General features: G+C 71.0%; 41 protein-coding genes (2 of these 41 cut by a window edge). 30 read left to right on the top strand and 11 right to left on the bottom strand.

Translation table 11 applies throughout. The annotated features are described in order from the left end of the window. Positions 1 to 1,065: the 3' portion of a class I mannose-6-phosphate isomerase gene (locus tag ACIQTP_RS14510; RefSeq protein ID WP_403399757.1), read on the top strand. The gene continues 630 nt to the left of window position 1, outside the view; 1,065 of the gene's 1,695 nt are visible here — the last part of the coding sequence; its start codon lies off the left edge, out of view; it ends in the stop codon at positions 1,063 to 1,065. Further along, positions 1,062 to 2,030: an ROK family protein gene (locus ACIQTP_RS14505; RefSeq protein ID WP_403399755.1), complete on the top strand. Its 969-nt coding sequence runs from the start codon at positions 1,062 to 1,064 to the stop codon at positions 2,028 to 2,030. The genes ACIQTP_RS14510 and ACIQTP_RS14505 overlap by 4 nt, the downstream gene beginning before the upstream one ends. Here ACIQTP_RS14505 and ACIQTP_RS14500 read toward each other — a convergent pair. Beyond that, on the bottom strand, positions 1,928 to 2,470 hold the full coding sequence (locus ACIQTP_RS14500; RefSeq protein WP_403399753.1) for a hypothetical protein: 543 nt from the start codon (positions 2,468 to 2,470) through the stop codon (positions 1,928 to 1,930). The genes ACIQTP_RS14505 and ACIQTP_RS14500 overlap by 103 nt on opposite strands. Before the next feature lie 401 nt (positions 2,471 to 2,871). Here ACIQTP_RS14500 and ACIQTP_RS14495 point away from each other — a divergent pair, with 401 nt between their 5' ends. Then, the gene (locus tag ACIQTP_RS14495) at positions 2,872 to 3,222 is read left to right on the top strand and encodes a hypothetical protein (RefSeq protein ID WP_403399751.1); all 351 of its coding nucleotides are present in this window, start codon (positions 2,872 to 2,874) and stop codon (positions 3,220 to 3,222) included. 100 nt (positions 3,223 to 3,322) lie between these two features. Here ACIQTP_RS14495 and ACIQTP_RS14490 read toward each other — a convergent pair whose 3' ends face one another. Next, positions 3,323 to 3,445 (bottom strand): hypothetical protein, encoded by a 123-nt coding sequence (locus ACIQTP_RS14490; protein WP_403399749.1) that lies wholly within the window; start codon positions 3,443 to 3,445, stop codon positions 3,323 to 3,325. Positions 3,446 to 3,474: 29 nt separating this feature from the next. Then, a complete protein-coding gene (locus ACIQTP_RS14485; RefSeq protein ID WP_403399747.1) occupies positions 3,475 to 4,884 on the bottom strand; it encodes an FAD-dependent oxidoreductase in 1,410 nt (469 codons plus the stop codon). 233 nt (positions 4,885 to 5,117) lie between these two features. On the opposite strand from ACIQTP_RS14485, the gene ACIQTP_RS14480 reads away from it, so the two are divergent. Then, positions 5,118 to 5,483: an ArsR/SmtB family transcription factor gene (locus tag ACIQTP_RS14480; protein ID WP_403399745.1), complete on the top strand. Its 366-nt coding sequence runs from the start codon at positions 5,118 to 5,120 to the stop codon at positions 5,481 to 5,483. Between the two features lie 373 nt (positions 5,484 to 5,856). Here ACIQTP_RS14480 and ACIQTP_RS14475 read toward each other — a convergent pair whose 3' ends face one another. After that, positions 5,857 to 6,819: an amidohydrolase family protein gene (locus ACIQTP_RS14475; protein WP_403399743.1), complete on the bottom strand. Its 963-nt coding sequence runs from the start codon at positions 6,817 to 6,819 to the stop codon at positions 5,857 to 5,859. Positions 6,820 to 6,978: 159 nt separating this feature from the next. On the opposite strand from ACIQTP_RS14475, the gene ACIQTP_RS14470 reads away from it, so the two are divergent. The 16 genes from ACIQTP_RS14470 to fxsT all read left to right on the top strand — a co-directional run bounded on the left by ACIQTP_RS14470 (position 6,979) and on the right by fxsT (position 29,475). Then, positions 6,979 to 7,758 carry an MBL fold metallo-hydrolase gene (locus tag ACIQTP_RS14470; RefSeq protein WP_403399741.1) on the top strand — a complete coding sequence of 260 codons (780 nt, stop codon included), beginning with the start codon at positions 6,979 to 6,981 and terminating at the stop codon, positions 7,756 to 7,758. Between the two features lie 28 nt (positions 7,759 to 7,786). Beyond that, the gene (locus ACIQTP_RS14465; RefSeq protein ID WP_403399740.1) at positions 7,787 to 8,893 is read left to right on the top strand and encodes an NAD(P)-dependent alcohol dehydrogenase; all 1,107 of its coding nucleotides are present in this window, start codon (positions 7,787 to 7,789) and stop codon (positions 8,891 to 8,893) included. Between the two features lie 54 nt (positions 8,894 to 8,947). Continuing rightward, complete coding sequence (locus ACIQTP_RS14460; RefSeq protein WP_403399738.1) at positions 8,948 to 9,499, top strand: VOC family protein; 552 nt, start codon at positions 8,948 to 8,950, stop codon at positions 9,497 to 9,499. Further along, a complete protein-coding gene (locus ACIQTP_RS14455; RefSeq protein ID WP_403399735.1) occupies positions 9,496 to 11,178 on the top strand; it encodes an FAD-dependent monooxygenase in 1,683 nt (560 codons plus the stop codon). Before ACIQTP_RS14460 ends, ACIQTP_RS14455 begins: the two co-directional genes overlap by 4 nt. 15 nt (positions 11,179 to 11,193) lie before the next feature. Then, positions 11,194 to 12,054: a fumarylacetoacetate hydrolase family protein gene (locus tag ACIQTP_RS14450; RefSeq protein ID WP_403399734.1), complete on the top strand. Its 861-nt coding sequence runs from the start codon at positions 11,194 to 11,196 to the stop codon at positions 12,052 to 12,054. Next, entirely contained in the window at positions 12,051 to 12,500 is a 450-nt protein-coding gene (locus ACIQTP_RS14445) for a hypothetical protein (protein ID WP_403399732.1), read from the top strand. Before ACIQTP_RS14450 ends, ACIQTP_RS14445 begins: the two co-directional genes overlap by 4 nt. A gap of 14 nt (positions 12,501 to 12,514) precedes the next feature. Then, complete coding sequence (locus tag ACIQTP_RS14440; RefSeq protein WP_403399729.1) at positions 12,515 to 13,777, top strand: oxygenase MpaB family protein; 1,263 nt, start codon at positions 12,515 to 12,517, stop codon at positions 13,775 to 13,777. 84 nt (positions 13,778 to 13,861) lie between these two features. Beyond that, complete coding sequence (locus tag ACIQTP_RS14435) at positions 13,862 to 14,521, top strand: TetR/AcrR family transcriptional regulator (RefSeq protein ID WP_403399727.1); 660 nt, start codon at positions 13,862 to 13,864, stop codon at positions 14,519 to 14,521. Between the two features lie 83 nt (positions 14,522 to 14,604). Next, positions 14,605 to 14,958: a CU044_2847 family protein gene (locus ACIQTP_RS14430; protein ID WP_402037994.1), complete on the top strand. Its 354-nt coding sequence runs from the start codon at positions 14,605 to 14,607 to the stop codon at positions 14,956 to 14,958. Next, complete coding sequence (locus tag ACIQTP_RS14425) at positions 14,955 to 16,685, top strand: trypsin-like peptidase domain-containing protein (protein WP_403399725.1); 1,731 nt, start codon at positions 14,955 to 14,957, stop codon at positions 16,683 to 16,685. Before ACIQTP_RS14430 ends, ACIQTP_RS14425 begins: the two co-directional genes overlap by 4 nt. A 24-nt stretch (positions 16,686 to 16,709) precedes the next feature. Next, a complete protein-coding gene (locus ACIQTP_RS14420) occupies positions 16,710 to 17,726 on the top strand; it encodes an AAA family ATPase (protein WP_403399723.1) in 1,017 nt (338 codons plus the stop codon). A gap of 43 nt (positions 17,727 to 17,769) precedes the next feature. Continuing rightward, a complete protein-coding gene (locus ACIQTP_RS14415) occupies positions 17,770 to 20,727 on the top strand; it encodes an SAV_2336 N-terminal domain-related protein (RefSeq protein ID WP_403399721.1) in 2,958 nt (985 codons plus the stop codon). A gap of 470 nt (positions 20,728 to 21,197) precedes the next feature. Next, the gene (gene fxsBH / locus ACIQTP_RS14410) at positions 21,198 to 23,342 is read left to right on the top strand and encodes a radical SAM/SPASM protein FxsBH, inactivated beta-hydroxylase extension form (protein ID WP_403399719.1); all 2,145 of its coding nucleotides are present in this window, start codon (positions 21,198 to 21,200) and stop codon (positions 23,340 to 23,342) included. After that, positions 23,335 to 24,108 (top strand): AAC(3) family N-acetyltransferase, encoded by a 774-nt coding sequence (locus ACIQTP_RS14405; protein WP_403399717.1) that lies wholly within the window; start codon positions 23,335 to 23,337, stop codon positions 24,106 to 24,108. The genes fxsBH and ACIQTP_RS14405 overlap by 8 nt, the downstream gene beginning before the upstream one ends. Before the next feature lie 100 nt (positions 24,109 to 24,208). After that, positions 24,209 to 25,534, top strand: coding sequence for a TIR-like protein FxsC (locus tag ACIQTP_RS14400; protein WP_403399715.1), 1,326 nt, complete (start codon positions 24,209 to 24,211; stop codon positions 25,532 to 25,534). Further along, positions 25,531 to 29,475, top strand: coding sequence for an FxSxx-COOH system tetratricopeptide repeat protein (gene fxsT, locus ACIQTP_RS14395; RefSeq protein WP_403399713.1), 3,945 nt, complete (start codon positions 25,531 to 25,533; stop codon positions 29,473 to 29,475). The genes ACIQTP_RS14400 and fxsT overlap by 4 nt, the downstream gene beginning before the upstream one ends. Before the next feature lie 70 nt (positions 29,476 to 29,545). Here the strand turns inward: fxsT and ACIQTP_RS14390 are convergent, their stop codons facing one another. From ACIQTP_RS14390 to ACIQTP_RS14380, 3 genes are all read right to left on the bottom strand, one after another. Next, positions 29,546 to 30,457, bottom strand: a complete 912-nt coding sequence (locus ACIQTP_RS14390) for an alpha/beta fold hydrolase (RefSeq protein WP_403399711.1) — start codon at positions 30,455 to 30,457, stop codon at positions 29,546 to 29,548. 269 nt (positions 30,458 to 30,726) lie between these two features. After that, entirely contained in the window at positions 30,727 to 32,220 is a 1,494-nt protein-coding gene (locus ACIQTP_RS14385) for a sensor histidine kinase (protein WP_403399709.1), read from the bottom strand. Beyond that, positions 32,217 to 32,981, bottom strand: a complete 765-nt coding sequence (locus ACIQTP_RS14380) for a response regulator transcription factor (RefSeq protein WP_403399707.1) — start codon at positions 32,979 to 32,981, stop codon at positions 32,217 to 32,219. Before ACIQTP_RS14380 ends, ACIQTP_RS14385 begins: the two co-directional genes overlap by 4 nt. Before the next feature lie 91 nt (positions 32,982 to 33,072). Between ACIQTP_RS14380 and ACIQTP_RS14375 the strand changes: the two genes are divergently transcribed. From ACIQTP_RS14375 to ACIQTP_RS14345, 7 genes are all read left to right on the top strand, one after another. Beyond that, on the top strand, positions 33,073 to 34,569 hold the full coding sequence (locus ACIQTP_RS14375) for an FAD:protein FMN transferase (RefSeq protein ID WP_403399706.1): 1,497 nt from the start codon (positions 33,073 to 33,075) through the stop codon (positions 34,567 to 34,569). A 614-nt stretch (positions 34,570 to 35,183) separates the two neighbouring features. Next, positions 35,184 to 42,371 carry an SDR family NAD(P)-dependent oxidoreductase gene (locus ACIQTP_RS14370; RefSeq protein WP_403399704.1) on the top strand — a complete coding sequence of 2,396 codons (7,188 nt, stop codon included), beginning with the start codon at positions 35,184 to 35,186 and terminating at the stop codon, positions 42,369 to 42,371. Between the two features lie 44 nt (positions 42,372 to 42,415). After that, the gene (locus tag ACIQTP_RS14365) at positions 42,416 to 46,906 is read left to right on the top strand and encodes a beta-ketoacyl synthase N-terminal-like domain-containing protein (protein WP_403399846.1); all 4,491 of its coding nucleotides are present in this window, start codon (positions 42,416 to 42,418) and stop codon (positions 46,904 to 46,906) included. Next, complete coding sequence (locus ACIQTP_RS14360) at positions 46,896 to 47,243, top strand: acyl carrier protein (RefSeq protein WP_403399702.1); 348 nt, start codon at positions 46,896 to 46,898, stop codon at positions 47,241 to 47,243. The genes ACIQTP_RS14365 and ACIQTP_RS14360 overlap by 11 nt, the downstream gene beginning before the upstream one ends. 1 nt (position 47,244) lies before the next feature. Next, positions 47,245 to 48,051: an alpha/beta fold hydrolase gene (locus ACIQTP_RS14355; protein WP_403399699.1), complete on the top strand. Its 807-nt coding sequence runs from the start codon at positions 47,245 to 47,247 to the stop codon at positions 48,049 to 48,051. Then, positions 48,052 to 49,248 carry a glycosyltransferase gene (locus ACIQTP_RS14350; protein ID WP_403399698.1) on the top strand — a complete coding sequence of 399 codons (1,197 nt, stop codon included), beginning with the start codon at positions 48,052 to 48,054 and terminating at the stop codon, positions 49,246 to 49,248. Then, positions 49,245 to 51,368, top strand: a complete 2,124-nt coding sequence (locus ACIQTP_RS14345) for an ABC transporter ATP-binding protein (protein ID WP_403399696.1) — start codon at positions 49,245 to 49,247, stop codon at positions 51,366 to 51,368. The genes ACIQTP_RS14350 and ACIQTP_RS14345 overlap by 4 nt, the downstream gene beginning before the upstream one ends. Here ACIQTP_RS14345 and ACIQTP_RS14340 read toward each other — a convergent pair. Beyond that, positions 51,325 to 53,088, bottom strand: coding sequence for a hypothetical protein (locus tag ACIQTP_RS14340; protein WP_403399694.1), 1,764 nt, complete (start codon positions 53,086 to 53,088; stop codon positions 51,325 to 51,327). The genes ACIQTP_RS14345 and ACIQTP_RS14340 overlap by 44 nt on opposite strands. A gap of 450 nt (positions 53,089 to 53,538) precedes the next feature. Here ACIQTP_RS14340 and ACIQTP_RS14335 point away from each other — a divergent pair, with 450 nt between their 5' ends. Then, entirely contained in the window at positions 53,539 to 54,306 is a 768-nt protein-coding gene (locus tag ACIQTP_RS14335; RefSeq protein WP_388140189.1) for a polysaccharide deacetylase family protein, read from the top strand. A gap of 10 nt (positions 54,307 to 54,316) precedes the next feature. On the opposite strand, the gene ACIQTP_RS14330 is transcribed toward ACIQTP_RS14335, so the two are convergent. Next, positions 54,317 to 55,531, bottom strand: a complete 1,215-nt coding sequence (locus tag ACIQTP_RS14330) for a cytochrome P450 (protein ID WP_403399691.1) — start codon at positions 55,529 to 55,531, stop codon at positions 54,317 to 54,319. A 467-nt stretch (positions 55,532 to 55,998) separates the two neighbouring features. On the opposite strand from ACIQTP_RS14330, the gene ACIQTP_RS14325 reads away from it, so the two are divergent. Continuing rightward, positions 55,999 to 56,277 carry a hypothetical protein gene (locus ACIQTP_RS14325; protein ID WP_403399689.1) on the top strand — a complete coding sequence of 93 codons (279 nt, stop codon included), beginning with the start codon at positions 55,999 to 56,001 and terminating at the stop codon, positions 56,275 to 56,277. A 109-nt stretch (positions 56,278 to 56,386) separates the two neighbouring features. Here ACIQTP_RS14325 and ACIQTP_RS14320 read toward each other — a convergent pair whose 3' ends face one another. Both ACIQTP_RS14320 and ACIQTP_RS14315 read right to left on the bottom strand, forming a co-directional pair. Further along, positions 56,387 to 56,587 (bottom strand): hypothetical protein, encoded by a 201-nt coding sequence (locus ACIQTP_RS14320; RefSeq protein ID WP_403399687.1) that lies wholly within the window; start codon positions 56,585 to 56,587, stop codon positions 56,387 to 56,389. After that, on the bottom strand, positions 56,584 to 57,003 hold the full coding sequence (locus ACIQTP_RS14315; RefSeq protein ID WP_403399684.1) for an ATP-binding protein: 420 nt from the start codon (positions 57,001 to 57,003) through the stop codon (positions 56,584 to 56,586). Before ACIQTP_RS14315 ends, ACIQTP_RS14320 begins: the two co-directional genes overlap by 4 nt. Positions 57,004 to 57,161: 158 nt before the next feature. Here ACIQTP_RS14315 and ACIQTP_RS14310 point away from each other — a divergent pair, with 158 nt between their 5' ends. After that, on the top strand, positions 57,162 to 57,671 hold the beginning of the coding sequence (locus ACIQTP_RS14310) for an XRE family transcriptional regulator (RefSeq protein ID WP_403399682.1). Its footprint extends 756 nt past the window's final position; the window shows 510 of its 1,266 coding nt (coding positions 1–510); it begins with the start codon at positions 57,162 to 57,164; the stop codon falls past the right edge of the window.

Here is a 57,671-nt window from a genome sequence, read left to right as displayed (position 1 = left end):
TACGCCGCCCTGGCCCGCCAGCCCGTCCGCACCCGCCCGTACTTCAACTCCACGCCCTGGGGCGGCCATTGGGCACAGCGCGAACTCGGCTTCAACCCCGACGCCCGCAACACCGCGCTCGGCTACGAACTGATCGCGCCCGAGGCCGGCATCCTCATCGGCACCGGACCGCAGGCCCAGGCCGAGGTGCCGTTCCCACTCATGTGCGTGCTGGAACCGGACAACGTGCTCGGGGTACAGGTGCACGCCCGCTTCGGCACGTCCTTCCCGATCCGCTTCGACTACCTGGACACCGTCGGCGGCGGCAGCCTCTCCGTGCACTGCCACCCGAAGGAGTCATATATGCGCGAGCGTTTCGGCTGGGCCTACACCCAGCACGAGACGTACTACCTCACCCGCGGCAGCACCGACACCAAGGTGTTCCTCGGCCTGCGCGAGGACGCCGACGTGGACGTCTTCCGCAAGGAGGTGGAGAGGGCCGTCACCGACGGGGTCCCCATGGATCCCGAGGACCACGTCCTGGCCTTCCCCGCCGAGCAGGGCCAGCTGTTCATGATCCCGGCGGGCACCCCGCACGCCAGCGGCGCGGGCAACCTCGTGCTGGAGATCAGCGCCACCCCCTATCTGTACAGCCTGAGGTTCTACGACTGGCTGCGGCCCGGTGCCGACGGCAACCCGCGCCCCCTGCCCTACGAGCACGGGTTCGCCAACCTGGAGACCGGACGACGCGGTGCGGCCGTCACCCGTGACCTGGTTCAAGAGCCGCGCACCCTGCGCGAGGGCACCGGTTGGCGGGAGGAGGTCATCGGCGACCTGGCCGAGATGTTCTACGAGGTCAGGAGGTTCGTGCTCGACGCCGGGGCCGAGGCCGACGACGACACGCAGGGACGGTTCCACATCCTGAACGTGGCGGAAGGGGAAGGCGTCACGGTGCACACCGCGGCCGGAGACCGGCACGAACTGGCCTACGCGGAGACGCTGACCGTGCCGGCCGCGGTCGGCCGCTACACCCTCCGAGCGGCCGGTGCCGCCCCGGTGCGTGTCGTGAAGGCGTTGGTCCGTTGATCCCTGTCCTGGAGATCGGCGGCACCCATGTCACCGCGGCGCTCGTCGACCTGCGCGACGGGCGTGTCACCAGCCGTACGCGCAAGCCGCTCGACGCGGACGGCGACGCCGAAGACATACTCGGCCGCGTACGCGACTGCGCCGACGGGCTGTCGGTGCCTCCGGGTGCGCGGTGGGGCGTGGCGGTGCCCGGGCCGTTCGACTACGCAAGGGGGATTGCCCTCTTCGAGGGCGTGGGCAAGTTCGACGCCCTGTACGGGATGGACGTGCGAGCGGCACTCCTCGACGGACTGCGCCAGCGTCCCAGCGACGTCGTGTTCCTCAACGACGCCCACGCCTTCCTGACCGGCGAGTGGTCCGCGGGCACCGTCCGCGGGCACCGCCGCGCCGTGGGCATCACGCTCGGCACCGGTGTCGGCTCGGCGTTTCTCGCCGACGGCCGCATCCGCGACAACGGTCCCGGCGTACCACCCGAGGGGCGGCTGGACCTCACCGAGATCGATGGCCGGCCGCTGGAGGACACCGTCTCACGCCGGGCGATCCTCGCCCGCTACGGCGACCCCACCGCCGATGTACACGACATCGCCGGACGAGCCAGAGCGGGGGAAGTGCGTGCCCAGTGGGTGCTGGACGACGTCTTCACCGGACTGGGCGTCGTGCTGGGCCCGCGCATGGTGGACTTCGGCGCGACCGCCCTGGTCGTCGGAGGCTCCATGGCCCGCTCCTGGGACCTCGTCGCCCCCGCTCTGTCCACCGGTCTCGTGACCGGGGGCTGGACGCCGAACGACCCACAGACCGAAACGGATTCACTGCCGCCCGGAGCCCCGGAGCGCCCCGCGGGAAACCCGCCCCCTGGTCCGGATCACGCCTCGGCGGCCGACGCACGGCGTACTCGTGCGATGCGGCCTGCCGGCCCCGCCGGGAACGCCGCACTGGTGGGCGCGGCCCGCGCGGCGGTGGCGTGAGACCGACGAACATGACCACCGGTGTCGGACGGCATCGAACCGGCCATCACCAGGGCTGACGCGGGGCCGTGGTCGAGCTGCGTACCACCAGCCGGGAGCCGACGCGGATGCTGCCGGCCGACGCCCTCCGGGCCGGGGTCGCCGTTGTCGGGACGACTGTCGATGCGGCGCAGGATCCGCTCCTCGGCGAGCTCGCCGAGGTCGCGGGGCGCCGGGATGCCGGCCGCGCTCACCTGCCGGACCGTCGCGGTGTTGTCGCCGGTGCCCGCGATGATCAGGCCGTCGACGCGATGGTCCAACAGCGTGTCCAGGTAACGGCGTTCGCGCACCGGGTCGGAGTCGGTGACGCACAGCAGCACCTGGTAGCCGCACTCGTCCAGCCGCCGCTGGAGCACCTCCGTGATGGTGTGGAAGGAGGCGTTGACCAGGTTGGTGATCACCAGCCCTATGAGGTTGCTGCGCCGTGTGCGCAGTCCGCTGGCGATCCGGTTTCCAGACGGAGGCGATCCGGAGGGAGGCCGGCCCGGCCGCCGCCGGCGGGCCTGACCAGTGCTGGACTGCGGCGAGGATCGCCTCCTGGAAGGACGAGCAGTGGCCATAAAGAGACGGCGACGGACCTGGGCGCCTGGCTCTGCTTCGAAGACGAAGCCGGCCAGGGCCTGAGGCCACCCAACGAGTTCAACCCGGTCGAGGGAACGGCCTCGGCTTCCCGCCGCCGTAACCTCAGGCATTGAAGATTGCTGGACAGCGATACTTCGCGACCTGTGGCCGCCCTGTCGGGAGTCGGCAGGTTTCGGTCCTTACGACGACCAACAATTGGTTCTGACCCCGGAAGGAGAGCATGAGCAGTACCGAGCCTGTGGGACTACTGCAAGTGGAGATCGTGTACGAGCGGCCCTCGGCGAACAGGGTGGTCTGTCACGCCCGCTGCATCAGTGTGGGGCGGAGCGTCTCCCCCGGCGATTCGGTGCTTCCGGTGGACAGCCCACCGGATGACGGGGCTCCCCCGGCCCGGGTGCTCCGGATGTACCGACCGCCGTACGGGGAGTTCACCGCACTGACCCCCGGCTGGAGCGCCGCCGTCGAACTCGAGGGAACGGACCTGTCCTGGGTGCAGCCCGCGGCGAACCTTCGGGTGGTCCCGCCGAGGACCGGCACGGATCAGGAACAGGAAGAGGAACAGGCGGGCTGAGCGTCGTCCTCGGCGGCAGCCGACCAGAACCTGTACCGCGGTGATCGGCCCGACGCCAAGCAGCTCCAGCGGCTGGGAGCGAGCCGGCGGACGAGGCCGGTCAGCAGCAGCCGCTCGCGCCGACCGGTTCGTCCACGTCGGCGTCGTCCGGTGCCGGCCCGGCGCAGCAGGTGCCGCCCTGCCGCTTGGTCAGGGTGTCGGCGTCGGCCTTGACGACGTACACCTCCCATGGTTCCTGGCCGGGGTTCAGGCTCAGCGGCAACCACCGGACGACGAGTCCTGGTTGGCAGCGGCCGTGGTGGGGGCACCGATACCGATCTGTACGAGTTGCGGTGCCGGGGCGCAGCAGCCTCCGCCGTCGCTCTGGCCGGCTGCCGGGTCGTCGAAGAGGCCGGCGCCTCCGCACACTCCTGTTTCGGGGAGGGTGAGTTCGACGCGGTCTGCCGATTCGAGGTCGCCCGCGATGGCGGCGGTGACGGAGCGCACCTGCTCGTAGCCGGTCATGGCCAGGAAGGTGGGGGCGCGGCCGTAGGACTTCATGCCGACCAGGTAAATGCCCTGTTCGGGGTGGGACAGCTCCTTGTGGCCGTGCGGGTGGACGGTGCCGCAGGAGTGCTGGTTGGGGTCGATGAGCGGCGCCAGGTCGAGGGGTGCCTGGAGGCGCTCGTCGAGGCCGAGGCGGATCTCGGAGAGGAAGGCGAGGTCGGGGCGGAAGCCGGTCAGGACGATGACCTCGTCGACCGGGTCGAGGCGTCGGCCGTCCTCGCCGACCAGGATGAGCCGTCCGTCGTCCGCCCGCTCGATGGCCTCGGTGCGGAATCCGGTGACCGCGTCGGCGTAGCCGTGATCGACCGCGGCTTTCGCTGCCAGCCCCAGCGCGCCGCGGGCGGGCAGCTGGTCGGCTTCGCCGCCGCCGAACGTGGAACCGCTGATGCCACGCCGCAGCACCCACACCGCGTGCGTGCCCGGCTCGTCCTTGGCGACGTCCGCGAGGGTGGCGAGCGCGGTGAAGGCGGAGGCGCCGGAGCCGATGACGGCGGTGCGCCTGCCCGCGTAACGAGTGCGGCAGGCCGGGTCCTTGAGGTCGGGGACGCGGTAGGTGACGCGGTCGGCAGCGGCCTTTTCCCCGAGGGCGGCCAGCCCGTCGGCCCCGGCCGGACCGGGCGTGGTCCAGGTGCCGGAGGCGTCAATGACGGCGCGCGCGAAGATGCGCTCCTCATCGCCGTCGGCGGTGGTGAGGTGCAGGACGAAGGGCTGGTTCACGCGGTCGGCGTCGACGATACGGTCGCGTCCGGTGCGCGAGACCCCGGTCACCGTGGTGTGGTAGCGCACACGGTCGCCCAGGGCGTCGGCCAGCGGCTGCAGATACTGCTCGGCCCAGTCGCCACCGGTGGGGTACGTGGCCGCGTCGGGCTTGGTCCAGCCGGTCGGCGCGAGGAGCTTCTCGGCGGCCGGATCGGTGACCTCGCCCCAGGTGGAGAACAGCCGGACGTGGCCCCACTCACGCGCCGCGGCCGCTGCGGCCGGCCCGGCTTCCAGGACCAGAGGCTCGATGCCGCGTTCGACTAGGTGGGCGGCGGCGGCCAGGCCGATGGGGCCGGCTCCGATGACCGCGACGGGCAGCTGGTCGGTGGTAGGCCCCTCGTTGGGAGGCACAGTCATGGTGATTCCCCTTTGCTTCGACGTTTGTCGATGTCTCGCACTGTCAGCATCACACCTGATTCGACAAGCGTCAACATAGACATCCATCGAAACTGGAGTCGACTGGATCCTCCCCGCGCGGCGTGATGCGCAGCGCGAGCCGCCCGCCGTCGGCCGGCCGCCCATCCGGCCGGAGCCGGGCTGGTGCCGGTACGACCTCGTCCCTCTAGTTCGACATGTGTCAACATAGACATATGTCGAATACGAAGGTTCTGCCGCTGCTCGAACCTGGGACTGCTGAAGCAGTGGCGCCATGCTGCCCGCCGCTGACGGAGCGTCCACTGAGCGCCGAGGAGGCGGAGCGGACCGCGGCGATGTTCAAGGCGCTCGGCGACCCGGTGCGGCTGCGGCTGTTCTCGCTGGTCGCCTCGCACGAGGGCGGCGAGGCGTGCGTGTGCGACATCTCCGACGTCGGCGTCTCCCAGCCGACTGTCTCCCACCACCTGAGGAAACTGAAGGAGGCCGGGCTGCTGGCCTCCGAGCGGCGCGGCACCTGGGTGTACTACCGAGTGGAGCCGTCGGTGGTGGCTGCCATGGCACAGATGCTGAAGATCGCCTGATGGCCGTCACGGGGACGGGCCACCATAGGACCATGGGCATCGCCAGCCCCTTGGCTGGGATCAGCGGACGAGCTCCGCGACCGCGCGGGCCGCGCCCCTCGCGGGCCGGCCGACGCCGATCAGTGTGACGGAGGCCGGCCCGGTCCAGTCGCCGTAGCCGACCAGGTACAGGACGTGGTTCGGCCACGGGCCTTGAGCAGGCCGCGGTCGCGTGCCGCGCGTACGGGCGGGACGGCGAGGATGTCGCCGAGCGAGATGACGCCACCGCCGCGTCGCAACCTGTTCGCCGTTCGCCGTCGGCAAGAACTACGTGACCACGTGCGGGAGTTCGGCCGCTGCGGCAACGACCACCCGGACCGTGTCGACGAGGGGCTCAGGCGAGCCTCGGGAACAGCCTGAGCGCGTTGTCGCGCTCCACACCCCGGAGCTCGTCCTTGGTGAAGCCGTCGAAGCCGGTGAGGTTGTCGATGTTGCGCACGACCGTGGGTTCCGGAGCCGCGGGCCAGTCGGTGCCGAACAGGATGTGGTCGACCGAGGTCACTTCGAGCGTCGGCAGCAGGGAGTTGCGGCTTCCGGCCAGCGCCGTCTCGTAGTAGAGCCCGCGCAGCACCTCCGCCACGTGCCCCGGATCGATGTCCGCGTCCGCAGGCCCCCGTCCCATGACGGTGTGCTCGCCGATCCGCCGGCCGAGCGTGGGCAGCGCCCCTCCGCAGTGCGCCAGGATCAGCCGTAGCCCGGGATGCCGCTGGAAGACGCCGGTGTACAGAGCGTTGGTGATGGTGCGCGCCGTGTCGAAGGGGAACTCGACGATCGAGCTCGGCCGGCCGAAGCCGAGGACGTCGATGTGCGGGCAGTCCTCGGGGTGGACGAAGACCGGCACTTCGCGCCGCGCCAGCTCGGCGAGTACGGGTTCGAGGGACGGATCACCGAAGTAGCGCCCCAGCACGTTCGAGGTCAGCACCACTCCGTCGAGCCTCAGCTCGTCCAGTGCGTAGGTGACTTCCGTCAGCGCCTCGTCGGGACCGTCCGCCGGGAGCGTCGCGAAGGCTCCGAAGCGGCCGGGATGCTTCGCGATCAGTTCGGCATGCCCTTCATTGATCAGGCGGGCCAGGCGCGTCCCGAAGTCCGGGTCGTCGTCCGCCCCCGCGAACGAGATCGGCATGGACACGAGCTGGGCGGCGATCTCCTGCCTGTCCATGTAGGCGAGCGCGGCCTCGGGCGTCCATCGCACCGAGATGCGGTATCCGCCGGTCGGCCGGAAGCCCCGGCCCGCGATCGCCAACATCGCCTCGTCCGAGACGCCATGAGTGTGCACATCAATCCGTTGACCAGGCACGACGGTGCTCCTCTGCTCTGTGGTGTGCCGCCGAGCCTAGGCAGCAAAATGTCACCCGTCAATTTATAGTCGCCCTAGATGCCCGAGCGAGACCAGCACGGCCCCATCCGTGGCAGGCAATAAATTGACGCTCGACACTTTAATGATTACGGTCGAGGCATGCAGATAGGTGATGTGACAGTCGAACCCCTCACCGACGGCGTCATACCGATGCCGCCGAACCTGCTCTACCCGGACGTTCCGATGTCCGTCTGGCAGGCGCTGCCCGGCGTCCTCGACCCGCACGGGATGCTTCAGATCCCCTTCGGCGGATTCCTGGCCACGGACCGGAGAGGACATCGCGTCCTCTTCGACCTGGGCGGCGGGCTCGCCCCGCAGCTGCTGCCCGACGGCGAACTGCCCCCGCTCCGCGAACTCCTGCCGGAGCGGCTGGAAAAGCTGGACTGCCCGCTCGACTCCGTGACCGATGTGGTCCTCAGCCATCTGCACATCGACCATGTGGGCTGGGCGTCCACGGCGGGCGTGCCCACGTTTCCCCAGGCCAGGCATCACATCCATGCCGAGGACTGGAAGCACTTCGTGGACGGGGAGGCCGACGAAGCCGTGCGCGGCAAGGTCGCTCCGCTGCGGGACGCGGCCGTGCTGTGGGAAGGCGACTCCGTCTCGCCGTACGACTGGCTGCGTCTCGTGCACGCGCCGGGCCACACCCCGGGGGCCTCAGTCGCCCTCATCGATTCGGGGGGCCAGAGCCTCGCCATGGTCGGTGACCTCTTCCACCACCCGGCGGCACTGGACCACCCGCACTGGCGCTGCGGCTTCGACTGGGACGACACGGCCGCGGCGACCACGCGGGCGCTCTGGCTGGAGACGCTGCGCGCCATGGACACGCCACTCGTGGGCCCGCACTTCCCCGGACTCCAGCCGATCACGCTCCGATGAACCTGCCACACCCCCCGAAGGGCTTGCCATGAACAGTGTGAAAGCGGCGGTGTGCCGGCCGGACAGCGACGATCCCTTCGCGCTGGAGGAGCTGAGCATCGGCGATCCCCGCCCGGACGAGGTGCTGGTTCGCTTCACCGCGGCCGGACTGTGCCATACGGACCTGGAGGTGGCGGCCGGACGTATGCCCACGCCTCTCCCGGTCGTCGCCGGACACGAGGGGGCCGGCGTGGTGGAGGCCGTCGGCTCGGCCGTCACCGGGCTCGGGCCCGGTGACCGGGTGGTGGCCAGCTTCAGCTACTGCGGCACCTGCCGGAACTGCCTCAGCGGACGGCCCGCGTACTGCCCCCTCCACTTCCCGCTGAACTTCGGTGCCCAGCGGGCCGACGGCTCCGTCGGACTGCGCGACGCCTCGGGCGAGTCCGTGCACGATCACTTCTTCGGACAGTCGTCCTTCGCCGGATACGGGCTGTGCCGCCCCAGCAGCCTGATCAAGGTCGGCGAGACGGACGTACCCGATCACGTGCTCGCGCCCCTCGGCTGCGGTGTCATCACCGGCGCCGGCGCGGTCTGGAACCTGCTGAAGGTCTCGCCCGGCAGCACGGTGGCCGTCTTCGGCGCGGGAGCCGTCGGGCTGAGCGCGGTCATGGCGGCCGCGGCGGCGGGTGCCGCACGGATCATCGTGACCGACCCGCACTCCGCGCGGCTCGACCTCGCCGCCCACCTGGGCGCGACCGACGTGGTCGACGCCACCGACGCTCTCGCCGTCGAGCGGATACGGGAGCTGACCGGCGGACCGGGCGTGGACTTCAGCGTGGAGTCCAGCGGCGTGCCCGAGGTGATGTCGCAGGCCGTTGCCGCGCTCGCCCCGTTGGGGAGTGCCGCGATCCTCGGAGTCGCTCCGGACGCGGACCTGCGCACCAGCGCGCTCGCGCTCCTCGAAGGACGCACCGTGGCGGGTTCGATCGTCGGCCACCAGGCCCCGGCCGTACTCGTTCCCCGCATCCTCGACCTCCACGGCAAAGGCCGCTTCCCGCTGGAGGCCATGATCCGCACCTACGCACTGGACGACATCAACAAGGCCGTCGACGAGGTGCGTTCGGGGGCTGCCGTCAAGGCCGTCCTCGTCCACTGAACCGCCGACCCCCTACGAGCCGCCAACTCCCTTATCAGGCAAGGACGAAAGACAATGTCAGGGATTCGTCTGTCCGAGGTCGTACTGCGGACGACCGACTACGACCGCCTCTGTGACTTCTACTCGCTGCTGCTCGATCAGCCGCGCGGCGTGGAGATGACACCGCCCCCGTCCGACGACCCGGACGAGCCGTCGCGCATCTGCTTCTTCGACTTCTACTTCGACCATCCCTACACCGAGCGCATCGCCGTCTTCGAGTGCACGGACCTCGGGCCGGGCAGGTCCTCGCGCGGACTGCACCACTTCCAGCTGCGGACACCGACCGCCGACGCCCTGCTGGATCTCTACAGCACCCTCAAGGCGGCCGGCTTCCTTCCGGTCGAGGCGTCCAACCACGGCCCGGGGACCAGCTTCTACTACCTCGACCCGGACGGGAACCGCGTCGAGCTGTCGTCGCTCAACTTCTCCTCGCAGCAGGAGATGCGGGACTTCATGGCGACCGAGGAGTTCCAGAGCAACCCGGGCGGCTTCCCGCTCGACCCGGAGCGTCTGCTCAAGGGCCGCGAGGCCGGCCGGGACCTGCGCGCATTGGTCTGGGAACGATGAGACTCACCTCGGAGCCGGGCCCCACCGGCAACCTCCCGGACGACACGACGTACGACGTGGTGATCGTCGGCGGCGGTCCGGTGGGCCTTGCGGCCGCCATCGAACTGGGCTCCCGCCGGCTGTCCGTGCTCCTCGTCGAGCGCGACGACGGCGTGGTCCGCTACCCGACAGCGGAGTCCATCGACACCGCGTCCATGGAACTCCTGCGCCGTTGGGGCATCGCCGACTCCGCCGTACTGCGCAGCGGCTTCCCCGCCGACGCGCGGCGGGACATCTCCTTCGTCTCCCGCATGACCACGTACGAACTGGCCCGCTTCCCCCGCCCCTGCAACGCGGACCGGCGCGACACCACACACGGACTGAGCCCCGAAGGCGGCGTGTGGTGGCCGAAGTTCTGGTTCGACCTCGCCCTGCGGGAACGCGCCGCCGCCGAGACCACGGTGGACCTGCGCCACCGGTGGACGTGCGACGCGTTCGACGACGGCACGCACGGTGTCACCGTACGGCTCTCCTCGCAGGCGTACGGCCGCAGGACCGTGCGGGCCCGCTATCTGGTGGCGTGCGACGGCGCGGCCTCTCCGGTCCGCAAGGCCCTGGGCATCGAGTCACTGCGGGACTCGGCCGATGTCCGGGCCCGCTGGCAGGGGGCCTTCGTCAGTCTTCCCGGGCTGCGGGCACGCATTCCGCACGCCCCGGCCGTGCAGTACTACCTGCTCAACCCCCGTCGCATGATTCTCGGTTCACTCGACGGCGGTGACCTGTGGCGGGTCACCTATCCACTCGCGGACGGCGAGTCGCCCGCCGCCGCCGAGGTGCGTGCCACCGTCGCCGACGCGCTCGACCGGCCGGCCTCGGAGGTCGAGGTGCTCGACGCCCGGGAGTGGAGCGGCGACGCGGTGGTGGCCGAGTCCTTCCGGTCGGGCCATGTGCTGCTGGCGGGCGATTCCGCGCACCGCATGTGGCCCTCGGGCGGGCACGGGATGAACACCGGTCTCGGCGACGTGGCCAACCTCGGCTGGAAGCTGGAGGGCGTACTGCGCGGCTGGGCTCCGGATGACCTGCTCGACACGTACACGGCGGAGCGCCGCCCGCATGCCGAGCGCATGGTCCGCCGTGCATGGCACAACTACCGTGCGGACAACGCGATCCTGCCCGACCCGGCACTGGACGACCCGGCTCAAAAGGAGGCGCGCGACCTGGTCGGCGAGCGAATCGTGGCCACCCGTCAGACCGAGTGGCGCTCGCTCGGCGTCCAACTCGGCGGGCGCTGCCCGCAGTCGCCGCTCATCGTCTCCGACGGGACCCCGGAGCCCCCCGCCGACCCGGAGGAGTACGTGCCCACCGCACGCCCCGGGCATCGCGCACCGCATGTCCCACTGGCCGACGGGAGCTCCGTACTCGACCTCTTCCGCGGGCGCTTCGCCCTGCTGAACCTCGCCCCCGCCGTGGACAGCGGGGCCCTGGCCCGGGCATTCCGCACCCGCGCAATCCCCCTCGACGAGGAGTGGGTCGGCGCGGACGGCGCCCGCCAGGTGTACGGGTGCGCCATCGCGCTCGTACGCCCCGACGGCATCGTCGCCTGGCGCGGTGAGGCCTGCCCCGCGGACCCCGACGCGCTGGTGGACCAGGTCGTCGGCCGGTCGGCCAGGCACCCGGACGCTCGGGAACTCACGAGCTGAGGAACGGAGAACATCATGCTGCTCGCGCAGACCGGCGACGGCATCGCGCGGGTCGGTCCCCACGGACTGCACCTTCTGGACGCCCCCGGCCGATCGCTGGAGGACTTCGTCGTCGAGGGCCGGCTGGCCGAGGTGGCGGGCCTGCGGCTCGGCAAGGAGATCAGCCCGGAGCAAGCCACCTTCGCGCCCCCGGTGAGGCGTCCGGGCAAGATCGTCGTCATCGGCCTCAACTACCGGGACCACGCGGCCGAGACGGGCAGCCCGCCGCCCGCCCTTCCCCGCTTCCACCTGATCCCCGGATCCGCCGTCACCGCCCCGGGCGCCGTCGTCCACCTGCCGGAGTCCGCGCCGGAGCGGGTCGACCACGAGGGCGAGTTGGCCATCGTGATCGGGCGCACCGGCCGTGACATCCCCGAGGCGGACGCCTGGGACTTCGTCGCGGGCGGGACGGTCGCGAACGATCTCTCCGCGCGTGACGTCCAGTTGGGCGAGAATCCGGCACTCGCGATGGCCAGCCCGGCCCTCGCCAAGGGGTTCGACGGTTTCAAGCCGCTCGGGCCCGCCCTGCTCACCGCCGACGAACTGCGCCTGCACGACACGCTGGACCTCACCACCGAGGTCAACGGTGTCGTACGCCAGCGCTCCTCGACGGCCGAGCTCATCTTCTCGGTGCCTCAACTCCTGGCGTACGTAAGCTCGTTCCTCACCCTGGAAGCCGGTGACGTGCTCCTCACCGGGACCCCCGCAGGGACCGGCATCGCGGACGGACGATACCTGGCGGCGGGCGACGTGGTGTCGGTCACGCTTGCCAGGATCGGCACGCTGACCAGCACGATCGCGCCTCCGCATGCCGGAATGCGGAGGGAGGAGGCATGACGGGCGAAGGCTGCCTTCTCTGCGCACGGGCCGTCGCGCTCGCGGACGCGGATCCCGGCTGGCTGATGCGGACGGGGCACTGGGGAGTGTCCACGCATCCGGCGCTGCCGGCGCCGGGCTGGGTCGCGGTCCAGACGCTGCGGCACACCGAGGGACTCGCGGATCTGGACGGCGCCGAGGCCGCCGAACTCGGCCCGCTCCTTGCCCGGTTGAGCGCCGCGGTGACGCGAGTGACCGGCTCGCACCGGGTCTACACCTACTCGCTCGGCGAGGGCAGTCCCCACACCCATGTGCTGCTGGGGCCGCCCCGACGAGACCTGCGCGGCGCGGCGTTCATCACCGGACTGCTGCGCCGCGACACATCCCTGGCCGATGAAACTGCCGCCCTCCGCGTCGCCCGCGGCCTGGCGGGCGACCTGGCCGCCGGAAACACCCCAACCACCTGAAAGCGGTGAGATCAATGACGCAGTCGACGACGCAGCCGACCGAAGTGGCGATCCCCACGATCTTCACGTACTTCGAGACGGCCGCGAGCCCCAAGGGCCAGGCGTTCAAGGCGCAACTGGAACGCTACGCCAAGTGCCGGCTCGACGTCCCCGAAGACCTGGCGAAGGCCTTCGGGCGGGCCATGAACACCGGAGACCGGCTCGGTGACGCCTACATCGACGCCTGCTTCGCCTCTCCCAAGGGCAAGTCCCGCGCGCGCAAGGACGTCGAGCTGGCGCTGCACGGCGGCATCAAGAGCGTCAGCGATCCGTCCCCGGAACTGGTGGCACTGTTCGACCAGATCAACACCGAGCCCAAGTGGGTGGACTGGGACAAGGTCGAGCACGGTGCGGAGGTCTTCCGGCGGTACAAGGAGCTGTACCCGTTCTTCGGAATGTCCACGTTCAACGCGTACGGCCTGGAGACCGTAGCCAAGCCGCTCGCGCTGACCGGCGCCTACACCGGCGGGTCGGCGTTCGGCCGGTTCGTGGAGACCTCCCGGCTCTGGACCGACACCACCGAGCCCGGGGCCATGCGACCCGGTGCCGTGGGACGCCGCTCGGCGGTGTTCGTGCGTGTCCTGCACTCGATGATCCGGCACACCCTGCTGCCGCACCCCGAGTGGGACCGGGCCCGGCTGGGCATGCCCATCAGCCAGTTCGCACAGACCGGGACCCTGCTGCTCAGCTCGTTCGCGCCCGGAATGCAGCTGAAGCTGCTCGGCTACCGCCCCACCGACGCCGACGTCGAGGCGATGATGCATCACTGGCGCTATGTCGGATACCTCATGGGCGTCGACGCACCGTGGTACCCGGAGACGGTGGCCGAGGGCTTCAAGGCCAACCTGCTGCTCGGGCTTTCGGAGCAGCCGAAGATCGACGACGACTCCCGCGAACTGTGCCGGTCGTTCATGGACACCTACCTTCCCCCGGAGGGCGCGAAGGGGCTGCGCCAGGTCTACGGCAGGCTGCGCTATAAAGCACAGCTCGGTCATGCGCGCTTCTACCTGGGCGGGGAAAGCTATCGGAATACGGGCCTGCCCGACACCGGCCTGTGGCGCTTCGCTCCTCTCGCCCGGGTGCCCGGAAACCTCACGCGCGAGACCCTGCGCCGGAACGTCCCCGGCGTGGCCGGCTGGATCGACCAAGTCAACCGTCGCGATCGTCACGCATTCCTCAATACGAACCTCGAGGGCGGCGAAGCGAAGTTCAAGCCTGTCGACAGGCTCACACGGTAAAGGAACAGCCGCCTTGTCCGCCTGCTTCTCCCCTCCTCTCCTCCGCCCCCCACGGAGGAGAGGAGGGGCCGCTAAGCTGGCCTCATGCCTGATATTCCGCCCCGCGTCACCCGCCCACGAGGACGTCCGCCCAAAGACGCGCGACTCGCCCCGACCGACCAGGTCATGGCCGCCGCGATCGAAGCTTTCTCGGTGCATGGATACAACGGAGTGTCGCTGCGGACAGTAAATGACGAGCTGGGCGTCAGCCGCAATCTGCTCTACCAACGCTTCGGATCGAAGGCGAAACTGTGGCAGGCGGCCGTCGACTGGGCCTTTCGCCCTCTCGTGGATTATCTGGTGGCCTCGGACGATGAATCGGCCGACCCCATGGTGCGATTGAGAATGCTGATCCGGAATTTCATCGAGTACTCGGCAACGCGCCCCTATCTGGCCCGCCTTGTCACGCTGGAAGGCGCGGCCGCCACGGATCGGCTCGATTATCTCTACCACAACTACATCGAGCCGATAAGAGCACGCTACATTCCCGTATTTGAACTTCTGCACGAACAGGGCAGAATCAAAAGAATCCCCTACGAGACCTTCTACTTCCTGCTCACTTCGGGCGGATCCGCGCTCTACGGCCAGATCGCGCTCGCCTCGAAGATGAATCCGGAGACGACGTCGACAGAGGAGACGCGCGTGCGGCTCTACGCGGAGAACGTGGCCGAAGTGCTCCTGAACGGACTGTCACTGTCCAGCTGAACGCACGGTCCGAAACCGGGACAACCCTGAGTGTCGTCCGTCACAATGAGGCTGGCCGGGAGTTACGGAGCACGGGGGGCGCCATGGACGGCTTGGTGGAGTTCAGGACCAACGACGGCGCCGTGATCGCCGTCGAGACCGCTGAGGACGACTCGGGCTCCCACCTGGTCGCCCGACGAGCCGACGGAACGGTCCAGGCGACCCGTACCTTCGAGGACTCGCTGGACGGTGTGCGCGAGGCTGCCGAGTCCGCGCTGCGGGTCTTCCGGGACGGCTCGCTCCGGCCCGACGCCGTGGAGATCGAGTTCGGCGTGAAGCTCACGGCGGAGGCGGGCGCGCTCATCGCGAAGACCTCCATCGAGGGCCATCTCGTGATCAAGCTCTCCTGGTCGCCCGGGCAGTCCGCCGACTCCCCGGTGACCTCCCCGGCCTCATGACCAGCGCCTCCTGGCACGCCAGGATCCGCTGTGGACGCGACACCGGTGCCGGTTTCCTGGTCTCCGACCGGCTTGTGCTGACCTGCGCGCATGTCGTGGCCGGGAGCAGCACGGAGGGGGTGAGCGTCTCCTTCGCGCAGGGCACAGGTGAGGCGATCGCCGCTCGCGTCATCGCCCACGGCGGTTGGGACGGCCGTGACACCGATCTCGGAGATCTCGCGGTACTCGAGCTCGATCGTCAAGTCACCATCAAGCCGGCGGTGTTCGCCGCACCCACCGAGGCGTACGGAGATCCGCCGCGCAAGCTGCTCGTCTACGGCTTCCCGAAGCACTACGACGAAGGGACGCTTGCCGAGTACAGGGCCACCACCGACCAGTTGATCGCCGGGGAATGGGTGCAGTTGGAGGCATGGGCCGCACACGGGCAACCACTCGTGCCCGGGTTCAGCGGCGCCGCGGTGACGCTCGCGGACACCGGCCGGGTCGTCGGCATGGTCTCGGCGGCCGCGCGCGACTCCGGAATCCGCAACGGCCGGATGCTTCCCGCCCACGTCATGGCTCGCTACTGGCCGCGTCTGGCCGACCTGATCCCGACACCGGAGTACGACGGCCCGCAGAAGGAGCGGCTACGACTGCTGGTCGAAGCCGCCTCCCAGCAGCAAGGTGGTCTGGAGTGCGGCCCCGAGCGGCTCTACCGCGACGCCGTGGGCCGATTGGGGCCACTGCCGCCACTGTCCGGCTTCAGCTGCTTGTGGGACGTGGCCTGGTATCTGCTGTACGAGGTTCCCGACCCTGAAGCGGTCGCCCGGTTCACGGCACGGCTGGCCGACTTCGTCGAAGACGCGCCGACGCGCTTCGCACTGCGGTCGTGGCCGGACGCGCGGAACGGGACCGCGCCCGCCCGGAAGGCCGAGACCGCCCGATCCTGGTCACCCATCCTCGTCGAAATCGCGCCCAGCGGCTGCGGCGACCACCAACTCCTCGTCGAAGTGTCCGCCTACAACGGTCGTCACCGCCGTGTGGTGGGCTCGCGTCGTCTGCCGGCCGAGCGTGTCCGCGCCTACGCCCTGGAGCGCTTGGACGAGGCATACCACGAGCTCGAACCGGGAGCACGGGAGCTGATCGCCTTCGTTCTCCCGCGCCGCTGGCTCAACCTGGACGTCGCGCACTGGCAGCGCAGTCCCGACGACGACAGCCCGCTCGGCTGTTTCGCCCCGCTCGTCGTCATGGGCCTGGAGCGTCGGCGCGACTTCGGCCTCCAGCACAAGCTGCGGCAGAAGTGGCAGCAGATCGACGCCCAGCCCGCGGCGCGGCTGCACCGTGTCGGCTGCGGATCCCTCGGTCAGGATCCGCGGACCCTGACCGTCGGGTTGCGTCGCAGCACGGACATCGTGGGCTTCGGCGCCCCGCCGCGCGCGGTGGGCGCCCAGCGGCTGTTCCACGCGACCTTGAACGCCGCCGCACCGGTGATGCTGTGGCCCCGGACCGGCTGCCGCGGCGGCCCGTCGCACGAGGACTGCCGAGGCACGGCCTTCCTGGACCGCCTCGCCGAACACCTCACAGGCATGCCACCAGCGGAACTCCCCGCCTACGTCCATGAGTTGCGGGAGACCGCGTACATTGCCGAGCCGAACGAGCCGCACTGGGCCTTCGACCTGGCACTGCTGTGGGAAGACCCCAGATGCCTGCCCGATCCGGTCGGCTACCAGCACACCCCCGTTGGCTGACCCGAGCCCGGACGAGGAGAAGCGATGTCGCTGTGGCCCGTCTTCACGGGTACGAGAGAACCCCACGACAGCATCGAGCGCCTGCCCCCGCCGCCACCCTGGCGTGCCTTCGACGGCGGTCCCGAGCTGGCGACGCCCGCCGAGGACGAGGACCCATCGGCGACCTCCCCGGACCGCGCACACCGCGCCCGTACCTACCTCACCACCGACCGCGTGGTCCAACTCGTCAACGCGGCGCTCTATCTGCGACGCCCCCTGCTGGTGACCGGACCGCCCGGGACCGGCAAGTCGAGCCTCGCGTACGCAGTGGCACGGGAGTTGAGGCTCGGCCCGGTTCTCCGCTGGAACATCACCAGCCGAACGACACTCCACGATGGCCTCTACCAGTACGACCCGCTGTCACGGCTGTACGCGGCCGGCCGCACCGCCGTGCGCGAGGTCCCGCCCGACAGCGAACTCCAGGACCACCTGCGCCTCGGGCCGCTCGGCACCGCCCTGCTGCCCTACGCCCGCCCCCGTGCCCTGCTGATCGACGAGATCGACAAGAGCGACATGGACCTGCCGAACGATCTCCTGAACATCCTGGAGGAAGGCCAGTACGAGATCCCGGAACTGGTCCGCGCCACGCGCCACACGCCGTCGGCCGAGGTGATGATCGACGGCACGGATGACAGAGTGACGGTGTCACGAGGCCGAGTGCGGTGCCGGGCATTCCCGTTCGTGGTGCTGACCAGCAACGGCGAGCGGGAGTTCCCACCAGCCTTTCTGCGACGGTGCGTGCGATTGGAACTCCAGCAGCCTCGCGATGCCCACCTGGAGGGGATCGTGCGCGCGCACCTGGGCGAACCGGACGCATACGCACGGACGCTGATCGACCGTTTCCTCGCACGGGCCACTGATGGTGAACTGGCGACTGATCAGTTGCTCAACGCCATCTATCTGACCGGGACCGCGGGTATCGACGCCGCGTCGCGGGATGAGCTGGCCGAGCAGTTGATGCCGTATCTGAGCCGGCTTCGGGACGAGGCGGACGACTTCTGAACCGGCGAGATCGAGCGGACGGCCCGGGGGCGACGGTGAACTCATGAGCGGTTCGACGGCGGACGGAGCCGCGGCGGACGGACGAGGGGAGCAAGGTGACGGTGCGAGCCGTCCCGCGACGGGCGTCGGACATCTCGCCCGCCTGCTCGCCGAGGCGAGGGGCGGTGCCGGGCAGCCGACCTCCGTGGAACTGGCCGAACTGCTGTGGCTCGCAGGGCACATCGAGTCCACCGAGGCATCCACCACCGTTCCGTTCACTGAGCCCCCGGCCGCGGACCCGCCGCAAGAGTCGGGTCCCGGTGCACGGGCGACATCACCGGAACCCGGCCTGCGGACCGAACCGCCCAAGGTCCAGGACGTCCGGGTCCCCCTGCGCCTGCCGGACGCCTCTCGCGCCCCGGAGGCACGGACCCGCCCGCACACCTCCCTGCTCGCCCCGGCTCCTCCGATGTTGTCCCACCCGCTCGCTCTCCAACGCGCCCTGCGCCCCCTGAAACGTCTAGTCCCGGCCCCTGTCGGCCTGGAACTGGACGAGGAGGCAACCGCCCACCACATTGCCCGCCTCGACGGGGCTCCCGAATGGTGGCTGCCCGTCCTGCGCCCCGCGACCGAGCGCTGGCTCACCCTGCACCTCGTGTACGACTCCGGCCCGACCATGCCTGTGTGGCGCTCCCTCCTCCGTGAACTTCACACCGCGCTCATCCAATCGGGCGTCTTCCGCACCGTGGAACTGCGCCGGATCACGGCCGACGGCACGGTGCGCCCCTCCGAGGCGACTGAACCCTGCGCCGACGGCCGCACGGTCACCCTCGTGCTGACCGACTGCATGGGCCCGCAGTGGCGAGAGGGCATCGCAGGTGACCGCTGGTACCGCACACTGCGCCGCTGGGCCACTCGTATGCCCGTCGCGCTGATTCAGCCGATCCCGGAACGCCTTTGGCGCACGACGGCATTGCCCGCTGCCACGGCGTGGATCAACGCGCCGCAGTCGGCGGCGCCCAACTCCTCGTACCACGTGGACTCCTACGTCATGGGGAGTGCGGGCACCAGGTCACTTCCCCTCCCGGTCCTGGAGCCCTCGGCCCCTTGGCTCGCGAACTGGGCACGGCTCCTGATCGGGACGGACTGGCTGCCGGGCGCCACCGCCCTGCTGGGGGCCGCTCCGCCACTCTCACCGGTCGACGACCAGGGCCGCGGCGACGTGGAGCGGCTCTCCCCGGGGGAACTCCTCCTCCGCTTCCGCTCCCTCGCCTCCCCGGAGGCCTTCCGTCTCGCGGGCCATCTCGCTGTCGCACGTCCCGAGTTGCCGGTCATGCGGCTGGTCCAGGCCGCCATCGAGACGAACCCGCGGGCACAGCATCTTGCGGAGGTGATCCTCAGCGGCGTGCTCACGACAGTCCCGGGACCGGCGGGATCGTACGCCTTCCGGCCCGGGGTGCGGGAGCTTCTGCTGCGCACGCTGCCCCGCACGGCTCGCTCCCGCACCGCCGAACTCGTCGCCCGTGTAGGCGCGTTGATCGACACTCGGGCAGGTGTGGTACCCGGGGAGTTCCGAGTGGCGGCCCCGGGGGGCGGGGGCGCCACCGCACAGGGCGAGCCGATCGCGATGGTGCGCGAGGAGACCGTACAGCGGCTGGGCGGGGCCGTCCCGGAGGACGTGCGGCCGGTGCTGGACAGATATCGGCTCGTACGAGAGCTGGGGCATGGCTCGCGGGTGTGGCAGGCGGAGGACTCACGGACGGGGCGCGCCGTGGCGGTCTACCGGTACGACGCCGCGCCGGATGGGCACCAGACCTTCCTGGGCAACGCACGGGCGCTCGCCGATGTCCGGCATCCCAACGTGGTCAGTGTCCACGACTTCGGCGTCGATGACCGCACCCCTTGGCTTGTCACGGAGTTCATGGAAGGAGTCACGCTGGCCGAACTCACCGCCGAGGGAGGCTTCCGGCTGCCGTACTGGATGCTCGCCTCACTGGCACACCAGGTGGCGAAGGGCATCGCGGTGGTGCATGGCCGTGGCCTGACACATGGCCGACTCACCCCGAACTGCCTCATGGTGTGCCCGGACGGCACCGTCAAGGTCACTCGGTTCGCCCTCGGGCAGACCCCCAGGGGAGGCGAGTCGGACGATCTCGGTGATCTCGGACGGCTGCTGGCCGAACTGTCCGGGGGGACGGCGTCACACGAGCATCCGTCGGCGGAGACCGAGCAGCCGACGGAACGCAGGACGTTTCGCGCGCTGTTCACGGAGGCCGTCACCGGCCTGCGCTCTCAGGATCTCGACGAGCAGCGCCACGGCAGGAACCTTCTTCTGTCCGCCTCATTCGACAAGGTGCTGAGTTCGACCGTGGCCGACCGTGACCGCTACCGCCTTCTGGGTCCGGTACGGATCACCCGGGAGGAACACACCCTCCCCCTCAACTCCCCTCAGGAGCAGGCACTGTTGTGCATGCTGCTACTGAGGAGCGGCAGGACCGTGACGTACGCGGAGCTGATGGAAGGAATGTGGGGAGAGCGACTCCCGGAGCACCCCGCGCGGGACCTGGCCCTCCACGCCTCCCGCCTACGGAGCGCCCTGGGACCCGGGGTCCTCGCTACCACCGGCGGCGGCTACGCCCTGCACACGAGCCCCCGGGCCATCGACGTGAACCGCTGCACAGAACTCGCGGACAGGGCGAAGTTCCGCCGGGAGGACGGGGACACCGAGACGGCTCGAGACACCGTCCAGTACGCCCTCGATCTCTGGGAGGGAGACCCCTTGGACGGCGTTCCCGGTCCGGCGGCGAGCACCGCGCGCACCGAACTGAGGTCCCTCCGGATCACTTTGTGCGTCACCCGTGCCGAACTCGACCTGGAACTGGGCCGCTTCGAGCAGGCCGCGCATGACCTGGCCGCGCTCCTGTCGGCTCACCCCGGCCGAGAGGATCTCCGCCAACTGCACGCGCTCGCGCTGCGCGGCCTGGGCCGGGGCACGGAAGCCATCGAATCGCAGGAGGAGTAGGAGCGGGGCAGCAGCCGTCGAGCCCAGGAACTGCGGCACGCATTGCCCACCTCGCGCAAGGGCTGCCAAGATGTCCGTGCGTCTCTGCTCTCGTTGAGCTTTGTCCTGCACCATCCCTCACTCCTGAGCCGGAATCCAGCCCTCTCGGTCAAACGGGACCACGCCCCCCAACCAAGGTGAAGCAATAGAGATGAATCTCCCGGTTACGACCACCGCCCGCGTATCTCCCTTCATTCAGCCGGCCCGCAAGAAAGCAGCGTCTCTTTCGGCGATCGACACTCGCGAAACCACCACCGTTCGGACCGCCGGGCGAGTGACGGACCTTCCGGGGAAGCGTCCGGTCAAACCGATCACCTTTGACTCCGCCCTGTGACCCTGCCCGCATGGACACCCCAATGCACCACATGCGGAGGGAGGTTGGGGCCGCCACCCGCCGCCCCAGCCTGGTCTTGGAGCGTAAGCTGCGGCGAGTGACGGATCTCACGATTCAACAACTGGTTCTCAAAATCCACAGCAGATGCGATTTGGCTTGCGACCACTGCTATGTGTATGAACACGCGGACCAGAGCTGGCAGGGGCGACCTGCCCTGATCTCCGAGGAAACACTCGTTCGGGTTTCTCAGCGCCTCACCGAATACGTCGCGGCGCGAAAACTCGACTCCGTCGCAGTCATCCTGCACGGCGGCGAACCCCTTCTCGCGGCTCCGGAGCGCATCCGGCTCATCTGCACGGAACTCTCCCAGGCTCTCGCCCCGATCACGGCACTCGATCTGCGCATTCACACCAACGGCGTGCGATTGAACAGAGAGTATCTGGACATCTTCAAGGAATTCGATGTCAAGGTCGGGGTTTCGATCGATGGAGACCGGGTTGCGAATGACCGTCACCGGCTCGACCGCCAGGGGCGCAGCAGTTACGACCGAGTGCTGCGCGGGCTCGAACTCCTTCGCCTCCCGGAGTACCGACATCTCTACGGGGGGCTGTTGTGCACCGTGGACGTGGCCAATGATCCGATTGTGGTGCACGACGCGCTGACCGCCCTCGGTCCGCCGCGCATCGACTACCTGCTTCCGCATTCCACCTGGGACACGCCGCCTCCCGGACATACGCAGGCATCCACTCCATACGCGGCCTGGCTCCTCAAGGTCTTCGACCGGTGGGAGGAACAGGGGCGCCCCATGCCGGTCAGGACCTTCGAGTCGGTCCTCAGCACCCTGCGCGGCGGCCCCAGTCTGACCGAGGCCATGGGGCTCGCCCCCTCCGACCTCGCGGTTGTCGAAACCGACGGCACGTTCGAGCAGGCCGACTCGCTGAAGACGGCGTACGACGGCGCCGCAGCCACCGGCTACGACGTCTTCCGGCACAGCTTCGAGGAGTTCGCCGGACACCCGGGCCTCCGCGCCCGCGGGCTGGGCCTGGCAGGGCTCAGTGAGACGTGCCGCCAGTGCCCGGTCGTCGAGTCCTGTGGCGGTGGGCTCTACGCCCACCGGTACAGCAGCCTGCGCGGCTTCGACAATCCGTCCGTCTTCTGCGCAGACCTGCGCGCCTTTGTCGAAGGGGTGGCCGAGCGGATCACCGAGCGCTCACTGGCGCCGGCGGTCACCGGAGTCGACGAACTCGGCTTGGCGCAACTGGAGTTGGACCGCACTCTGCTGGCCCGCGTGAACGCGCATCTCGCCGGGCATGCGGACTGGGACGCGTCCTGGCGGCTGTTTCTCCGCCTGGACTCCGACGAGACCACCGCTCCGCACCTCGACGCGATTCTCTCCCACCCATATCTCCGTCCCTCGCTGCATCGCTCCTGGAACGGCCCTGTCGACCTCCCCCGCTTCATGGCGACAGCCGCGGCTGCGGCGGTGAGCGCCCACGTCACGGTGGACCTCGCCTGGAACCAGCCGGACGCGGTCGTGCACCTCCCGACGCTGGGGACCATACGGCTGCGGCCCGGGCGTATCGGGTTCACGATGACCCCGGACGGCTTCCAGGTGCGCAACCTGGACTCCCCCGACGACGAAAGAGCCGCCGAATGGCGGCCCTTGAAGGCACTGGACTTCGAGAACGGGCCACCTCTCCTCGTCGACGACGCCGATCCGTATCGCGACTGCTACTCCGTGCCGGTCACGCCACCGCTGAGTCCCGGCGCCTCGAGGGCCTTCCACAAGCGGCTGCGGACAGCATTCGAGTTACTTGCCGCGCGTCGACCTGGATGGCGGGAGGACAGCGACGCTCGCGTCATCACCACGATCACCCCGCTCACGGCGGGCAGCGGACTGCGGCTCGGCGGACACGGCATCGGCGCACTGGGCGTGGCCGTCGATTTCGAGCCGGAGGAGTTCGCGCGCGAGCTGCCCCGCCTGGCGCGCAGGTCGAGGCTCAGCGCATTGCGCGAGGTCGCGGACCTGAACGTGCCGGGCAACCGGGCCGGGCAACTGCTCGACGAGGCAAGTGAGCAACTCGGCGAAGCCGCGCCCCGGTCCCCGAAGACTACGGAGGCACTGGAACGGGCGGGCCGCGCCCTTGGCGAACTGGCCGCCCTCCCCGAGCGCGAGCTCACCGAAAGCGGCGCCTACTTGGCCGAGGAACTACGCACGGAGTGGAGGCGACTCCGTGACTGACGGCAACCGGCTGAGCCAGGTACTCCGCCGGTTGGGCGTCCGGCGGGGCGGTGTCCTGTTGGTGCACGCGTCCTTGAGCGGGACCGGTCTGAGCCCCGCCTCCGTACGCGACGCCCTCCTGGAGACTCTCGGTCCCGACGGCACACTCGTCGTACCCGCCTTCACGCCGGAGAACTCCGACACCTCCCGCGCCCACCGCGCCCTGACCGCGGGGATGACGGAACGAGAGCAGGAGGAGGTCCGGGCCGCGATGCCACCGTTCGAGCCAGCTTTCACTCCCTGCCCGGCGGTCGGCGCACTCGCCGAGTGCGTACGAACGACACCTTCCGCAGTCCGCAGCGCGCACCCGCAGACGTCGTTCGCCGGGCTCGGCCCCAGGGCCGCCGAGTTACTCGTCGGCCACGACCCGTACTGCCATCTCGGTGAGCGATCTCCGCTGGCGAGACTGTTCGACGCCGATGCCCAAATCCTTCTGTTCCGCGTGGGTTTCGAGTCCTGCACTGCGTTCCATCTCGCCGAGTACCGGATGACACCACCCCCGCCGACCCGGACGTACCGCTGCGTGGTGGGCAGTAGAGGTAACTGGATCTCCTACGAGGATGCGACGCTCGACGACAGCGACTTCGCAGCGATCGGGGCGCTCCTACCACGTGCGCTTCTCTCAGAAGCGGAAGTCGCGGAAAGAGTGGTGGTCCTCTGCGGAATGCGGGACACTGTCGACGCAGTCCAAGTCGAGATGTCTGCATATCGCCAGAGAATGACGTGAATCGAGCGCCCCTCCGGGGCCGACGGTCGGGCAGAGTGTTGATTCCGGCCAGATGACGCCGTCGGTGTTGCCCGAGGACATCACCAGGCATGGGGGGCGCGTGGACGTACCTGAACGAGGTTCGGACAACCGGCCGTACTTCTTCCTGAGCTACGCGCACACACCGTCCTGGGGGCCGGACCGCGGTGACCCGGACCACTGGGTGCATGTGCTGTTCACCGATCTGTGCAACCACGTCATGGCACTCACCGATCTCCCCCCGGGGTCACCTGCGGGTTTCATGGACCGGGAGATGCGCTCCGGGCAGAGCTGGCCGGAGCGGCTCAGTGAGAATCTCGCGACCTGCCGGGTGTTCGTGCCGCTGTTCTCGCCACGCTACTTCACCAGTGAGTCGTGCGGGCGCGAGTGGTACGCGTTCAACGAACGGGTTCTCCGGGCGCGGGCCACGAGTGGCAGGGCGGTGACCGCGATCGTCCCCGCGCTGTGGGTTCATGTCAGCCGCGACCAGTTTCCCTATTCCGTCAGGCACCTCCAGATCGACCACGCCTCGTTCGGGGAGCGCTATCTGGACCACGGGATCTACGGGCTGATCAAGCTCAACCGGCTGAGGGACGAGTACGAGGAGACCGTACTGGCCCTCGCCCAGCGGATCGTGCGGGTCGCACAGGAATCGCCACTGCCGTCGAGCCGGCCTCGCGGGTACGAGTCCACACCCAGCGCGTTCAAGCCTCGCGGGGAGGGGCCCCGCCGTATCCACCTGACCGTCGCGGCACCCACCATGGGCACCGTCCCGGATCACCGGGACGCCCGCCCGTACGGCGAGAGCGCCCAGGACTGGAACCCGTACCACGGCGAGTCGACGCGCCCGCTGCCCGCGGTGGCCGAGGAGCTGATCCGGTCGCTGGACTACCGGATCACCGTGTCCGACTTCGACGACGATCCGGACACCGGCGACGGCTCCCCGATCGACCCCGACGCGCACTCGGACGATGACAAGGCGCCGAACCGGCCCGGAATCCTGCTGGTCGACCGCTGGGCCATCCTGGACGAGGAACGGCGTCGCAGACTCAAGGAGTTCGACGCGAACGCCCGGCCCTGGGTCAGTGCGGTCGTCCCCTGGAACCGCACCGACCTGCAGTGCCACAGCGAAGAGGGCAGACAACTCGCGGCCGAGCTGGAGCGCACCCTGCCGATCATCCTGGAGCGGGGCCGCCGCACCAACAGTCGGCTGGCTGTCAACGGCGTGCCCACGTTGCAGGCGTTCACCGACGTACTGCCGGCGGTCGTGGCGCACACGACCCGGCAGTACCTCAGGCACGCGGAAGCTCATCCGCCCCCTGGCCCGTACGTGCCCCGGCCACGACTCACGGGCCCCATCTACCCGCCCCATCCCGAACCCGGGTCCGGCAACGGAGGAGAAGCATGAAGGCGCGGCAGGGCGGACGCATCGTCACCTTCTACTCCTACAAGGGTGGTACGGGCCGCACGATGGCTCTGGCGAACACAGCGTGGATCCTCGCCGCCAACGGCAACCGGGTCCTGGCCGTCGACTGGGACCTGGAGGCGCCGGGTCTGCACCGCTTCTTCCACCCGTTCCTGGATCCCAACACGCTCGCGGCCACCCACGGCGTGATCGACATCATCGCCGACTACTCGTGGGCCGCGACCACCGGCATGCGTCGCAGCGGCCCCTGGCACCTCGACTACGCGCAGGTGGAAGAGCATGCCGTATCCCTCACACCCGAACGCCTGGGGCTGCCCTTCCCTAACGGCGGCTCACTCGACTTCCTGTCCGCGGGGCAGCAGAACCGCGAGTACTCGGCGACCGTCTCGTCGTTCGAGTGGGACAACTTCTACGAACGCCTGGGCGGCGGCCTGTTCCTGGACGCGCTTCGAGACAACATGAAGGCGTCGTACGACTACGTCCTCATCGACAGCCGCACCGGCCTGACGGACAACGCGGACATCTGCACCATTCAGATGCCTGATGTCCTTGTCACCTGCTTCACGCTCAGCGACCAGTCGCTGGACGGGGCAGCCGCGGTCGCGCACAGCGTGGCGCAGGGATACCGCAAGCGCCGCATCCAGGTACTGCCGGTTCCCATGCGTATCGACGAGGGCGAGAAGGAAAAGGTCGACGCGGGGCGAGCGCTGGCCCGGCTGAAGTTCAAGGGGTTGCCCAAGGCCCTCGGCGGCGAGGACATGAGCGTCGAGGAACTGAGCGCCTATTGGGGGAACGTCGAAATTCCCTACCGGCCGTACTACGCGTACGAGGAGACGCTCGCGACCTTCGGCGACAGGAGCGGTGTCGCGAACTCCCTGTTGTCCGCCTTCGAGCGACTCACCGCTGTGGTCTCCGACGGCGAGGTCACCAAGCTGCCACCGGTGCCCGATGCGGTGCGGCAGCGCTGTGTGGACGCGTTCACCCGGCGACGGCCACCGACCACGGCGGCGGTGGTCTCCATCGTGTACGTCGCGGAGAACCGCATCTGGGCGGAGTGGGTGGAGTGGCTCCTCAAACGGTCCGGTTGTGAGGTCTCCCTGCTGGACGCGTCGACCGGCCCGGTGGAGCCGTCGAGCGCTACGACGCACACACTCGTGCTGTTGTCCAACGCCTTCCAGAAGTCGCTTCACGCGGACGCCGTCTGGCGTGCCCTCAGCCGCGTCACTCCGGACGTCACCCACCGGGCCATGGTCCCCGTGCGTGTCGATGAGGTCCGGTTGCCCAACTCCTACCTGGATCACAACCCGGTGAACCTGCACCAGCTGGACGAGGCCCAGTGTGTCAGAGGTCTGCTGCGCGCCCTGAAGCTGTCGACGCAGCCCGTGGACGGCGGCTCGGCGGGCCCCCGCTTCCCCGCGAGCACGCCGACGGTGTGGAACGCACCCCAACGCAACCCCGCGTTCACCGGCCGGAGCCTCATTCTCGACCAGCTGCGCGAACAGCTCCTTGGCGGCATGTCCGTCGTCCTGCCGCAGCCTCAGGCCCTGTCCGGGCTCGGCGGCGTCGGCAAGACCCAGGTGGCGCTTGAGTACGTGCACAGGTTCATGGCCGATTACGACGTGGTGTGGTGGATCAACGCCGAGCACGGCGACAGCGTTCTTGCCTCGCTGGCCGAACTCGGCGTGCGGATCGGCGCGCCCGCCGGTGACGACATGGCGCTGGCCAGCCAGGAGGCCGTGCAGATGCTGGCCCGGGGTGTACCGACCAAACGCTGGATCCTCGTCTTCGACAACGCCGACAACCCCGAAGACCTCATCCGCCACTTCCCGGCCAGCGGGGGTGGGCACATCCTCGTCACCTCGCGCAACCAGGCCTGGGCTCACCAGGCCCTGTCCCTGCCTATCGACGTGTTCCCGCGCCAGGAGAGCGTCGAGCACCTCTCCAGGCGCGCCCCCGGTCTGACCACGGAGGAGGCCGACAGGGTGGCGCAGGCGGTTGGAGACCTGCCGCTGGCCGTGGCACAGGCGGCCGCGTGGCTCGCCGAGACGGCCACCCCGATCGAGGAGTACTTGCGGCGGCTGGCCGAACAGACCACCGAGGTGCTGGACCTCAGCCGGCCCGCCGACTACCCGACGACGGTGGCCGCGACCTGGAACATCTCCATCGCCCAGCTCAACGAGCGATCTCCCGCCTCTGTGCGGCTGCTGCAACTGTGCGCTTTCATGGCCCCCGAGCCGATCTCCTCCAGACTGCTTTACAGCAAGGAGATGATCGACGAGCTGAAGAAGGTCGACCCGTCGCTCCAGGAGCGCCTGCTGCTCGGCCGAGTCATCCGCGAGATCTCCAGGTTCGCCCTGGCCAAGGTCGACCAGGTCAGCAACAGCATCCAGGTGCACCGGCTGGTGCAGGCGGTCATCCGCGCCCAGCTGACCGAGGAGGAGCAGCAGCAGGCACGGCACGTCATTCATGAGATCCTCGCGGGTGCCCGCCCCGACGGTGACGAACCCATCGACAACCCCGAGACCTGGCCACTCTTCGGCGCCATCTGGCCCCATTTGCAGGCCTCCGGCGCCCGCGACTCCGCCAAAACCGAGCCCCGCCGCCTCCTCATCGACCGCGTCCGCTATCTGTGGAAGCGGGGTGATTTCCCCAGCGCGCAGCGGTTGGCGGAGGAGCTGCTGAAGCACTGGGAGCCGGTTCTCGGCGAGGACAACGTGCAGTATCTGTACCTGCGCAGTCAGTTGGCCAACGTGCTGCGCTCCCAGGGGCGTTACGAGGAGTCCCGGGCGATCGACATGGACTTGCTGGAGCGCCAGCGCCGCGTCCTCGGCCCCTCGCACCCCCACACGTACATCACCACTTCCGGCCTCTCCAGCGACCTCTCGGCACTCGGCGAATACCGGAACGCAGTCGATCTCGCCAAGGAGGCGCACGACGGATTCAGCCAGATCTTCCACGAGTCCCACTGGCGCACGCTCAGCGCCGCCAACAACCTGGCGCTGGCACTGCGCATGGTCGGCCGCTACGGCGAGGCCCGCGACACCGACCAGGACACCTACAACCGTCGTACGGAGGTCCTCGGCCCCGAGCACCCCTACACCCTGGCCTCGGCCTCCCGCCTCGGCCGCGATCTGCGTGAAGTAGGCCGCTACTCCGACTCCGTGGTGCTCCTCTCGCGCGCGTACGAAGCCTACAAGCGCGTCTTCGGGAAGGATTTTCCCGGCACGCTCAGTTGCGCCAAGTCCCTCGCCGTATCCCTGCGCCGGGCCGGCCGGTTCGAGGACGCGTACCGCTTGACGACGTCGACCTGCGCCCAGTACCGGGCCCAGTACGCGCAACCCACCCCTGACTCTCTCTCCTGTGACCTGAACTTGGCGGCCGACCTCTATGCCGCCGACGACCGGGAGGAGGCGCGCCGGGTGGCCCAGGAGGCGCTGGCCGAGTACATGAAGGTGCCGGGCGAGAATCACCCGCATGCTCAGGCCGCGCTCAACAACCTCGGCATCTACCACTGGGCCTGCGGGGACGCGGACGAGGCCGAGACGGTGTTCCTGCGGGTGACGGCGCGTATGGGGGAGACGCTCGGCGACCGGCACCCGTACACCCTCTTCTGCCATGCCAACTACGCCAACTTCCTCGCCGAACGAGGACGCTCGGAAGAGGCCCGGGTCCTGGAAAGCCAGGCTGCGGACAGCCTCCGCGTCGTCCTCGGCGCTCAGCACCCCGAAGCCCTGGCCGTCATCAGTAACTCTGCGCTGACCTTGCAGTCACTCGGCCGTACGCAGGAGTCGCAGCGCTTGCGAGACGAGACGCTGACGGAACTGCTGCGACAAGGGAGGCAGCTGGGTGAGGAGAAGGGGATCACACAGGTGGTAAGTCATGGGCAGCGGTACTACCGGGACTTGGAACCGTTGACGGTGTGAGCTCCCGCGGACACGGGCGATGCTGCCGTCGGCATCTGCCGGAAGGCCGTCGGCATCTGCCGGAAGGGTGTCAGAGCGGAGGTGTCTGGGGCAGAGCGGTGTCCGCCAACAGCCAGCTCAGCACGTTCGGCAGAGCGCGCAGGGCCCCGAAGTGGGCCGCAGACGGCTCGACGATGGAAGTGGATCGAGGGATGCGGTCGGCGAGCCAGGACGAGTGTGAGGCAGGGGAGAAGGCGTCCTTCGCACCGTGCCACAGCAGTACTGGCACACGGATCTCGGCCGGGTCGAATCCCCAGGTCCCGGTCAGGGCGAGGGCGTCGTCGATCCAACCGTACGGTGAAGTCCGCAGCGCCTCTTGGTAGTTGCGCATCAACATCGAACGGATCCCGTTGTCGGAGACGATGGACCGGTCGTCGTCGGTCAGGTCCTCGCGCAGTTCCTCCAACAATCGCGCGGGGTCGGAACGGATGGCCGCGGATCGTGGAATGAGCCGTGCCACGAAGCGATCGGGGTCGGTGAACGCGGTGCGGAACTCGTCGATATTGGAGGCTGCCATCCCCGCGAACCAGTCGAGCCCCTCGGCGTCACGCGGTGCGAGTGTGACGAGTGCGGCCGCCCGGGTCACCCGATCAGGCAGCACTGCCGCGCAGGCCAGCGCGTGCGGGGCGCCGCCGGAGCGGCCCACGACCGCGAATCGGTCCAGGCCCAGGGCGTCGGCGACCGCGGTCACATCCTCCGCGACGTCCACCACCCGGCGGCCCGGCCTGCGGTCGGATCCCCCGTATCCCGGGCGGTCGTAGCTGATCAGCAGGGTCCCTCGCTGGTAAAGGAACATGGACCGAGGCCGAGGCCCGACACGGCTGCCGGGCATGCCATGGAGCAGAAAGACCGGCCGCCCGCAGGGATCCCCCGAGCACTCGACCCGCAACAGCCGCCCGTCCGCCGTCCGGACACGGTCCAGCGTTGGTACCAGGTCCCGCACAACATTTCCCTTCTCCTGCCTGATGGACCCGGACCACGTCGCCCGAACATGCCCCAGGCACCCAACAGCGGCTCAGGTCCACCTGCCAACCTAACTCAACAACATTTGACTTGACGGGGCGTCAAGCGCCCTGTCACTCGGAAGCGTGTAGCACCTGAGGGAAGCACGCCGACCCTCGGTGTCTCAACCGCTCAGTGTCCCGGCAGAAGCCGGTCGCCGGGCTGACCGCGACGCCGTGCGCGCGAACTACACCCGGGGGCGTGCCGGCCTCAGAGGAGCGCGGGTGGAAGGGGGAGACGGATCGTGAACGCCGTCGAGCCGGGGCGGCTGGTCACCTCGATGGTGCCGCCGTGTGCCCGAACCAGTGAGCGGGCGACCGCGAGGCCCAGCCCGCTGCCGCCGCGGTCACGGCTGCGGGCCTTGTCCACGCGGTAGAACCGGTCGAAGACCCGTTCCTGGTCGGCGGCCGGGATCCCGGGCCCGGAGTCGCAGACCCGCACGACCGCCGTACCGGACGAGCCGACGCGCCCCGGCTGCCCCGCCCCCGTGGCCGACACCTCCAGACACACCTTCGTCCCCGCCGGGGTGTGCACGGCGGCGTTGGTGAGCAGGTTGTCGAGGACCTGCCGGATGCGCAGGGGATCCAGGCGCAGGCGTACCGGGCCGGGGCCGGCCGTCACGGACAGCACGTGCTCCCCTCGCCCGGCGCGGAAGGCGTCCGCGGCCTCCCGCGCCAGTTCCGTCAGGTCCGCGTCCTCCAGCCGCAGCGGTGTTTCCACCTCGGCGGCGTCCAGGCGGGCGAGGAGGAGCAGGTCGTCGAGGAGTACGCCCATCCTGGCGGCCTCGGCGCGCAGCCGGGCCAGGTGCTTCTCGCGTTCCTCGGGCTCGTTGGCGGCGGCGTACTGGAAGAGGTCCGCGTAGCCGCGTACCGACATCAGAGGCGTACGCAGCTCGTGCGAGGCGTCCGCGACGAACCGGCGCAGTCGCTGTTCGGCCTCGGTGCGGACGGCGAGCGCGTCGTCGATGTGCTCCAGCATGGTGTTGAACGCGGTGCGCAGTTCCTCGACCTCGGGTCCGCCGCGCCCGCCCCCGGCCCGCACCTCCAGCCGCGCCGAGCCGGTGAGGTTGTGCGAGGTGATGCCGCGGGCGGTGTGGGCCATGTCGCTGAAGGGCTTCAGCCCGCGCCGCAGTACGGTCCGGCCGAGCACGACGAGCCCGAGCAGGGCGAGCGCGAAGGTGACGACCTGGACCGTGATCAGCTGCCGCACGGTGGCCCGCATGTCCCGCATGGGCGCCGCGGTGACGAGGACGACCCCGGGGTCGACCTCGCAGGCGCGCAGCTTGTACGTGCCCTCCCCCGCGATGTGCGCGGTGCGCAGCAGGTGCGCGTCGCCTCCGTCCGGCAACGCCTGGGCGACGGCGGTGAGTTCGGCGGTGTCGGCGGGGACGTCGGCAGGCTTGCGCAGGACCGCCGTATGGCCCTTGACGTCGTACACGGCGGTGAACCAGCCGTAGTACGGTCGCCGCTGGACGGTGCCGTGCGCCTGGGCGTCCTTGGACTGGGTGACCTGGACGACCTTCATCTGTTCGCCGAGCTGACGTTCCAGGTAGTCCTTCATGTACGTCGTCAGGGCCGTGCCGACGACGGCGAACACGATGAGGGACAGCACGCCGATGCCGAGGGCCAGCCGGGTGCCCAGGCGTGTCCGGCGGTAGGCGCCCCGCAGGCGGCCGAGCGCGCCGCCGGTCCCGGGGCTGCTCACTCGGCGACCTGCCGCACCACGTACCCGACGCCGCGCACGGTGTGGATGAGCGACTCGCCGCTGTCGGCCTCACCGTTGCCGTCGAGCTTGCGGCGCAGCCGGCTGACGACGAGTTCCACGACGTTGGAGCGGCCGCCGAAGCCGTACTCCCACACGTGGTCGAGGATCTGGGCCTTGGTCAGGACGGTCGGCGACTTGCGCATGAGGTAGCGCAGGACCTCGTACTCGGTCGGGGTGAGGGTGAGCAGCCGGTCGGCGCGCCGCACCTCATGGGTGTCCTCGTCCATCGTCAGGTCGGCGACCTGGAGCACGGAGCGCTGGAAGCCGGGGCCCGCGGCGCGCCGCAGGACGGTCCGCAGCCGCGCCATGAGCTCTTCCACGGCGAACGGTTTGACGAGGTAGTCGTCGCCGCCGCGGGTGAGGCCCGCGACCCGGTCCGCGACGCCGTCGCGGGCGGTGAGGAAGACGACGGGCACCATCGTCCCGGACCGGCGCAGCCGGTCGAGGACGGCGAACCCGTCGAGGCCGGGCAGCATCAGGTCGAGGACCACGATGTCGGGGTGGAACTCGGCGGCCCGGCGCAGCGCGTCCTCGCCGGAGTACGCGGTCATCGCCTCCCAGCCCTCGTAGCGGGCGACCGTCGCGACGAGGTCGGCGATGGGAGGGTCGTCGTCCACGACCAGGAGGCGCACTTTTTCCACCTGCTCATAGTGCGTGACGTGGCCATCGACGCCATAGCCGCCGACGTCTCCGATCCACATCGATAAAAACTTGAAAGTTGAGCAACAGGAAAACGACAGTTCCCACCGGGCAGGCTCGGTGTCCCCACACCCGAACGAGGAGCTGCCCTCCGTGACCACTGCCGAACGTGTCCAGCCGCCCCCGACGGCGATACGCCCGAAGGTGGTGGCCCGCACCGGGCTGTACGCCCTGCTGGCCGTGAACGCGGCCGTCGTGACCGTGTTCTTCCTCCGGGCCGGGCCAGGCTCGGACACCCTGATCATGCTCGGCCGGCTGGCGGGCCTGTACGGGGCGCTCCTGATGGCCTTCCAGCTGCTGCTGGTCGCCCGCCTGCCGTGGCTCGACCACCGGATCGGCATGGACCGGCTGACCTCCTGGCACCGCTGGGTCGGCTTCGGCCTGCTGTGGACGCTGCTGTCGCACGCGCTGTTCATCACCCTCGGCTATGCCGGGGTGGCGTCGGCGTCCTTCTGGGACGAGCTGGTGGAGCTGGCCACGACGACCGAGGGCGTGCTGCGGGCGATCGTCGCACTGGCCCTGATCCTCGCGATCGGCGGGGTGTCGGCGCGCTTCGCGCGGCGCCGACTGGCCTACGAGACCTGGCACTTCATCCACCTCTACACGTATGTGGCGGTGGTGCTGGCCTTCACGCACCAGGTCGCGGTGGGCACCACGTTCACCACCTCGTCCGCGGCCACCGCCTACTGGTGGGGCCTGTGGGGCGTGGCGCTCGGTTCGGTGTTCCTGGGCCGGGTGGTCCTTCCGGTGTGGCGGAACCTGCGCCACCAGCTGCGGGTCTCGGCCGTCGTCCCCGAGTCCGACAACGTCGTCTCGGTCTACGTCACCGGGAGCGACCTCGACCTGCTGCCCGCGCGGGCGGGGCAGTTCTTCCTGTGGCGCTTTTTGACCAAGGACCGCTGGTGGCAGGCGAACCCGTTCTCCCTGTCGGCCGCCCCGGACGGCGACCGGCTGCGGCTGACCGTGAAGACGGCCGGTGACGGCACCGCGGCCCTGCGGCACCTGAAGGTGGGCACGCGGGTCTTCGCCGAGGGCCCCTACGGCGCCTTCACCAGCCCGGACCTGACCGAGGTCCTCGGACTGTGCGAGGCGTACCGGGTCGCGACCGGCGGCGCGTTCGACGTGCGGTTGCCCGGGCGCGGCCTGGATCCCTGCGCGATGGTGAAGGGCTGGTCGGTGCAGCGGGCCGCGGACCTGCTCACCGGCCGGGGGACTTCCCGGTTCTGGCTGAACGCCGGTGGTGACGTGGTGGCCGCGGGCGGTCCCTGGCGGGTGGGCGTACGCCATCCCGAGCGGGCCGACCGGCTGTGCGCGGTGCTGGAGATCACCGACGGCGCGGTGGCGACCTCCGCGCGCTACGAACGCGGGGACCACATCCTCGACGGGCGCACCGGCCGCCCGGCCACCGGCCTGCTCAGCATGACCGTCGTGGCCCCGTCACTGACCGAGGCGGACGCGACGGCGACGGCGGCGTTCGCGATGGGCGCGGAGGGCGTCGAGTGGGCCGCCGCGAGGGCCGACTGCGAGGTGTTCGCGGTCGACGCCGAACGCAGGGTCTTCCGTACGGCGGGGCTTCCCGTGGCCGGATAGCTTCCGATCGGAGCTCGGCCTCCGGTGTCTCGTTCGAGTCGTACCGCGGCGCCGGCCGCTACCTCCGGCACTACGACTACCCGCTCACCTTTGGATCCAGCCACGGCCCGGCCGCTCCCGCGGCCGGGCCGTGCTGCTGAAATGAGCCAACTTACCGGCGAGTACGAATCGTGGCCATTCACCCTCAAGCGCCGAAATCCCACCCTTCCACCCCACGTGAATTTTGATTATGAAGAGGGGAACTAATAAAAGTTTCAATTTACAGCGGGGGAAACAGTTCGTTTCCACAAGATCGAAGCGGACCCCGTGTTCGACACTGCGTCAGCAGGCATTGCCGCAGGCCGAATCGGGGACGCGGAGCGACCCGACCAGCGGCCGCCGACTCCGTCAACTCCCCCGGACAAGGCCTGTGTTGCCGGTTCGCACCTGGCTCAACGGTGGCTGTGTCGACCGTGTTACGTCCGGTAATGGCAGCCTCCTTGAGAGTTTGACTTTCACGTGGATGCGCAATAAGCATGAGCGTGCTTCACATCGGCTGTCGGCTTGCTGTGAAGCGCTAGCGCTCTCCGCTCTCCCCCACCAATCCTCACCCTCGTGCGACTTGGAGCGTTCGCGTGCCTGTGCCGAATTTCGCTACTTCCGGCCTGTTTGCCGTAGAGGACATCGTCATCGCCCTGAACCCGTTCGCCGTCCCCTCGGCACGGGTCACCGCGGCCGCCGTACGGGCGGGCGGTCTCGGGGTACTCGACCTCACCGCGGGTGGGCGCCGGGCGGCGGCGGAACTCGCGCTGGCCGACGAATGGTCGGCCGCCGGTTTCGGCGTACGGCTCCGCGACAACGATGCCTTTCCCGCGCGGGACCTCCCCGCCTGTGTCCACACCGTCCTGCTCACCGCCGACGCCTCCTGCACGCCCGCCGACTTCCCGAGCCACCGCGTGCTCGTCGAGGTGACCGGCCGCGCGCAGGCGTTACGAGCCGGCGCGGCCGGGGCGCACGGGCTGATCGCCCGGGGCCACGAGGCGGGCGGCCCTGTGGGTGAACTGAGCACCTTCGTACTGCTCCAACAACTCCTCACCGAAGACGGGTTGGACCTTCCGGTCTGGGCCTGCGGCGGCGCGGGCCCGCACACCGCGGCGGCCGTCGTCGCGGGCGGCGGCGCCGGTGTCGTCCTGGACACCCAGCTCGCCCTGCTCGCCGAGGCCGAGGCCGAACTGCCCGCCGGGACCTCCGCACTGCTCGCCGGGCTCGACGGCTCCGAGACCACCGTGGAGGACGGTCGCCGAGTCGTACGGCGCCGGGGGGCCCACGAGGGCACGCCCGCCCCCGAGATCGGTCAGGACGGCTTTCTCGCCGCCCGTTTCCAGGAGCGCTGGGGCACCGTGCACGCGGCGGTACGGGGCGTACGGGACGCCGTCCTCGACGCGTTGAAGAGCGCGGGTCCCGGTCTCGACTCGGCGAAGAGCGCGGGTCCCGGTCTCGACTCGGCGAAGAGCGCGGGTTCCTCGCTCGGCCCCGACGGCACGGGCGGCCGGCCCTTCGGAAGCGAACTGCCCGTCGCCCAGGGGCCGATGACCCGGGTGAGCGACCAGGCCGCGTTCGCCGCCGAGGTCGGCAACCACGGCGGGCTGCCCTTCATCGCGCTCGCGCTGTCCGGCGCCGACCGGACCCGCGCCGTACTGGAACAGACCAGGGCCGCGCTCGGCGACGCACCCTGGGGCGTCGGCGTCCTCGGCTTCGCCGCCGAGGAGATCAAGGCCGCCCAGCTGGAGGTCGTACGGGAGATCCGCCCGTCCCACGCGATCATCGCGGGCGGGCGTCCCGCGCAGGCCGCCGCACTGGAGGAGGTGGGCATCTCCACCTTCCTGCACGTGCCGTCGCCGGGGCTGCTGAAGCAGTTCCTGGAAGCGGGCGCGCGCAAGTTCGTCTTCGAGGGCGCCGAGTGCGGCGGTCACGTCGGACCGCGGGGCAGCTTCCCGCTGTGGGAGGCGCAGCTCGGCGTGCTCGACGACTTCCTGGCGAGCGCGAAGAACGCCGCCGCCGCCGAACTGCAACTGTTCTTCGCGGGCGGGGTGCACGACGAACGCTCCGCCGCCATGGTCACCGCGCTCGCCGCGCCGCTGAGCGCGCGGGGCGCCGCCGTGGGCGTGCTGATGGGCACGGCCTACCTGTTCACCGAGGAGGCCGTGAACGCGGGCGCGGTGCTGCCCCTGTTCCAGAGGCAGGTGATCGACGCCGAGCGCACCGACCTCCTGGAGACCGCTCCCGGACACGCCACCCGCTGTGTCCACAGCCCGTTCACCGACGAGTTCGCCGCGGTCAAGGAAGACCTGGCCGCCCGCGGGACACCCGGCCGCGAGGCCTGGGAGCAGCTGGAGCAGCTCAACGTGGGGCGGCTGCGGCTGGCCAGCAAGGGCATCGAGCGGGTCGACGGCGGGCTGAGCGCGGTCAGCGAGGACAGACAGCTCGCCGAGGGCATGTTCATGGCCGGCGAGGTCGCCGTGCTGCGCTCCGCCGTCACCACCGTCGCCGAGCTGCACGCCTCGGTCACCAGTGGCGCGGCCCGCTTCCTGGCGGCGCGGCGGGAGGCCCTCGGCATCGGGGAACCCGCCGCGGAACCCTCTCCCGAACCGCTGGACATCGCGATCGTCGGCATGGCCTGCATGTTTCCCGGCGCCCCCGACCTCGCCACCTTCTGGGCGAACGTGCTGGCGGGCGAGGACGCCGTCACCGAGGTGCCCGCGACCCGCTGGGACGCCGAGCTCTACCACGACCCGCGGGGCGCCGGGGAGAAGACCCCGTCCCGCTGGGGAGGCTTCCTCCCGGAGATCCCCTTCGAGCCGCTGCGGTACGGCATTCCGCCCGCCTCGCTGCCCGCCATCGAGCCGGTACAGCTGCTCGCCCTGGAGGCGGCGCGCCGCGCCCTGGAGGACTCCGGCTACGGCAGCCGGGCCTTCGACCGGGCCCGCGCGTCGGTCGTGTTCGGCGCGGAGGCGGGCAGCGACCTGTCCAACGCGATGACCCTGCGCTCCGTCCTGCCCGCCTACCTGGGGAGCCTGCCGCCCGCGCTGGACGAGCGGCTGCCCAAGCTCACCGAGGACTCCTTCCCCGGCATCCTCGCCAACGTCATCGCGGGCCGGATCGCCAACCGCCTCGACCTCGGCGGCGCCAACTACACCGTGGACGCCGCCTGCGCCTCCTCCCTCACCGCCGTCGACGTGGCGTGCAAGGAACTGGCGAGCGGGACGAGCGACCTGGTGCTGTGCGGCGGCGCCGACCTGCACAACGGGATCAACGACTATCTGCTCTTCGCCTCCGCGCACGCCCTCTCGCCCTCCGGCCGCTCCGCGCCCTTCGACAGCGCGGCCGACGGCATCGCGCTCGGCGAGGGCGTCGGCTGTGTCGTCCTCAAGCGGCTCGCGGACGCCGAGCGGGACGGCGACCGGGTGTACGCGGTGATCAAGGGCGTCGGCAGCGCCAGCGACGGCCGGGCGCTCGGCCTGACCGCGCCCCGGCCCGAGGGCCAGTACAACGCGCTGACCCGGGCCTACCGCAACGCGGGTATCTCGCCCGCCGAGGTCGGGCTCGTCGAGGCGCACGGCACCGGCACCGTCGTCGGCGACCGCACCGAACTCGGCTCCCTCACGCGGGTGTTCGAGGAGGCCGGGGCTTCGCCCGGCGCGTGCGCGCTCGGCTCGGTCAAGTCGCAGATCGGGCACACCAAGTGCGCGGCCGGACTCGCCGGACTGATCAAGACCTCGCTCGCCCTGCACACCGGCGTGAAGCCGCCGACCCTGCACCTCACCGAGCCGAACCCGGCCTGGGACGCGCGGAGCAGTCCGTTCGCCTTCCACACCGAGGCCCGCCCCTGGTCCGCCGCCCCGGCCGAACGGGTGGCCGGGGTCAGCGCCTTCGGCTTCGGCGGCACCAACTTCCACGTAGTCCTGCGGGCCTACGAGGACGGCCCGCCGCCGGTCACCTCGGCCCAGCACTGGCCCGCCGAGCTCTTCACGTTCCGGGGCGCGGACCGGGCGGCGGCGGTACGGGCCGCCTCCGAACTGCTCGCCCTCGTGGAGGCGGATCCCGGACCGTACGAGCCGTGGCGGCTGCGGGACTTCGCGCTCGCCGCGTCCCGGCGCGCCGAAGCCGCCACCACCCGGGGCACCCGGAGCACTGGAGCCACGGCAAGCACCGCAAGCACCCATAGCGCCCACAGCGCCCGGACCTGGATCGCCCTCGTCGCCGGGTCGACCGAGGAGCTGACGGCGCTGCTGCGCCGCGCGGTCGCCGGTGAACACGCCCCGAAGGAAGGCCTGTTCACGGCCGACGACGAGACGGGTGACGTGGCACTGCTCTTCCCCGGCCAGGGCAGTCAGCGGCCCGGGATGTTCGCCGAACTCTTCGTCGCCTTCCCCGAACTCCAGCGCCACCTGCGGCTCGACGAGACGACGGCGCGCGTCCTCTTCCCGCCGACCGCCTTCGACGAGACGGGCCGCAAGGAGCAGCAGGAGCGCATCACCGACACCATCGTCGCGCAGCCCGCGCTCGGCCTGACCGGGCTCGCCGCGTTCCAGCTCCTGGCCAGGGCGGGGGTGCGCCCGGCGATGGCCGCGGGCCACAGCTACGGAGAACTGGCCGCGCTGGCCGCGGCGGGCGCCCTCACCCCCGGCGCCCTGCTGCGCGCCAGCCGCGAACGCGCCGCCGCCATCCTGCGCGCCACCGGCGAGGGCGACCCCGGCACCATGGCCGCCGTCGCCGCCGGCGAGCCGGAGGTCACGGCGGCCCTCACCGCCGCAGGCCTGGCCGACTCGGTGGTGACGGCGAACCGCAACTCGCCCCTTCAGACGGTCATTTCGGGACCCACCGAGGACGTCCTCACCGCCGTCGAGCGACTGCGTGCCCAGGGGCTCGGCGCCAAGCGCATCCCGGTCGCCTGCGCGTTCCACAGCCCACTGGTCGCGGCGGCGGGCGAGGCCTTCGCCGAGGTGCTCGCCGAAGTCCCGTTCGCTCCGACCGACTTTCCGGTCTGGTCGAACCGTACGGCCACCCGCTATCCGCGGGGCCCCGAGGAGATCCGGGCCGAACTCGCCGCGCAGATCGGCTCCCCGGTCCGGTTCGCCGACCAGATCGAGGCGATGTACGAGGCCGGGGCCCGGGTCTTCGTCGAGGCCGGACCCGGCTCGGTGCTGACCCGGCTGGTGGGCGCGGTCCTCGGCGACCGGCCGCACCGCGCGGTCGCCCTGGAGGACGGCCGGCGCACCGGTCTCGCCGGGCTCCTCGCCGCGCTCGCCCAACTGGCCGTCGCGGGTGCGGACATCAGGACCTCGTGGCTCTTCCAGGGCCGGGACGCGGTCCCCGCCGACGCCCGCGCCCCGCGTCCCAGGCGCGCCGCGTGGACGGTCGACGGCCATCTGATCCGTACAGCGGACGGCGTGATCCCCGCCGCCGCACTCCACCCCGCCGAACGCGTCCCGGAGGCCCTCGTGACCCACAGCAGCCCGGTCGGACCAGTGGCGGCGGCCACCGGATCCGAGGCCCTGATCAGCGAGTTCCTGCGCACGAGCCGGGAGATGATCGCGGCGCAGCGGGATGTGATGCTGGGGTACCTGGGAGCGGATCCGGGGATACGTCCCGCATCCCCCGCCCCGATCACGTACACCGACGCCCCGGTCACGGTGACCGCGCTGCCCGCCGCTCCCGCCCCGGTTGCCGCCGCCGCTCCCGTCGCAGCTCCGACCCCGGCCGGGGACCCCGTGTCCGTCGGCCGCTCGGTGCTGTCCGTCGTGCTCGATGTCATCGGCGAGCGGACGGGCTACCCCGTCGACATGATCGAACCCGACCTCGACCTCGAAGCCGACCTCAGCGTCGACTCCATCAAGAGAGCCGAGATAGCCGGCGAACTGGCCACCCGCCTAGGCCTCACCACGACCGGCGACACCGACATGGAAGAGCTGACCAAGGCCCGTACCGCCGCGAGCATCGCCGCGCTGGTCGAGCGGGCGACCGGCCCGGGAGCCACCCCGGCGCCCGCTTCCGTCCCCGCCGAAGGGACCGCCCCGACCGCCGAGTCCGTCCTCGCCCTCGTCCTCGACGTGATCGGCGAACGCACCGGCTACCCCGTCGACATGATCGAACCCGACCTCGACCTCGAAGCCGACCTCAGCGTCGACTCCATCAAGAGAGCCGAGATAGCCGGCGAACTGGCCACCCGCCTCGGCCTCACCACGACCGGCGACACCGACATGGAAGAGCTGACCAAGGCCCGTACCGCCGCGAGCATCGCCGCGCTGGTGGCGGGCGCCCGGGACGGGGCGGCCGACCCCGCGAGCCCGGACGCCGAGCCGGCCGTCCCCGAACCCGTCGTCGTGGCGCCGAAGCGTCTCGTGATGCGGGAGTTCGACCTCGCCCCCGCCGATCCGGCGCCCTCCAGTGACCTGCTGATCGGCCGCAGTTTCCTGCTGCTCGGTTCCGGACCGGTCGCCGAGGCGCTGACCGCCCGCCTGACCGTGCACGGCGCCCACGCGGTGACGGCCGAGGAACCTCCGGCCGAGGGAGCGTTCGACGGGATCGTGCACCTCGTCGCGCCGGACGCCCCGCCCGTCCTGCCGGACGTCTTCCCGGCCTACCAGCGGGTGCTGGCGGGCAACCCGCGCTGGGTGCTGGCCGCGGGCGCCTCCCCCGGGCTGCGCGGCTTCTTCCGGTCCCTCGCGCGGGAGTACCCCGACACGGTCGCCCGGGTCGTCGAGCACACGCCCGGCACCTCGCCCGAGAACACCGCCGCGGAGCTGATCGCCGAGCTCACCGCGCCCGACCACGAGCCGGTCGTCCTGCGCTCCCCCGGCACACGGCGCGGACTGCGCATGGCCGAGGAGGGGCTCGGTCTGCTCGGCAGCACGGGCGCGGGGCCGGCCGGGGACGGTGCCGCCGAGGCCGCCGCGCTCGGCCTGGACGCCGATTCGGTCGTCCTGCTGGTGGGCGGCGCCCGGGGGATCACCGCACGGTTCGCCGCGACCCTGGCCGCAGCGAGCCGCTGCCGGATCGAACTGTTCGGCCGCACCGCCCTGCCCGAGGGCGCGGAGGACCCCGCGCTCGCCGCCGCGGGCACCGCCGGTGAACTGAGGAGCGCGCTCATCGCGGGCGGGCTGCGCGTCCCCGCCGAGATCGAGCGGGCGATCGGCCGGATCCGGGCCGAACGCGAGGTGCGCGCCACCCTGCGCAGACTCGCCGCGCTCGGCTCCGAGGTGCGCTACCGCGCCGTGGACGCGCTGGACGGCGACGCCGTGCGCCGGGCGGTGAAGGAGATCCACGCCGAGCACGGCAGACTCGACGGCGTCGTGTACGCGGCGGGCGTGATCGAGGACAGGCTGATCGCCGAGAAGAGCCCGCGGTCGTACGACCGGGTGTTCCGTACGAAGGTCGACGGGGCACGCGAACTGCTGGCCGCGCTGGGCGAGTTGCCGGACGGGGAGGGCCCCCGGTTCACCGTGCTGTTCGGCAGCATCGCCGCGACCCTCGGCAACCGCGGCCAGTCCGACTACGCAGCCGCCAACGACGCCCTGGAGACCCTCGGCGCGCGCTGGGCGGACTCCGGTACCGGCCGCCGCGGACTGACCGTCCACTGGGGTCCATGGGCGCCGACCGGCGACGGCAACCACGGCATGGTCACCCCCGAGCTGATGCGGCACTACGCGGGCCGCGGCATCCAGCTCATCGACCCCGACGAGGGCACCATGAGCCTGCTGCGCGAGCTGGCCTGGGGGCCCGAGGGCGACACCGCCGTCGTCTACACGGCGTCGGGCTGGTGACCGACGTGACCGGCGCCGGCGCCGAACCCATCGCCATCGTCGGCATGTCGGTGCTCTTCCCGGGCGCCCCCGACCTGGCCACGTACTGGCACAACCTGGTCTCCGGCGTCGACGCCATCACCGAGGTGCCGCCGGGCCGCTGGGACGCCGAGGAGTACTACGCGCCCGGCGCCGAGCCCCGCGCCGACCGGGTCTACTGCCGGCGCGGGGGCTTCGTGGACGAGCTGGCCGAGGTGGACGTCACCGAGTTCGGGATCATGCCGGCCGCGGTCCCGGCCACCGAGCCCGACCAGCTGATCGCGCTGCGGGTGGCCGCTCAGGCCCTCGCCGACGCGGGCGGCCAGGGCCGGCTGCCCGCCGACCGGCACCGGGTCGGTGTGGTGCTCGGCAGGGGCGGCTATCTCACGCCCGGCCTGGTCCGGCTCGACCAGCGGGTGCGGACCGCGAGCCAGCTCGTGCGCACCCTGGGCGAACTGCTGCCGGACCTCGGGGCCGATCAACTGGAGGCGGTGCGCGAGGCGTTCACCGACCGGCTCGGGCCCGAGGCACCGGAGTCCTCGATCGGCCTCGTGCCCAACCTCGCCGCGTCCCGGCTGGCGGGCCGGCTCGACCTGCGCGGGCCCGCCTACACCGTGGACGCCGCCTGCGCCTCCTCGCTCATCGCCGTCGACCACGCCGTGCGCGAACTCGGCAGCGGGCGCTGTGACGTGATGCTGGCGGGCGGGGTGCACCACTGCCACGACATCACCTTCTGGAGCGTGTTCAGCCAACTCGGCGCGCTCTCCCCGAGCGAGCGTATCCGGCCGTTCGACCGGGGCGCGGACGGCGTGCTGATCGGTGAGGGCACCGGCGTCGTCGTCCTCAAGCGGCTCGCCGACGCCGAGCGGGACGGCGACCGGATCTACGCCGCGATCACCGGCACCGGCGTCGCCTCCGACGGACGTACGACCAGTCTGATGGCGCCCGACTCCGGCGGCCAGGTCCGCGCGGTCCGCCAGGCCTGGGAGGCCGCCGGGCTCGACCCGTCCGCCCCCGGCTCGATCGGCCTCCTGGAGGCACACGGCACCGCCACCCCGGCGGGCGACGGCACCGAACTCACCACGCTCGCCGCGGTGTTCGGGCCACCGTCGGCAGACATCTCCGGGGACGCGCCGGACGCCGTGATCGGCTCGGTGAAGTCGATGATCGGCCACACCATGCCCGCGGCGGGCGTCGCCGGGCTGATCAAGGCCGCGCTCGCCGTCCACCACAAGGTGCTCCCGCCGACCCTGCACTGCGACGACCCGCATCCGGCGCTCGCCCGTACCCGGTTCACCCCCATCGGCGCCGCCCGGCCCTGGCGGACCGACGACCGGCAGCCGGTGCGCCGGGCCGCCGTCAACGCCTTCGGGTTCGGCGGCATCAACGCGCACGTCGTGCTCGAAGAGGTCGCGGTCGCGCGGCGGCCGGCGGAGGTGTACGAGCCGGAGCCGGTGCTGCGGCTGACCGCGCCGACACCCGAGGCGATGGCCGCGCTCCTCGACCGCTCCGACTCCGCGATCATCGCCGCCGGTCTCGACGAACGCGCCCCCGCCACCGATCCGGTGCGGCTCGCCGTCGTCGGGCCGACGGCCAAGCGGCTGGCGCTGGCCCGCAAGGCGGTCGCCAAGGGGAAGGGGTGGCGCGGCCGGGGCGACGTGTGGTTCGTGCCGCGCCCCCTGCTGGGCCCGGGCGGAGGCAGGCTCGCGTTCGTCTTCCCCGGCCTGGAGGCCGAGTTCGCGCCCAACTCCGAGGACATCGCCCGGCACTTCGGGCTGCCCTGGTCGCGCGCCGTCACCGACGCCACCGTGGGTGACGTGGGCCGGCAGGGCACCGGCGTCTTCGAGCTCGGCCGGCTCCTCGACACCGCGCTGCGCCGCCTCGGCGTCGTCCCGGACGCGCTCGCCGGGCACAGCCTCGGCGAGTGGACCGCGATGGCCGCCGCCGGAATCCACCCTCCCGAGGAGGTGGACGCCTTTCTCGCCGACTTCGACCCCGACGCGCTGAGCGTCCCCGGGCTGGCCTTCGCCGCGATCGGCGCCCCCGCCGAGGTGGTACTGACCGAGCTGGACGGCCGCGGGGACGTGGTCCTCTCCCACGACAACGCGCCCAACCAGTCGATGATCTGCGGCCCCGAGCCCGCCGTCGCCGCACTGGTCGAGGTGTTCAGGTCCCGGGCGGTCATCTCGCAGATCCTGCCGTTCCGCTCCGGCTTCCACACCCCGATGCTGGAGCCCTACCTCGACCCCATCAGGAAGGCCGCCGAGGCCTACACCCTGCGCCCGGCCGCGCTGCCCCTGTGGTCCGCGACGACCGTCGCCCCCTACCCGGACGAACCGGCCGCGATCCGTGAACTGTTCATCCGCCATCTGCTGGAGCCGGTCCGCTTCCGGCCCCTGGTGGAGACGATGTACGCGGCGGGCTTCCGCGCGTTCGTCCAGCTCGGCGCGGGTCAGCTCGGCTCGCTCATCGCCGACACCCTGCACGGCCGCGACCACCTCGTGGTCCCCGCGCACTCCCCGCACCGCCCGGGCCTGCCCCAACTCCACCGCGTGGCAGGCGCGTTGTGGGCGGACGGGGCCGCGCCGGACCTCGTCCCGCTGCTGGGCGGTGCCTCGGCCTCGACCGTCACACCGGCCCGTACGGTACGCCGTCCGAGCCGTCCCGTACGGCTGGACCTCGGCGGCGCGAACGTCTCGCTGGAGGCGCAGACCCGCGACCGGCTGAGCGCCGCACTGGCCCGGCCGCGGCACACCGCGCCCCATGACGCGGGCGCCCTGGAGGAACAGGGCCCGCTGGGCGCGGAGTTGTCGGCACTGCTGCGGGACGCGACGGCGCTCGCCTCGGACGTGGTGACGGCGGGTCGACGCGGACGCGGCGCCCCGCCCGGCCTCCGTACGGGCGGCACACCCCCGAAAAGCGGCGCCGACGTTCGTATGGCCGAGCCCGTCACCCCCGAACCCCAGCCCCTCGAAGCCACCCTTCACGTCTCCGTCGACACCATGCCGTACCTCCTGGACCACTGCTTCTTCCGGCAGCCCGCCCAGGCCGACCCCGCCGACCGCTGGCCCGTGGTCCCGGGCACCACCGTGATCGCCCACCTCATGGAGTTCGCCGAGCGGGCCGCGCCCGGCCGCCGCGCGGTGGCCGTCCACGACGTACGGCTGCACCAGTGGATCACCGCCACTCCGGCCGTCGACATCCCCGTACGGATCGTCCCCGAGGGCCCGGACCGGGTCACCGCCTCGCTCGGCCCGTATGCCCGGGCCGTGGTCGAACTCGCCCGGGAACGGCCCCGGTTCACGCCTCCGGAGCCCTGGACCTTTCCCGCCGCGCGGGAGGAGAGACCCGAGCTGACCGCGGCGGAGCTGTACACGCGCCGCTGGATGTTCCACGGCCCGCGCTTCCAGGGCCTGGCCGAACTGACCGCGGTCGGCGACCGGCACGTACGCGGGGTGCTCGTCACCCCGCCCGCGCCGGGCGCCCTGCTGGACAACGTGGGGCAGCTCCTCGGCTACTGGATCATGGCCCGGCAGCCGGTGCGGACGACGGTGTTCCCGGTCGGGATGAAGGAGATCCGCTTCCACGGCCCGCACCCCGCCCCCGGCGAGCGCCTGGAGTGCCTGATCCGGATCACCTCCGTCACCGACGCCACCCTCGAGGCGGACATGCAGCTGGTCCATCGGGGGCGGGTGTGGGCGGAGTTCAGCGGCTGGCAGGACCGCCGGTTCGACAGCAATCCGCGCATCCGCGAGGTGGACCGGGAGCCCGAGCGGTACACGCTGTCCCGGATGCAGCCCGGCGGCTGGGCGCTGGTCCACGAGGAGTGGCCCGATCTCGCCACCCGCGAGCTGATCATGCGCAACATCCTGGCGGGCGAGGAACGCGACCGGTACGCGGCGCACGCCCCGCGCGGCCGGCGGCAGTGGCTGCTCGGCCGGATCGCCGCCAAGGACGCCGTCCGGAACGTGTTGTGGGACGCCGGGGCGGGCCCCGTCTACCCGGCCGAGGTCAGGGTCGGCAACGACCCGGCCGGGCGCCCCTTCGTGACCGGCGGCTACGGCAGGACCCTGCCCGAACTGCATGTCTCCATCGCGCACCGCGGCGAGACGGCCGTGGCGATGGCCAGGAGGGAGGGTCCCTGCGGCATCGACATCGAGGAAGTCACCGACCGCCCCGAGGGCACCCTCGCCGTGGCCCTCACCACCGCCGAGCGCGAGCTGCTCACGTCGCTCGTCCACCGGGCGGGGGGAGCCCCCGAACGGCTCTGGTTCACCCGCTTCTGGGCCGCCAAGGAAGCCGTCGCGAAGGCGCGCGGCACCGGACTGGGCGGCGAGCCGAAGCGGTTCGAGATCACCTCGGTCGACGGCGACCGGCTGACCGTCCGCACCGCGGGCGAGGAGTACCGCGTGCGGCACTGCGCGCTGACCACCCCCCGGCCGTCCACGGGGCTCGGCAAGGAGTACGTCGTGGCCTGGACGGCAGTCAACGATCAGGAGAACGAAGATGACCACTGAACTCGACCGTCCTGTGGGCCAGTCGGACAGCGGACGGCCCTCGGCGCCCGACGCGGCGACCGCGCTCGCCGACATCTCGGCCATCCTGCGCACCGTGCTGGAGGAGTACGGGCTCGACGACTCGGAGATCACCCTTGACACGTCCTTCCACGACGACCTGGAGCTGGAGAGCATCGACCTCGTCACCCTCTCCGCCCAGCTGCGCGAGTTCTACGGCGAGCGGGTCAACTTCGCCGCGTTCATAGCCGACCGCGGCCTTGAGGAGATCATCGCGCTCACCGTCGGCGACCTCGTCGGCTACGTCGTGGACTCACTGGCCGTCGCGGAGGTGGGCTGACATGGCGACGATGCGGGTGAACGGCATCGACGTACACGTCCAGCGGCTGGGCCACGAGAGCGGCTCCCCGCGCCCCGTCGTGGTCCTCATCCACGGCCTGCTCATCGACAGCCTCGCCAGCTACTACTTCAGCCTCGCGCCGCGGCTCGCCGAGGAGGGCCTGGACGTCGTCATGTACGACCTGCGCGGGCATGGCAAGACCTCCCGGCCGCCGACCGGCTACCGGATGGAGGACTTCGTCGACGACCTCGACGGACTGCTGGACGCGCTGGCGATCGACCGCCCGGTGCACCTCGTCGGCAACTCCTTCGGCGGCGCCGTCGCGTACGCCATGGCCGCCGCCCGCCCCGAGCGGGTCGCGAGCGTGATCGCCATCGAGGCCGAGCCGCCGGCCCGGGCGTGGGCGCGGAACATGTACGAGGGCCTGGTCGGCGAACAGGGCGGACTGGTGGTCCAGCAGGTCACCCAGTGGCTGCGGGAGAACCCGGGCGAGCGCAACGCCCGGCCGTTCCGGGCGGCGGGCCGGGTGCTCGACGAGACCGCGCTCGCCCAGGAGATCCCGCTCAGCGCTCTGCTCGACGAGGACCTGTCCGCGATCCGCTGCCCGGTCTTCGCCATCTTCGGCGGCGCGTCCAAACTGTCGGCGCAGACCGCGATGCTGGAGGCCTCGCTCCCCCTCTGCCGTACGGTCGTCCTGCCCGACCTCGGCCACTCGGTGCTGGTGGAGGCCACCCAACAGACTTACGCCCTCGTACGCGACTGGCTGCTGCTCGGCCAGGAGGCGCACGCGCTGCGGGAGGCCCGCTAGATGGGCCGGTTCCTGTTCGTCGTGCCGCCGCTGGTCGGGCACGTCAACCCGGCCGTGGGCACCGCGGCGGCACTCGCCGGGCGCGGGCACGAGGTCGCGTGGGCGGGCCACCCCGAACTCGTCCGTGGTCTCGTCGGATCCGACGCCGTCGTCTTCCCCTGCGCTCTCCCCGAGGACGGACTCTCGCGGCCCGCCGACCTGAAGGGTCCGGCCGCGTTCCAGTTCCTCTGGGAGAGCTTCCTCGTCCCGCTGGCGGACGCGATGGCGCCCGGGGTACGGGCGGCGATCGAGGCGTACGACCCCGATGTCGTCGTCTGCGACCAGCAGGCGGTGGCGGGTGCGCTGGTCGCCGAGTCCCTCGGGCGCGTCTGGGTGACCTCGGCCACCACCTCCGCCGAACTCGTCGACCCGCTGGCCGGCATGCCGAAGGTCGCGGCGTGGCTGGACGGGCTGCTGGCCCGGTTGCGGAACCGGATCTGCGACGGGGCCGGCTCGGCGGACCCCCGCTTCTCCCCGCACGGCGTCCTGGCGTACACCACCCGCGCGCTGCTCGGCCCTGCCGAACTGCCCGACCGGGTCTGGCTGGTGGGCCCGTCCGTCGCCGCCCGCCCCACGGGCGGCGACGACTTCCCCTGGGACTGGCTGGACGCATCGCCTCTGCCCACCGTCCTGGTCAGCCTCGGCACGGCCAACAACGACGCCGGGGCCCGTTTCCTGAACGCGGCGGCGGAGGGGCTGGGCGGACTGGCGGGCCGACTGCGGGCGGTGCTCGTCGACCCCGGCGGGCTTGTCGAGGGCCCGGTCCCCGACAACGTCCTCCCGCGCTCCCACGTCCCCCAACTCGCCCTCCTCCCACGGCTCGACGCGGTCGTCTGCCACGCCGGGCACAACACCGTGTGCGAGGCGCTGTGGCACGGTGTCCCGCTCGTCGTGGCACCGATCCGGGACGACCAGCCGATCGTCGCCGGGCAGGTCGTGGACGCGGGCGCGGGGGTGCGGCTGCGGTTCGGGCGCGCCGACGCGGCCAGGATCCGCGCGGCGGTCGAGACGGTCCTCGACCCGGCCGGGGGTCACCGGAAGGCGGCCGAGGCCGTCGGGGAGTCCTTCCGCGCCGCGGGCGGCAGCGCCTCCGCCGCCGCCCGCCTCGCGACACTGGCGGCCGAGTCGGCCGGGACGGGAGCACGAGGCGGCGCATGAACGACAACGGCACGACCGAGCACCGCCCGGCAGCCGACGGCCGTCGTCCCGACCCGGCCCAGGGCCCCGCCCACGTCCAGGATCACGGCCCGACGGCGCCCGGGACGCCGGGGCCGGGCCCGCGGGTACGCCGCCTGGCGCCGCGCGCGGGCACGCCCTCCGCAGAACAGGCGGGCACGCCCTCCTCCGAGAGACGCCCCAACAACCCGACCGGCGCCACACCGACGCCCGGGCCGCCCGTGCCGGACCCGCGGGTCGGCTTCCCGGCAGCGGCCGAGGAAGCGGTAGCGAGCCCGTACGTACACCGCACGGCCGCACACGCAGACACACCTCCCGCCGGCTCGCTCGTCGCCCTCGTCGGATACTCCCGACCCCACTGGCGCGTGCTGCTGCTCTCCCTCGTGCTCACTCTGCTGGCCAGTGTGTCGGGGCTGGTGCAGCCGAAGTTCGCGCAGGCGATCCTGGACCGGCTGGACGGCGGCGGCAGCGTGGTCGCGCCGGTCGCGCTGCTCGCCGTGTTCCTGGTCGCGGGCGCCCTGCTCACGGGCCTCAACGCCTGGCTCCAGCAACGGACTTCGGAGCGGGTGGTACGGGAGGTGCGGCGCGGTCTGGTGCACCGCCTGATCCGGCTGCGGGTCGCCGAGCTGGACCGGCGGGCCCCCGGCGACCTGATCGCCCGCGTCACCTCCGACAGCACGCTGCTCAAGAGCGCCGCCACCGAGGGCCTGATCATGACGGCCAACGGCGTCCTGACCTTCGCCGGGGCGCTGTTCATGATGGCGACGCTCGACGCGCGTCTGCTCGGCGTCACGCTGCTGGTGCTGACGATGGTCGGTGTCGTGATCACCGTCATCCTGCCCCGGATCAAGGCCGCCGTGGCCCGCTCCCAGGCGTCCGTCGGAGCGGTCGGCGCCGTCCTCGACCGCACCCTCGGCGCGGCCCGCACGGTCAAGGCCAACGGCGCCGAGGGCCGAGAGACGCGCACCGCCGAGGACGCGGTCGACGAGGCGTACGCCGCCGGACTGGTCGGCGCCCGCTACAGCGCCCTCGTCACCATGGTCGGCGGCGCCGCCATCCAGACCGCGTTCCTGGTGGTGCTCGGCGTGGGCGGCACCTTCGTCGCCCACCACTCGATGTCGGTCTCCGAACTGATCGCCTTCCTCCTGTACGTCTTCTTCCTGGCGAGCCCGGTGTCACAGCTGGTCGGCGGCGCGGCCCAACTCCAGCAGGGCCTGGGCGCGGTGGGCAGGATCCAGGAGGCGGGCGCGCTGCCGGTGGAGGACGACATCGACGCGACCGCGTCCGCGCACACCCCCGCGCACGCCGCACCACCGGCCGTCGAACTGACCGGGGTCGAGTTCACCTACCCCGGCCGCGCCCCGGCCCTGCGCGGCGTGAGCTTCACCGTCCCCGGTGGCACCCGGACCGCGCTGGTCGGCCTGTCGGGCGCGGGCAAGACCACCCTCTTCTCCCTCCTCCAGCGCTTCTACGAGCCGACCGCGGGCACGATCAGGATCGGCGGCCAGGACATCGCGGGCCTGCCCCGCGCCGAGGTCCGGCGCCGGATCGCGTACGTCGAGCAGGACTCCCCCGTGATGGCGGGCACCCTCCGCGAGAACCTCCTGTACGCGGCGCCCTCGGCCACCGGGGAGCAGCTGGCCGAGGCCCTGGCCGTCACCCGCCTCGACGGCCTCCTCGCCCGCCTTCCCCAGGGCCTGGACACGCCCGTGGGCCCGCGCGGCGTCACCCTGTCCGGCGGCGAACGCCAGCGCCTCGCCATCGCCCGCGCCCTGCTGCGCCGCCCCCAGGTACTTCTCCTCGACGAGGCGACGGCCCAGCTCGACGCCCGCAACGAACAGGCCCTCGGCGAGCTCGTCGCCCGCACGGCGGGCCGCTGCACGGTCCTTCTGATCGCCCACCGCCTGTCCACGGTCACCGACGCCGACCAGATCGTGGTCCTGGAACACGGCGACGTACGCGCCGTGGGCACCCACCACTCCCTGGTCGACGACGACGACCTCTACCGCGAACTGGCCGCCACCCAACTCCTGGCCGCCGAACCGGCGGAGCACCGGGTCAGCGCAGCGTCAACCGGTACGTCAGCGGTGAACGTCCCGTGATCAGTACCCGCACCCCGTCCGGAGTCAGGGAGCCGCTCAGCCAGGCGTAGCGCTCCCCCGGGTCCACCACCGCCGGCTGCCGACCGCCCTTGCCGTTGCCGGGGCCGAAGGTGATGTGGTCGGTGCCGACGGTGTAGGTGGCCTCACCGGAGACGAGTTGGAAGGTGTCCGGGCAGCCGGGGACGGGTTCGATGCCGTCCCCGGTCAGGGTGCCGCCGGGGCGGAAGCAGAGTTCGAGGGCGAGCGGGCTCGCGCAGCCCTCGCCGGAGAGGTCGAAGGAGATGTCCCAGGCTCCGCCGCCGACCTCACGGACCAGGACTTCGGTGCGGAGCGTGCGGTACTCCTTCGGGCGGTGCGGGAAGTCCATCGCGGACCAGAAGCGGCTGTCGTCGGTGAGGGGGTAGCCGCCGTCGGGGCGGCGGTGCTCGGGGGGCAGCGGGTGGTGGAAGGCGCCGCGGACCTCGGCGTGCAGCCGCCAGGCGTCGTCCGTGCGCTCCAGTCCCTCCGCCCGGAAGTGGCCGAGCGCGAAGAACCGCGGGGCCAGCCGGAGCGAGTCGAGGATCGCCGCGCCCTTGCGCATCTTGAAGAAGGTCGGGTTGGTGGACAGGCCGGAGGAGATGGCGTGCAGTTCCGGGAAGTCGGTTCCGCCGAAGACGCTCGCCGTGTGTGTGCCGCGGCGGACCCGGACGAGACGGCAGCTGTCGTCGTGGTGCTCGAAGTCGTCGGGCAGGGAGGTCACTTCGGGCAGCGGGGCGGCCAGCTCCGGCCGGTCCAGGACCTGGGCGAGGCGCTCGCCGATCGGGGTCTCGCCGAAGGTCTGGCCGGTGCCGCGCTCCTGGAGCAGCGCGGCCACCGCCGCGAACCGTCCGTCTCCGTCGCGCAGCGCCATCTCCCGGTACTGGAGCCAGAACTCGGGCAGGTGCCGGACCCTCGTCTGGTCCTGGCGGCGCGAATGGACCGTCTCCACCTCGCCGTTGGGCTCGATGACGTACAGGTTGGCGGCCAGGTTGTCGCGTACGTTCGCGTAGAGGTCCGTACGTCCGTAGTGGCGGGCCAGTACGAGCAGCGCCGGATTGGTCACCGCGGCCGAGTAGTTGGGGCTGCGCTCGCTGTACTCGCCGCCGGGCAGCTGGTCGATGCCCTCGGCGAGCCAGGTCTCGATGCGCTCGGGGTAGGCGGGGTCGGGCCAGCGGGCGTGGATGCGGGCGAGGGCCGCGCAGACCAGCCAGCGGTGGTTGGCGGTGTGCACGCCCCCGATGGCGAGGGAGGGGCCCGCCAGGCGCAGGATCCGCTCGATCGTCGACCGCAGTCCGGTCGTCGGCTCGTGGGCGTCCTCCTCCAGCAGGTGGTGGATCAGGTTGAGGTCGACGATCGAGAAGGCGGTGTCGGCCGGGTTGCCGTCCGCCCCGTGCTCCCACAGCCCGTTGTCGTACTGCTCCTCGGCGAGCGCGTCAGCGAGTTCGGCGGCGGGGCCGAGGAGCGCGGCCGAGTGGTGGTACGCCGAGCCCTCGTGCACGTACACCGAGACGAGGGTGCGCAGCGAACGGGTGGCCGCGCGGGCCTCGCCGCCGTCACGGAGTTCGACGAGATCGGCGGCGTACCCGTCGAGGACGGCCTTGGCGCTGGTCTCGGCGGTCGCGGTGAGCAGTTCGACGAATGCGGTGTCGAGGGGGACACCGGTGTCGGCGAGGGCGGCGAGGAAGGTCTTGCGGGCTGTCACTGGGGCTCCTGGGAGAGGTCGCGCCGTTCTTCCACGTCGCTGTGGTCGAGGGAGGTGTCTTTTGCGTCCGCGCGGTCTCGTACGTCGGTCGCGGTGAGCGCCATCGCCAGTGCCCCTCCCTTTCAGAAAGCGCTTGCACCAGGAGCGACCCTAGGTAATGCGCGGATGTCACTACAAGACCTTCCGCAACGTGAACACCCACCGCATGGCGGTGCGCAACGAGTGGACCGCAGTCGCGCACCCGCACCCGCGCATGCGGCCGAGATCCCTGGAGGCGGGTGCCGACGGGCGCGGGAGGCCACGGCGGGGGTGTCCGCACGCCGGCCGGTCCGGCGGGCGGCTGGACGTCTGAGCAGGGGTTTCTCTGGAATCCGAATGTCACAGGGACCCCTATACATGCGGTGTATACACCAGGTGTACAGTCTCCGCATGCCTTCGCTGACCATGAAGATGAAAAGACCGGGGACCTGGTTGCGTTCGACGGCCGCCTTTCTGGCGGCCGTTTCGCTTGCCCTGCCGCTGACGGGGTGCACGACCCTCCACACCACCGCGCCGGCCGCCGCCCGCACGCAGGCCGCCGCCGGCGCCCCGGCGAAGTTCGGGACCGTGGACTGCCGCCAGGCCAAGTGCATCGCGCTCACCTTCGACGCCGGGCCGAGCGAGAACTCGGCCAAGCTCCTCGACATCCTCAAGGAGAAACAGGTCCCGGCGACCTTCTTCCTGCTCGGCAAGCGGCACATCGAGAAGTACCCGGAGCTCGTCAAGCGGATGGCCGCCGAGGGACACGAGGTCGCCAGTCACACCTGGGACCACAAGATCCTGACGGAGATCAAGCCCGCGGAGATACGCGAGGAGTTGGAGAAGCCCGACGACGCGATAGAAAAGCTCACCGGGAAGCGGCCGACGCTCATGCGCCCGCCGCAGGGGCGGACCGACGACACCGTGCACAAGATCAGCCGCGAACTCGGCCTCTCGGAGGTCCTGTGGAGCGTGACCGCCAAGGACTACGAGACGTTCGACCCCAAGGTCATACAGCAGCGCGTCCTGAAGCAGTCGAGCCGGGACGGGATCATCCTGCTGCACGACCTCTACCCGGGCACCGTGCCCGCGGTGCCTGGGATCATCGACGCGCTCAAGGAGCGGGGGTACGTGTTCGTGACCGTGCCGCAGCTGCTGGCGCCGGGGAAGGCGAAGCCCGGTACCGTCTACCGCCCCTGACGGCCGTGTGTCAGCTCAGCCGCACCGGCAGCACCCGGTACCCGTGGCCGATGAAGGACTCGGCGAGGCGGGCCGGGCCGTGTGTGTCGTCGAGGCTCAGGTCCGGGAAGCGGGCGAAGAGCGCGGGGAGCGCGAGGGACGCCTCCAGGCGGGCCAGCGGGGCGCCGATGCAGTAGTGGACGCCGTGGCCGAAGGCGAGGTGCTCCTTGTCCGCGCGGCCGATGTCGAAGCGGCCCGCGCTCTCGCCGTGCCGCAGGGGGTCGCGGCCGGCCGCCGCGTACGTCGCCAGGATCGCGTCGCCCCGCGCGATCAGCGTGCCGTCGGGGAGCTTGATGTCCTCGACGGCGTACCGCAGCGGGAGGTTGGCGATGGAGGGGGCCCAGCGGAGGGTCTCCTCGATCACCTCGCTCCAGGGGATCTCGCCGCCGCGCACGCGGAGCAGCTGCTCGGGGTGGGTCAGCAGGGCGTGGACCGCGTTGCCGATCAGGTTGACCGTGGTCTCGTGGCCCGCGCCGATGACGAGGAGGAGGGTGTCGATCAGTTCGCCCTCGGCGAGCTGCGAACCCTCCTCGTCGCGGGCCGCGATCAGGGCGGTCGTCAGGTCGTCGCCCGGCCGCTCGCGCTTGGCGGCGACCAGCCCCGCGAGCAGTTCGTGGATCTCCCGGTAGGTGGCCATGGCCTGTTCGGGGGTGATGGTGGTGTCCATGTTGGCCTCGATGAGGCGCGCGGTGTCGGCGCGCCGGTCCTCGGGCAGGCCGAACAGCTCGCAGATCACCTGCATCGGGAGCGGGTGCGCGTAGGCGGAGCGGAGGTCCACCCGCCCGTCGGGCGCCTCGGCCATCCGGTCGAGCAGCGTCGCGGCGAGTTCCTCGATGCGGCGCCCGAGTGCGTCGGTACGGCGTTTGGTGAACGCGGGCGAGACGAGTTTGCGCAGCCTGCGGTGGTCGGCGCCGTACGCGGTGAACATGTTGGTCACGCCGACCCAGAGGGTGATCCAGCTCTCGCGGTACTCGCCCTCGATCCAGGCGGGCCAGTGCTGGTTGGGGTCCTTGGAGACCCGGTCGTCGGCGAGGAGCCGCTTGAGGGTCTCGTACCGGGTGGGCGCCCAGGCCCGTATCCCGCCCGGCAGTTCGATGAGGGCCGCGGCGCCGCGGTCGCGCAGCAGATCCGCCTCGCCGTGGAGGTCGGCGCCCGCGGGGTCGATGACGTGGGGCTGGTCCGGCACGTGGACTCCTGCTCTCTGGACCGGTCGGCCGTCGAGGCCCCCGGCCCCTCGGGCGACCGGTGGATCATGGGGGACAAAGAAAAAACGGGGAGTACTCCCCGGATAGCCTGGTGTCTGGCGGACGGCGTGTCAACAGCGCTGGGGCGAGCGGGAGTTGCCCGCCGCGTCCGAGCCCTCGGAATCCGCAGGGGCGTGGGTGGGTCGGGGCCGTGCCGGTACGTCGAGCCCGTCGCCGCCGGATCAGACGCGGGCCGGGCAAGGGAGCCGCTGCTCGATCCGAACGTAAGCGACGGGCTTGCGACATACCGGCACGGCCCCTTCCGTGCGTCGTCGGGTGGATCCGTGGCACCACATTTTCCTTCTGGAACATCTACTTGAGGGTTTTCGATGCCAACTCCACTGATCCCCGGCGGTCGGTTGGTGCTGCGGATCAGACTGGTCGCCCAACGACGAGGGAGGGGGGCCGCATGGGCATCAAGAAGATTCTGACGATCAAGCTTGAGATCGAAGTCAACGAGAAGGTGACCCGGCACATCCGCGTGAGCGACACGTACGACGAGGTGGTCATTGCAGCCATGGAGGCCGCTCGTGCCCACATGCCGACGCACAGCATCGAGCAGATCACCACTCAGGCACGCTGGGAGTACCGGCACTGGGACCCGAAGCCGATCACCTACGCCAATGGTGAGGCCCCGGAGATGGAAGACCTCACGGACGACGAGATCGAGTGGCTAGACGAGGAGTGAGACGTGGAGGAGCCCCAACCATCCGAGGACAGCCGGGGCTTCTCTCACCTCGGGAGGCCGGGGGAGCCTCTATGGGCTTGACCTCGCGAGGGAGCTGGGAGACATCTCTTCACGCCCTCAGCCACCCGATCCACTCCGGGCGCGGCACGCTGACACTCAGCTTCTCGTCACTGGGGGCGTCCCACTCGGCGCCTCCACCGGCAAGCGGCCGGAGCACGTACGTACCGCCCTGGACGTCGGTGATGATCCCGTTCCTCTGGGCGTCGTGGTCGTACACCTGGTCGCCGATCCACGGCTTGCCGTCCCTCACAGCGCTCCCTCGTACCGGATCTCGGCCCAGACCGTCTTGCCCCAGCGGTGGAGGTCGGTGCCCCAGCGGTCCGAGAGGGCTTCCACTAGGACGAGGCCACGGCCCCGGATCTGGTCGCCGTTGGAGTCGGTCCGCATGAGGGGGATGTCCCGGGAGCGGTCGACCACGGCGAGCCGGACCCAGTTCTCCTTGCGCAGGACGATGATCCGGATCGCGGGGAGGCGGGCATGGTCGACGGCGTTGGAGACCAACTCGGTGATCAGGTTCAGGGCGTCGTCGACCATGTCCTCCTGCCCCCAGGCGGTGAGCGCCGTACGTACCAGGCTGCGAGCAACGCCCGCGCTCTCCGGTACGCGATCGAGAGTCTGCGAGTAACCGGGGTGCCCCGTGGGGCGTGGCGTTGCCGTCACAGTCATCAGGACCTCAGGGGGTGCGGGTGTGAGTGGCCATACCTGAGTGAACGGCTCCTGGCTGCTGAGGGGCAGGAAATACCTGCCCGCTGTGCATCGGGCCCGACCGGAAATTTCTGTGTGTTTCTGCTCACGGACAGGGACTCACTGCCTACCGTGGGTATGTGGACGGCAATGAGCGCTTCATCAGCGTGATGGACGAGCGGGGCATGACCCAGGTCGAGTTAGTGGACGCGATCAACACCCGCTTGATCTGTGCCGGATACGACGGGACGGTCAGCGACCGGACTGTCCGCCACTGGCGGACCGGAAAAACCAGGTGGCCCCACCCCCGTCAACAGCAGGCGCTGGAGGCAGTATTCGGATGCACGGTCGAGGAGCTGGGGTTCAGCCCTCCGACCCGAACACCACGTCCCGCCACCGAACCGGAGTCCCCTGTGGACCGCAGGAACTTCCTCAACGCCGCCACCGGCACGACGGCCGCCGTGGTCGTCCCCTTCGTCGGTGCCCCTCCCCAGGTCGGCACCTCCGACGTCATCCGGCTCCGTAGCGGGCTGGACGCCCTGATGGCGCTGGACCGCAACAGGGGAGGCCACGAGGGCCTGGAGAGGGCCGCGTTGGCCGGGGCGGCCGAGGCCCTGGAGAAGCAGAAGCTCGGCGCCACCCAGCGCATC

It is taken from the genome of Streptomyces sp. NPDC090798 (genome assembly GCF_044768965.1).
In the GTDB taxonomy this organism is placed as follows: Bacteria; Actinomycetota; Actinomycetes; order Streptomycetales; family Streptomycetaceae; genus Streptomyces.
The sequence above is the reverse complement of the archived record's forward strand: the minus strand, read 5'-3'. Positions and strand labels throughout refer to the sequence as shown.

Bases quoted from the DNA above. Each gene is read 5' to 3' on its own strand.
- ACIQTP_RS14495 (WP_403399751.1), top strand. From the start codon at position 2,872: ATGAGCAGTACCGAGCCTGTGGGACTACTGCAAGTGGAGATCGTGTAC.
- ACIQTP_RS14485 (WP_403399747.1), bottom strand. From the start codon at position 4,884: ATGACTGTGCCTCCCAACGAGGGGCCTACCACCGACCAGCTGCCCGTC.
- ACIQTP_RS14480 (WP_403399745.1), top strand. From the start codon at position 5,118: ATGTCGAATACGAAGGTTCTGCCGCTGCTCGAACCTGGGACTGCTGAA.
- ACIQTP_RS14470 (WP_403399741.1), top strand. From the start codon at position 6,979: ATGCAGATAGGTGATGTGACAGTCGAACCCCTCACCGACGGCGTCATA.
- ACIQTP_RS14465 (WP_403399740.1), top strand. From the start codon at position 7,787: ATGAACAGTGTGAAAGCGGCGGTGTGCCGGCCGGACAGCGACGATCCC.
- ACIQTP_RS14460 (WP_403399738.1), top strand. From the start codon at position 8,948: ATGTCAGGGATTCGTCTGTCCGAGGTCGTACTGCGGACGACCGACTAC.
- ACIQTP_RS14455 (WP_403399735.1), top strand. From the start codon at position 9,496: ATGAGACTCACCTCGGAGCCGGGCCCCACCGGCAACCTCCCGGACGAC.
- ACIQTP_RS14450 (WP_403399734.1), top strand. From the start codon at position 11,194: ATGCTGCTCGCGCAGACCGGCGACGGCATCGCGCGGGTCGGTCCCCAC.
- ACIQTP_RS14445 (WP_403399732.1), top strand. From the start codon at position 12,051: ATGACGGGCGAAGGCTGCCTTCTCTGCGCACGGGCCGTCGCGCTCGCG.
- ACIQTP_RS14440 (WP_403399729.1), top strand. From the start codon at position 12,515: ATGACGCAGTCGACGACGCAGCCGACCGAAGTGGCGATCCCCACGATC.
- ACIQTP_RS14435 (WP_403399727.1), top strand. From the start codon at position 13,862: ATGCCTGATATTCCGCCCCGCGTCACCCGCCCACGAGGACGTCCGCCC.
- ACIQTP_RS14430 (WP_402037994.1), top strand. From the start codon at position 14,605: ATGGACGGCTTGGTGGAGTTCAGGACCAACGACGGCGCCGTGATCGCC.
- ACIQTP_RS14425 (WP_403399725.1), top strand. From the start codon at position 14,955: ATGACCAGCGCCTCCTGGCACGCCAGGATCCGCTGTGGACGCGACACC.
- ACIQTP_RS14420 (WP_403399723.1), top strand. From the start codon at position 16,710: ATGTCGCTGTGGCCCGTCTTCACGGGTACGAGAGAACCCCACGACAGC.
- ACIQTP_RS14415 (WP_403399721.1), top strand. From the start codon at position 17,770: ATGAGCGGTTCGACGGCGGACGGAGCCGCGGCGGACGGACGAGGGGAG.
- fxsT (WP_403399713.1), top strand. From the start codon at position 25,531: ATGAAGGCGCGGCAGGGCGGACGCATCGTCACCTTCTACTCCTACAAG.
- ACIQTP_RS14380 (WP_403399707.1), bottom strand. From the start codon at position 32,981: ATGTGGATCGGAGACGTCGGCGGCTATGGCGTCGATGGCCACGTCACG.
- ACIQTP_RS14365 (WP_403399846.1), top strand. From the start codon at position 42,416: ATGTCGGTGCTCTTCCCGGGCGCCCCCGACCTGGCCACGTACTGGCAC.
- ACIQTP_RS14360 (WP_403399702.1), top strand. From the start codon at position 46,896: ATGACCACTGAACTCGACCGTCCTGTGGGCCAGTCGGACAGCGGACGG.
- ACIQTP_RS14355 (WP_403399699.1), top strand. From the start codon at position 47,245: ATGGCGACGATGCGGGTGAACGGCATCGACGTACACGTCCAGCGGCTG.
- ACIQTP_RS14350 (WP_403399698.1), top strand. From the start codon at position 48,052: ATGGGCCGGTTCCTGTTCGTCGTGCCGCCGCTGGTCGGGCACGTCAAC.
- ACIQTP_RS14345 (WP_403399696.1), top strand. From the start codon at position 49,245: ATGAACGACAACGGCACGACCGAGCACCGCCCGGCAGCCGACGGCCGT.
- ACIQTP_RS14335 (WP_388140189.1), top strand. From the start codon at position 53,539: ATGAAAAGACCGGGGACCTGGTTGCGTTCGACGGCCGCCTTTCTGGCG.
- ACIQTP_RS14325 (WP_403399689.1), top strand. From the start codon at position 55,999: ATGGGCATCAAGAAGATTCTGACGATCAAGCTTGAGATCGAAGTCAAC.
- ACIQTP_RS14315 (WP_403399684.1), bottom strand. From the start codon at position 57,003: ATGACTGTGACGGCAACGCCACGCCCCACGGGGCACCCCGGTTACTCG.